This window comes from Halarsenatibacter silvermanii (assembly GCF_900103135.1).
Lineage (GTDB): Bacteria > Bacillota > Halanaerobiia > Halanaerobiales > Halarsenatibacteraceae > Halarsenatibacter > Halarsenatibacter silvermanii.
Genome location: NZ_FNGO01000004.1, coordinates 115,344 through 162,403, shown reverse-complemented (window position 1 = coordinate 162,403; position 47,060 = coordinate 115,344). Strand labels below are relative to the sequence as shown.

The following is a 47,060-nucleotide window of genomic DNA, read 5'->3' as shown; positions in this document are numbered from 1 at the left end:
TGATATAGGTAAGGTTACAATTTCCGAAAATATTTTAACCAAAAAAGGTGATTTAACAGAGGAGGAATGGCAGATAATAACAGAACATCCTGAAAGGGGCTATAAAATAGCTTCGGCAACCGAGGAGTTTGCACCAGTTGCCCAGGCAATCCTTTATCATCACGAATACTGGAACGGCAGCGGTTATCCAAAAGGTTTAAAAGGTGATGAAATACCTCTTTTATCAAGAATAATCTCCATCGTGGATGCCTACGATGTTATGACGGCGGGCAGGCCCTATAAGGATGCCATGAGCGAAGAGGAAGCTTTAGAAGAGATAGAAGAATGTGCAGGGGGGCAGTTTGACCCAGAATTGGCCGAGATATTTGTGGAGGTGATGAAAAATGCTGAGGGAAATAAATGAATTTTAGTTTGAAAGCTCCAGATTTATTTTGTGGTTTGCCCACAAAAAGGATAGAATTAGCTCTTTTTTCTTCAAAAGAGCAATATAAATTTGAGCACTTATCATCCTCAAAACAGGCATATTAAATTGCTATAATCATTGATATATCAGTGATTATGTGGTATGATATAATTAACTTATTGCTGATTCAGAAAGGATGATAACGTGTTTCAAACCAATGATACTCAACATATGTCTATTGATGATAGTTTTTAAAACCTGCCTGAGTATTTAAAAGAATATTTGCGTAAAAGCTGGGCTCATGAATTTCAAAATACAATTTTTCCTGACATCAATGAAGAACGTTTTGCCGTTCTTTACAGCGATAAGCCCTCCCGCCCCAATACACCTATCAATGTAATCATAGGAGGGCTGCTCATAAAAGAGCTTAATAATCTCACCGATGAAGAGCTTGTAGCTCAGATTCATTTTAATACAGAGTACCAATATGTTCTGTGACTTACCAGTTAAGAAAGGCCTGAAGTATCTGCCAATACTTTTGGAAATTTTAGGGGCCGAGTAACAGACTATTATGAAGAAACCGGTATTGATTTAATACAGGAGGAGATAGAATCCCTGGCTGATTTGATTACCGAAGAGCTAGAGATTGATGGTGAGATGGCCAGAGTTGACTCTTTCATGCTGGCTTCTTCCTGCAGAAAGCTTTCCCGAATTGAGCTGATTTACAGAGTAAACGAGCAGTTCATAAAAATTCTGGATGAAGATTATCAGGAATTAATTCCTGAACAATTTAAAGTTTATCTTACAGAAGATCATGAGAATGAAATTATTTACAGGACCAAAAATTCTGAAGCTGAGTCAAAGCTTAAAAAACTGCTCACTCAAAACAGAAAACTTTTCGAAATCGGGCGAAATGCCGGCAGCAAAGTTACAGACACAGAAGAATTTAAGCTTTTAAAAAGAATGTTAAAAGAGCAGACCAAAGACGATGATAATGGTCCTGACAATATTGAACCCAAAGATAATGAAAATATAGCTTCCGATAGCTTACAAAACCCCAGTGATCCCGATGCTACCTTTCGCATAAAGTATGAAGATAATGTGGGTTATGTGGCCAATGTGCTGGAACAATTTAATGAGACCTGCAGCGTGATCAAAAGTTATGATCTCAAACCCAATATATATTCCGATCAGAAATTTAGCCAGGATACTTTAGAAAAAATAGTTGAAGATGATAATATTGAAACTAATTATGATCCTGATTCACAGGATGATGATTCTAATTTTCTAAAGTTACTAATGGATGGAACCTATTATACTTTCGAGCTGGCTCAGAAAGCTTTAAACTTCGGCATCAAGTTCATACCCGGTGAGCTGACAGGAAAAAAGCCAGCCCAGGATAAAATGACATACTATGAAAATTTTACTCTCGATGAAGAGCGAGAAAATATATTAAGCTGTGCCGGTGGATATGAACCTGAATATCAGGAAAATCAGGATGATAAAACTAAATTTTATGCCATCTTTGCCCAAAAACCCTGGTTAAAAAATCTATAAACCTGGGAGCGGAGGATTATCTGGTCAAGCCCTTTGATAAAAAAGATATGTTAAGCAGGATTAATGAAATATTGGCCGATATAGGCAAAGATATTGAAACATCAGCGGAAAAAAGCACAGAAAAGTTGAATAAAAGTGGCAAGGATAAACTTAAAACAGCATTATCCATGGAAATTAATAGATCTATGAGGGCGGATCTGTCCTTTACATTGATGAAAATTTACCTTCCTCAGAACCTGGAACAGGAGGAGATGAGAAGTGTAAAAGATAATATAACTGGTAAAATCAGGAGTATAGACCAGATATACTTCCTGGCAGAAAATATCTATGCATTTTTGCTGCCGCTTACGGATTTAGAAGGCAGTGAAGTCTTTTTGGATAAAATGAAAACTATAGTTGAAGACAATACTTCTCTGGAAAAGGAAAGCGTTGAGCGGGAATTTATTATTTTCCCGCAAGATGTGGTGGAAGAGGACAATGCCAGCCCACAAAAACAAAGTGAATATAGAGAAAAAATGATAGAAAATATTGATCTGGAATAAAACTTCTACCAATCCAACTGATATCATGGGGGTATTAAATCATTGAATGATAAGCCACAGATAGGAGAGTTTTTTGATTCCTGGCCCTATATTGCTGCAATAATTGATAGGAAGGGTGATATTACTCAGGTTAATAAAGAATGGGAGAAAAATGCCGTTGAAAATGGATGCCTGCAGGACTGCGGAGCCGGGGTGAATTATCTAGAGGTTGCTTTAAATTCATCTGCGTCGCATAAAAAAGAAGCGCAGGCTGCTGCCGCGGGCATTAAAGCAGTTCTTTCAGGTGAAAGAGAGATTTTCAAGCAGAGATATTCATTTTGTCCTGAGCGAGGGGAAAAATGGTTTGAAATGAAGGTTAAACCATACCAGCAGGGTGCTTTAATAATCCATGAAGACATAACTGAGTATAAAAAGGAAGAGAAGAGATATGAACATCTTTATAAAGAGTATGAAACTGTATTTAACAATCTTCACAGCGGAGTAGCACTTATTAATGTAAAAGATGGGAATTTTTATTATGAAAGAGTAAATCCCTATCATCGTGAGATTGGTGGAGCAGAAATTGAAAATAAGATAAAAGGCAAAACTCCCGAAGAATTATTCAGGAAAGATATAGCAGATAAAACTATGGAATATTTGCGGAAGTGCAGAGAAACAAAGCAAAGTATTACCTACGAGACGCAGTTAAAATTACCCGCTGGCAATAAGCACTTATTGAGTAAACTTTCGCCTGTAATTATAGATGATAAGGTTGAAAAGATTGTGGGAATTTTTCAGGATATAACCACTCAAAAACGTCTGGAACAGGATTTAAAAAATATCAATAAAGAGTATGAAACCATACTGGATAATTCTCAAAGTGCAATTTTTCTGCTGAACGTAGAAAATGAAGAAAGAATAACATTACAGCGCCTGAATAAGACTGAAGAAAAATTAACCGGTCTGTCTACTGAGGAAGTAAAAGGAAAGACGCCCATAGAAGTTTTGGGAGAAGAAATAGGGAAAGAAGTGGAAGCTAATTATAGAGAATGTCTGGAAAAACGAGAAACCACCACATACGAAGAGGAGCTAAATTTACCGGCAGGAAAAAAGACGTGGCTGACCCGGCTTACACCTGTTATAGTGGAGGGTAAAGTTGAAAAAATAGTTGGTTCTTCTCTGGATATAACTGAATTAAAAGAAGAAAAGCAGTGGTCAGATGCTTTGTTTGAAGAGAGTACTTCTGCTATTGCTCTTCTTGATGAAAATGGAGAAGTGGTAAATATAAATGATAAATTTAGAAAAATATTCGGTTATAAGTTGTCGGAAATAAAAGATAAACAGCTGGATGATGTTTTGGAGAATACTAAAAAAGATAATGTCGACCGAGAAAAGACAAAAAAGGTATTAAAAGGAGAAAAATGTAAATTTGAAGCCCGGCGTTATGATAGAGATGGCAATCCCTACGAGTTTTTAATTAAAGGGATTCCCGTCAAGTTAGACGGAGAAGTCAAAGGCATATACGCCATTTTTGATGATATAACTGAGTCCAAACAGCAGAGGGAAAAACTGGAAGCGATCTATAATGCCAGTACTAATGTTGCTTTTGTAATCGTTGATCTGGATAAAGAACAGAGTGAGACCTCTATAAAGGATTTCAGTCCTGGAGCTGAAAATATTTTTGGCTATGATAGAAAAGAAGTGCTGGAGAAACCGGTTTCAATTCTGCATCCAAAGGAGACTGAAGATAAAATACCAAATATAATTAGCAAAATGAATAAAAAAGAAGACTGGAGAGATAAGTTAAAATTAAAAAGGAAAAATGACAAAAATTTTACTGCTATGCTCAATGTCCACCCCTTTACTGAAGTCTTAGATGATAATAAAGTTTTGGGAGTAGTCATAGATGTTAGTGAGCTGGAAAAAACCAGAAAGCAATTGGAATATACGAGTTATCATGATGAATTGACCGATCTTTATAATAGAAAGTTCATGAAAGAAAATATGAAAAGGTTGGATACTGAAAGACAGCTTCCTATAAGTCTCATTATGCTTGACGTTAATGGGCTTAAAATCATCAACGATACTTTTGGTCATGAAATGGGAGATAGATTGCTTAAGAAAACTTCGGAAATATTAAAAGATAGCATTCGACAGGAGGATATACTGGCTCGTTGGGCGGGCGATGAATTTTTAATACTGCTGCCTCAGACTACAAGTTCCGAGGCTGAAAAAATAATTGAGAGAGTTGAAAATAAATGTCAGCAAACTTACAGGCAAAACTGTGATAAAGCTTTAAAAGATGAGCCTCCGGTTTCTTTAGGCAAAGGTTTTGCCACTAAAACTGATCCAGGCCAGGACTTAGAAAAAAATTTAAAATTGGCGGACGAGCAAATGTATAAGGACAAAAGAAAAAATGGAATTACTGCCAAAAGAGAAATGATAAACTGTCTTCTGCATAGGTTATATAAAAGCAGCTGTGAAAATGAAAGTCATACATTAAGAATAACAAGACTTGCTTTAAAACTCGGGGAAAAATTAGGTCTTTCTGAGGGTAAGCTGAAAGATTTATCTTATTTGGGGAGTTTGCACGATATAGGGAAATTGACTGTTGATGAGGAAATCCTCCAAAAATCCGGGGCATTGTCTGAAAAAGAATGTAAGGATGTTAAGCGTCATTCTGCTAAAGGTGCTAAAGTAGTAGCTCCCGTGAAAGAACTCACTCATCTTTCAACTCTTATAGAATATCATCATGAGAGATGGGATGGAAAAGGATACCCAAGAGGTAAAGAAAAAACAAGTATTCCTCTATTGGCCCGAATTATTGCCATAGTTGATGCCTATGATGTAATGACCACCGGTAGACCTTACAAAGATTCTATAAGCAAAGAAGAAGCTTTAGAAGAAATAAAGGAATGTGCAGGTGAACAATTTGATCCGGAATTGGCAGGAAAATTTGTGGAGATGATGAAAGAAAAGTAAAAGTTTTAGCATTACTGCCTATTTTGGATTTAGAAGAAACAAATCAAGAAGGGGCAGAGAAGGAGACTTCTAGGTGAAATCTGAGATATTTTTAAGAGAAGAATAAGAATCTAAAGAAGTGACAATTGCTGATCCTGCTAAACAGGATATAAGTGATGAATTATTAAGCAAATGGCAGAATATAATAAATATAATAGCAGATCTTACTGGAGTGTCTGCAGGATTAATAATGAAAATAACTCCAGACTCAATGGAGGTGTTTTTAAAAAGTCAAAACAAAAATAATCCATATAAAGCTGGAGATAGTGAAACATTAGGTCATGGTCTTTATTGTGAAACAGTAATTTCCCAAAACAAAGAACTTTTCATTAAAAAAGCCTTAGAACATGAAGCCTGGCAGGATAATCCAGACATAGATTTGAATATGATCTCTTATTATGGATTACCTCTTAATTGGCCAGATGGAGAATCTTTTGGTACAATCTGCATTCTTGATAATGAAAGTATGGACTTAGATCAAAGCAGCAAAAAATTAATGAAAAAATTCAAAAATGTTATTGAAGATGATTTAGATTTTTTGAGCAAAAAAACAGGAGTTAAAAATAAAAAGCAAGGCGATTGAATTTCCATTTCTGGTATAGCTTTTTCAAATATGAAGGGGGAACACTTTTATGTTAATGATTCATTTTTAAAAATGACCGGGTATGATAAACCTGAAGAAATTTATGATACTACCTCTTTTGATCTAATTCCTGAAACAGAATTTGATAAAATCGAAAAAGCTATTGAAGTTACAAAAGAAAAAGGAGAATGGAAGGGCGAATCAAAAGCTATAAATAGAAGTGGTGAAGAAATTAATATTAAATTTTCAACAAACCTGATCAAAGATGATATTGGTCAGCCGATTTGTATGATGGCTTCATTTGAAGATATCACAGAAAGAAAGGAAAGAAAAAGAGATTGATAAAATACAATAAAAGAAGGGCAGCGAGATAAAATTCGCAGTTTGGTACAGTCTGCCTGAGAAAACTGCCTGTATTCAGAGATTTAAAGATTAAAACCAACCAGCCCAGGGGGAAGTATACCTAATTTGCCGGCAAAATGTTAAAACCTTCCATTAAATTGAAATGAAGTGCTAAAGATTGTCTAATGAATTAGAAACTTTACACTGAAAGCGGCGTCTTGTTTGTTTAAAAGAGTAAATTTTAACCTATCGAAAAAAGCCTATCGAAAAAAGCTCTTGACAGTTTTTCCTCTTATTAATATAATATAAAGGTGAAACTGGCAGTTTTATGGCTTTAAATTCATCAATATTTAACAAAGGCTGAGATGGGGAGAGTACAGCCGTGCAGGCTGGAAGACCACCCCGGAGCCGGGGAGGGAAAGCTATTTTTGCGAGTAATATCCTCCGGTAACCTCCGTTAAAGGTTTTTTTGAGAGGCTTCCTGCCAGATTTTATCAGGATATTAATCTGTAAACCTTATTTTATTATTTTATATAGAGCGGGAGCAATTAGAGTGGGACCGCGAACCCAGCCTGTTCGTCTCTAAACTCAAGAGGCGGGCAGGTTTTGTTTGTTTTGATCGATTTGAAAATTTATTCTGCAGATTCTGTTATGGCCTTTTTGTCTTAAAAAACAAATTCAAAACTTATTTGAGGAGGAGGTTTACCAGTGAAAGAAGTCATTTTGCCTGATGGATCAAAAATGGAAGCAGCCGATGAAAGTACAGTTTTGGATATCGCTTATGAGATCGGTCCCAATCTGGGCGATGATGCTGTGGCCGGCAGGGTAAACGGTGAAATGGTCGATGTTTATTATGACCCTTCTGAAGGTGATGAGGTTAGCATTATTACGATAGACAGCGAGGATGGAGTCGATATTTTGAGGCACACCGCATCTCATGTTATGGCGCATGCAGTCAAAAATCTCTATGATGATGTCAGTCTGGCTATCGGTCCTACCACGGATGATGGTTTTTACTATGATATCGACCTGGAAACAACTATATCCTCCGATGATTTTCCTGAGATAAAAGAGGAGATGAACAGGTTGATCGAGAAAGACATCAAGATTGAAAGAGAGGAAATTCCCAGAGAGGAAGCTCTGGAGATGATGCGGGAGAGAGGCGAGAACTACAAGATAGAGTTGATCGAAGAGCTCGATGACGATCGGATAAGTTTTTATCGTCAGGGCGACTTCCTGGATCTCTGCCAGGGGCCTCATCTTCCCAGCACCGGTATGGTCAAAGCTTTTGATCTGCTTTCGGTGGCCGGAGCTTACTGGCGGGGAGATGAAGACAACCCCATGCTGCAGAGAATTTATGGAACTGCCTTTGCTGCAGAGGAAGATCTGGATGATCACCTGGAGATGCTGGAAGAGGCCAAAAAGAGAGATCACCGCAAGCTGGGCAAAGAACTGGATTTGTTCAGTCTGCATGACGAGGGTAAAGGCTTTCCGTTCTTCCATCCCCGGGGCATGGTTATCTGGAATGAACTGCTCGACTTCTGGCGGGAGCAGCACCGCAGGTTTGGTTATAAAGAGGTTCAATCTCCAATTCTGCTGGATAGAAAGCTCTGGGAGCAGTCCGGGCACTGGGATCATTACAAGGATAACATGTATTTTACAGAAATAGATGAGAGCGACCATGCAGTCAAGCCCATGAACTGTCCGGGAGCTATCAAGATTTATAACAATAAGATGCACAGCTATCGCGACTTTCCTCTCAGACTGGGAGAGCTCGGCCTGGTACACCGCCACGAAAGATCCGGAACGCTTCATGGTCTTATGCGCGTCAGAGCTTTTACCCAGGATGATGCTCATATCTTCTGCCTGCCCTCCCAGATAGAGGATGAACTAAACGGCGTGATTGAACTGGTCGAGATACTTTACAGCGCTTTTGATTTTGATTATAACGTGGAGTTGAGCACCCAGCCCGATAAAGCTATGGGAGATGATGCACTTTGGGATAAAGCCACTGAAGCTCTGGAAAATGCCATCCTTGAAAATGATCTGGACTATGTCATCAATGAAGGTGATGGCGCTTTTTATGGCCCTAAAATAGATTTTAACCTGGAGGATTGTCTGGGCCGAACCTGGCAGTGCGGCACAATTCAGCTGGATTTTCAGATGCCCGAGCGGTTTGATCTGACCTATGTAGGAGAGGATGATGAGGAGCATCGACCGGTGATGATTCACAGGGCGATTTTCGGAAGCATAGAGAGATTTATAGGTATCCTGATAGAACATTATGGCGGTGCTTTTCCTACCTGGATTTCGCCTGTTCAGGTCAGAATCATACCGGTTTCCAGCGATCAGGAAAGCTACGCAGAAGGAATAAAAGGCAGTTTGATAGAGAAGGGTATTAGGGCTGAGCTCGATGCCAGAGATGAACAGGTTAGTTACAGGATTAGAGAAGCTCAGGTGGAGCAGGTCCCTTATATGTTGATAGTTGGTTCCCGCGAGGAAGAAGATGGTACGGTATCCGTAAGGCACCGGCGGGAAGGGGATCTGGGAGAAAAAGCTGTAGATAAATTCATAATGGATATCCTGTGGGAAATAGAGGAAAAAAGAAGTTGACTTATCAGGGCTCTTCTGATATTATACAACACGACAATAAAGAAGAGGCCCCTGCTTCTCACCAATGATAGGATCATTGGTTAATAATCTGCCGAAGCTGTCCGACTGATCGATTCGATGGATGGCAGTGGATGGATTATGGAAGCGGGCCTTCTATGGCCTGCTTTTTAATTTTTATCAGGAGGTGTATAAAATCGTAGAAGACCTGCGGGTCAATGACGAGATTCGCGCGAACAAAATTAGACTTGTGGATTCAGAAGGAGAGCAGATTGGCATAACAAACATCGAGAATGCTAGAGAAAAAGCTGAAGAAAAAGGTCTTGATCTGGTTGAGGTAGCTCCTCAAGCAGACCCACCTGTTTGCAAGCTGATGGATTATGGCAAATACAAGTACGAACAGGCTAAAAAAGAGAAGGAAGCTAAAAAGAATCAGAATGTGATGAACGTCAAGGAAGTGCAGATGGGTGTTAAGATCGATGATCATGATTTTAACGTCAAGCTCAAACAGGCTCGTCGTTTTCTGAATGATAAAGATAAGGTTAAAGTTAGGGTAAAATTTAGAGGCAGAGAATTGGTCCATAAAGAGCTCGGTTATGATCTGATGGACAGAATTAAAGAGGGAACTGAAGATCTGGGCTCTGTCGAAAGCGGACCTACCATGGAGGGCCGGGATATGTTTATGCACATAACCCCGGACAGCGATAAATAAAGCTGGAGGTGTAACTCATGCCAAAAATGAAGACTCATAAAGGTATCGCCAAGCGAATTAAAAAAACAGGTACGGGCAAGCTTATGTATAAAAAGGGCTTTATGAACCACAAACAGGTCAAGAAAAATTCTGCCCGCAAACGAAGGCTGAACAAAGAAAAAGAGCTGGAAAAGGCTCATGCTAAAGATTATAGAAAAATGATTCCCTATCAATAATGTGACAAATTAGCAGGCAAACAAATACACATTTTGCCGGGAGGCTGCTTTGTTTTATGCTTTGCTGCCCGGCAGGCTGCTGGAAAGGAGTGTGGAATCATGACCAGAGTAAAAAGGGGAAGCAAGGCCAGAAAGAGAAGAAAAAAAGTACTAAAAAATGCGAAAGGTTATTTCGGTTCAAAAAGCAAACTGTTCAAACCTGCCAAACAGCAGGTTATGAAGTCGCTCGAATATGCTTACAGGGATAGAAAAAATAAAAAGCGGGAATTTCGACGGCTGTGGATCACCAGGATAAATGCCGCTGCCCGCAATAACGGCCTTTCTTACAGCAGATTAATAAATGGCCTCAAGCAGGCCAATGTAGAACTCGACCGCAAAATAATGGCAGACTTAGCCGTCAACGATAAAGAGGCTTTTGCCAGACTTGTAGAACTGGCCAAAGAAGAGCTTGAAAACTGAAGATGAATCCATTTATATAGCATGCCCCGGCAGCAATGTTCCGGGGTTTTTGCTTTTTGTCAACCGGGAGGGATTATATGAAGGAAATAAACAGCAGACAGAATTCCCGGGTTAAGGAACTGGTAAAGCTGCAGAGCAAAAAATATCGCCGTCAAAAGCAGCAGTTTTTGCTGGAAGGCTTTAATTTGATCGAATCAGCTCTCAAAGCCGGGGCCAAAATAGAAGAAGTATATATAGACAAAAATCAGGAAATAGAGGATGAGCTTGATCGGATAAAGGAGCTTGTAGGGGAAGGAGTCGTATTTATAAATCTTGCCTCCGAATTGATGACCGAAGTCTCCACAACAGTAACTCCTCAGGGGATTGTAGCCGTGGCCAGAAGAAACACATCATCGCTGGAAAAGATTCTCAGCCTGGAAGGCCCTCTTTTGATGCTGGCCAAAATTCAGGATCCCGGCAATGCCGGCACTCTGATAAGAAGCGCCTCAGCTGCTGGAGTGAAAGGGATTGTAGCGTTAAAAGGTACTGTTGAGCTTTTTAATCCCAAAGTCATCAGATCCAGTATGGGAGGAATTTTTAAGCCGCGGGTCTGCCCTGATCTGGAGAGCGAAGAATTCATCAAAACTGTGCTGGATGTGGCCGAAGAGAGAAGAATGGTAATAACTTCACCTGATGCTGAAAATAATTACTTTGATATATCCCTGGGCGATGAGGATATTTTCGTGGTCGGCAATGAAAGCCGGGGTATTCCCGGTAAATTGAGGAGCATCAATCACATACCTGTAAGCATTCCTCTGCCGGGAGATTTGAATTCTCTAAATGCCGGGGTGGCTGGTTCGATTGTTATGTTTGATTGGGTGAGACAGAATTATTAAAATTTTTGCAGCGGCGGTTGTTTATTTCAGGGTCCTGTGATATAATTTAACAAAACAGATTGTATTTTAAATAATCCTGGGTAAAGGGTGTGATCAATTTGGATCTTTCCTCTTCTTTTTTCTGGCAGCTTTTTGAAAGAACCGGTTCGCTTTCAGCCTATCTGGCCTATAGGGAGATCTTTGACCGGGGTGCAGAAAATGAGAGTAAATTTTTGTTGAACAGCTGAATTTTTTGCTGAAAATCCCGGCGGCCTGGAGAAATATTTTTTAAAACTCTGGTCTCTCGTCCCTGTAGGACGGGGGATTTTTTTATTGAGACATCGTTTTTCTCGCGGATTATAGGATTCTTTATTAAAACTCGGGAGGTGTAGTATCTTTGGACGTCGATGAAACAATAGCTGAAATAGAGGAAAATTTTGAAAATGATTATAGAAGCGTTGATACGCTCGATGAACTGGAAGATGTGAAAGTTAAATATCTGGGCAAAGAGGGAGAGGTGGAGAAACTTTTTGGAATGATGGGCTCTATTCCGGACGAGAAAAGACCGATACTGGGCAAAGCGGCCAATGAGCTGAAGGAGGATATATCCTCCAGACTGAAAGAAAAAAGATCTGATCTGGAAAAGAAGTTAAAAGAACAAAAATTAAAAGAGGAAAGGTTAGATGTAACTCTGCCGGGGGCTGAGGTTGAGAAGGGCAGCCGCCATCCTATCGAGATAGTCAAAGAAGAGCTGGAAGATATCTTCATAGGTATGGGATTCAAAATTGCCGAAGGTCCTGAGGCTGAAGACGAATATCATAATTTTAAGGCTTTGAACATCCCCGAAGATCACCCCGCGCGTGACCTTCAGGATACTCTTTATATCGATGATGATCTGCTTTTGAGAACTCATACTTCTCCAGTCCAGATAAGAACCATGGAAGATACGGAACCACCTATCAGAATAATAGCCCCCGGGCGAGTATACAGAGCTGATGAGCTGGATGCCTCTCATTCGCCGGTTTTTCATCAGCTTGAGGGGCTGGTTGTCAACGAGAACATAACATTTGGAGATCTTAAAGGCACCATAAGGATAATGGTTGAGGAGATATACGGTCAAAAAAGAGATGTGAGATTTCGACCGAGTTATTTCCCCTTCACCGAGCCGAGTGCCGAAGTCGATGTGTCCTGTGGAGTGTGTGAAGGAGCTGGATGCAAGCTCTGTTCCAGGACCGGCTGGCTGGAGATAATGGGTTCCGGTATGGTACATCCTAAAGTTTTAGAAATATCGGGTATTGATCCCCATCATTTCAGCGGTTTTGCTTTCGGAATGGGTATTGATCGAATAGCTATGCTGAAATATGGAATCGAGGATATCAGGCTGCTCTTTGAAAACGATAGAAGATTTCTGCAGCAATTCAAATGATAAAATAATACATAATTCGCTGGAGGAGATAACATAATGAAAGTTTCCTATAACTGGCTTGATTCGTATATCGATCTGCCCTATACTCCCGAGGAGCTCGAGCATGAGCTGACCATGGCCGGGCTGGAAGTAGAATCTCGGGAGTTTCTGGGAAGTGGACTGGAATATATCGCTGTAGGCCGGGTGATTGAAACCGAGAAACATCCTGAAAAAGAAAATCTTCAGGTCTGTCAGGTCGATTTTGATGGCGAGCAGAGACAGATAATATGCGGTGCTGACAATGTGAGAGCTAATATTAAAGTCCCGGTGGCTCTGCCCGGTACGGAACTTCCGGACGGGAGCAGGGTAGAAGAAATAGAGATGGAAAATATCAGATCGCAGGGCATGATTTGTTCTGCCCACGAACTCGGTCTGGAAGATGAAAAACAGGATGCCATCATGGAGCTGCCCGAGGATTTTGAGGCAGGTTCGAAATTTATTTCCGAAAGCGGCAGAGATGACCACGTTTATAAGCTCGATCTCACCCCCAATTATGCTCGCTGTCTGGGGATGCTGGGCATAGCCAGAGAATTAAGGGCTTTAGCTGAGAAAGATTTAGAAATCAAATGGCCCCGGACCGGCGTAAAACCCCGGGGAGAATCGCCGGTCAGTGTGAGTATAGAGGAAGAAAAACTCTGTCCCCGCTATACAGCCCGCTATCTTGAGGGGGTTGAGATAAAACCTTCTCCCCGCTGGCTGCAGCAAAGACTCGAAGCTGTGGGTATAAGACCGATCAATAATGTCGTGGATATTACTAATTTTGTCATGCTGGAGTACAATCAGCCGCTGCACGCCTTTGACTTTGACAGGATTTCAGGGGATGAAATTATTGTTCGTAGAGCCGAGCCGGGCGAAAAACTTATCACGCTCGATGATGAAAACAGACGGTTGACTGAGGAGGATCTGGTTATAGCCGATCGAGAAAAGGCCATCGGTCTGGCCGGAGTCATGGGCGGCGCTGAGACCGAAGTAACCGGGTATACTGAAAATGTTCTTTTGGAGGCGGCCTGTTTTGATCCTGTCTCCATCCGTAGAACAGCTCAGCGTCTGGCCTTATCCACCGATTCCTCCCACCGTTTCGAGAGAGAAATAGATATTACAGCTATCGAAGAAGCCTCGAATAGAGCCTGTTATCTGCTGGAAAAATATGCTTCTGCCGAGGTCAGGGGAGATTTGGTTGACGTGTATCCCCGACCTTATCGGAGTGAATCTATGGAGTTAAAACCTCAGAGAGTTAACGCTCATCTGGGAATTGATATAACCGGAGACGAGATGATGGATATGCTAAAAGGTCTCGGTTTTTCCTGCCAAACAGGTGAAAAAGAAGATCTGCTGCAGGTTGAAATACCGGGTTTCAGAACTGATGTGGAGTGTGAAGCGGGTCTGATCGAGGAGATAGCCCGGGTTTATGGTTACAACAATATCGATTACACCAGTCCTCCTGCCAGGGAAGCAGGGGGCAGAACTGACAGGCAGAAGGCGGAGAAAAAGGTTTCCGACTTTTTAAAAGGTCAGGGGCTGGAAGAAGCTTTATGTTTTAGCCTTCGCCCCCGTGAAGACGATTTTCTTCCCTATCTGGAGGAAACTCAGAAAGAAATAGTAAAACTGAAAAATCCGCTCAGCGAATCGTTTGCCACGCTCAGAACCAGTCTGCTGCCCGGCCTGATCGAATCGCTTTCCCACAATGCACGCTCTCAGGTAGAGGTAATGGGCATATTTGAAATGGGCAACGTTTTCTTTGAAGGAGGAAATGCGGATAAAAGACCGGAGGAAAATAAAAACCTGGGACTGGCCAGCATGGGGGCAGATGATTTTAGAGATGTCTGGGAGCTCGATGCAGCTGATTTCTTTTACCTAAAGGGTATTGCAGAAAATTTGCTTGATGATCTGGAAGTTAATGAGTTTAACTGGCAGCGTTTTGACCACCCCGCTTTTCATCCCGGCCGCTGCGCCGAATTGATCATAGACGACGAAAAAGCCGGTTATCTGGGAGAACTCCATCCTGATTTGATCGACTTTTATGATCTTCCAGAACGCACCTCAGCTGGTGAGTTTGATTTTGGTCTGTTGTTTGCAAGATCAGGTTATCGAGAGATAGAATATGAGCCGCTGCCGCGCCATCCCTCGATAGACAGAGATCTTGCTTTCATAGTCGATGAGGAAGTGAGCGCTCGGGAGCTGAGATCAGCAGTGATTGAAGAAGCTTCCAGCAATTTGAGCCGGGTTAGGGTATTTGACTATTATCGGGGCGATCAGATTCCGGACGGCAAAAAAAGTATAGCTTTAAAACTTAAGTTTCAGAATCGCGAAAGAACGCTCACAGAAGAGGAGATAGGTCAGGATATGGATAATATCATAGAGAGGACCAAAAAAGAACTGGGAGCAAGCATCAGGGGAATGTAAATTTTAAAGCGGCTATCCGATGCTGTGAAAATAATATGCCAGTCTGGAGGATTAGATAGTGAACAACAACGAATCCTATAACAGGAAAAAATATGAGGTGGAAATTCTGGGAGAGACCATGCCTGTGACCGGGGAGCTTTCCCTGGATTATCTTAATAAACTGGTAGAGGAGGTTAATGGAGTGGGTGAAGAAATTTCTGCCGCCTATCCCACTCTCCCCCGGCGCAGACTTTATGGTCTGACCATGCTTAATCTGGCAGATAAGTATTTTAAATCTGAGCAAAACCGGAAAAAAGCTGAAGAAAAACTGACTGAGCTCGAGGAGGAAAACAAAGAGCTGGAACAGGAGATGAAGCGGTTGAGGGAAGAGAATGAAGAACTGCTAAATCTCCTCCAGGAGGTAGAGTAATAATTGAATGGACTTTCGCTTCTGGATATTTTTATATCCTTAATAATTCTTTATTTTTTGGTCAGCGGTTACCGCAATGGATTTATCAGTCAAACTGCCACCATTGTAGGAATAATAGTATCTGTCTACGTGGCCTTTAAATTTTACCTGCCTCTGGCGGATTTTGCCGCTAATTATTTTGATTTTTCCCCGGCCGTCATCCAGTTTATAAGTTTTTCGCTCATCTTCATCATTATAAATGTGGCTGTTCATATGCTGGGGGAATCCCTGCAGGCTGCCCTGGAGAAATTTTACCTTGAGCCGGTGGACAGAGCTGGAGGTTTTATTCTGGGAGCGGTTAAAGGGGTTCTGCTGGCCTATATACTGGTTCTCGTACTCAATGAAATTCCGATCACGGAGGTCGAAACATTCGTGGAAAACTCGCATCTTGCCGAAAGATTCACAGAGCTGACCCCGATTTTTCAGGACATTATCGGTGATATACTGGATTGAGGGGTGATTTTGTATTAATGGAAATTAGTGCCAGAGATATATCTCAGATATTAAGCGAACTGGCCGATCTCATGGAGATAAAAGGTGATAATCAATACCGAATCAGTGCTTATGAGAGAGCTGCTCGCAGTTTGAGAAGTCTGGAAGAGGACTTTGAAGAACTGTATCGCAGCGACAGGCTGACTGAAATTAGCGGTGTGGGAGAGGGAATCGCTGCTACCATAAAAGAAATTGTTGAAGAGGGTTCTCTGCAGGATCTGGAGGAGCTCAAACGCGAGCTTCCCGACGGAATCATAGATCTGCTGCAGATACCGGGTCTGGGACCCAAAAGAGCTCATAAACTTTTTTATGAGCTTCAGATTGGCAATGTGCGGGATCTTAAAAATGCCCTCGAAGATGGAGCCATCAGAGATCTTTCTGGTTTTGGAGAAAAGCTTGAGAAAAAAATTGCCGAAGGGCTTAGGCGCTACCGGGAATATCAAAAATATATTTCCATCGATGAGGCTGAAGACTTTTACTCCGGGATAAAACAATTTCTCGATTCCACATCTGTGGAAATTGAGGAGGTGTTTCCGGCCGGAAGCCTGCGAAGAAAGAAAGAGCTTTTAAAGGATGTCGATATGGTTGTCTCAGTTGACTCTGCTGATCAGAAGGAATTGCATCTGGAGTTAGAAACCTGGCGGCGGATAGATGAAGTTGAGCGGAGCAGAACTTCCGAAAGATTCAATAATGCTCAGATTCTCGAATGCAGATTGAATGATGGGCTTCAGCTCGATATATTTTTGGTCTCCCCTGCGGATTTGCCCTGGGCTCTTCTTATGTTCACTGGTTCTGATCTACATCTGGAAAATTTGAGGCAGAAAGCTAAAACTCAGGGTTTTGATTCTGATACTGACGGTATTTTTTGCTGTTCCGATGAGATCGATATAAAAGAAGAACAGGATATTTATAGAGCACTGGATTTGCCGTATATAATTCCGGAACTGAGAGAGGGGCAGGGGGAGACCGAAGCTGCTGTCTGTGGGGAATTGCCCGAAAGTCCGGGTCTAAAGGATATAAAAGGAGACCTACACGTTCATACAAATTTCAGCGATGGAAGTCAGAACCTGGAAGAAATGGTTCAGGGAGCAATTGCCAGGGGTTATGATTACCTGGCTATAACAGATCATTCGGTTTCCTTGAGGATAGCTGATGGTCTAACTCCGGAGGAGCTGGCCCGGCAGGCTGAAATCATTGAGGAGATGAATGAAAAATATGAAGAGATCGAGGTTTTTAAAGGAACCGAGGCTGATATACTTCCTTCTGGAGAGCTGGATTATTCGAGGGAAGTTCTGGCCGAACTCGACCTGGTCATAGCTTCTGTGCACAGCGGTTTTAACCAGACCGAACTCGAAATGACTGAAAGAATAATAAAAGCTGTAGAAAACCCCCTGGTCGATATAATAGGCCATCCTCAGGGCAGGCTGCTGAAAAGCCGTGAAGCTTATAGCGTTGACATGGAAGCTGTTATTGAATCAGCAGCCAGCAATCGGACCTGCCTGGAAATCAACTCCTTTCCTTCTCGATTGGATCTGGATGATAATTATGCCCGTCTGGCGGGAGAAAAAGGGGTTAAAATGGCCATCAATACCGATGCTCATCGTACCGGAGAATATGAAAATATGATTTATGGTATAAACGTGGGACGAAGAGGCTGGCTGGATAAAAATGATATAATAAACACGTACAGTCTGACAGAATTTAAAGATTTTGTCTCTCAAAGGAGGATATAAGTTTTGGCCCTGCAAAAGGCTCACGAGCAGAGCCTGGAAATGCTCGAGTTTTCCAAAATAAAAGATATAGTCAAAGATTATGCCGGGACTGAACCGGGACAGAAAAGGATTGATTCTTTAAGACCTTTAAAATACAGAGATGAAATAGAACGCAGACTTCTGGAAGCTGAACAGGCATCTCATATACTTGATGAGAAAGGAAGACCGCCTCTTCTGGCTCCGGAAAATCTCGAAGATCTGGTTATGAAAGCTAATAAGGAACTGGTTTTAAACCCCGAAGAGATCAGCAGTATCGACGGTGTTCTTCGTTCTTCTGTCAACACGGCTGACTTCTTTTCTGATATCTGCACCGAACAGCAGGAAAGTCAAAGCGCTGAAAGCAGACTCCTGGAAGGACCTTTACAGAATTACAGCGAACAGCTGGAATCTCTTCCCGGGTTGAGAAAAGAAATTGATAAGGTGATCGATGATAAAAATGAGATAAAAAATACGGCCAGTTCCAGATTAAGAGAGATTAGAAAATCGATGGATAGGACCGAAAGGGAGATCAAAAATCAATTAAACAGAACGATCAAGAAAGAACGAGACCTGCTGCAGGATGATGTTATAACCCGTCGTGAAAATAGATATGTGGTGCCGGTCAAACAGGAACATCGCAACACTTTCTCTGGAATAATCCATGGGCGTTCTTCCAGCGGTATGACCGTATTTATGGAGCCGATGGCCGTTGTGGAATTGAACAACAAACTCCGCGAGCTCCGACAGCAGGAAGAGGAAGAAATTCATAGAATATTGCAGGAATTAAGTTTTAAAATAGGCCAGGAAGCCGCGGTGATAAGGCAGAATTACAGACTATTGATAAAGCTGGACGACTGTTTTGCCCGTGGGGGCTTTATGGAAGACTGGGATGGGACTGTTCCCCGGATCAATGAAAAGGGGATAATTGATATAAAACAGGGGAGACATCCTCTGCTGGGCGATGAGGCCGTGCCCATAGATATTGAGGTGGGAGATGGTTTTAACACTCTGGTAATCACCGGGCCCAATACCGGGGGAAAGACGGTATCATTGAAAACTCTGGGTTTATTTGTGGTTTTAACCTCTGCCGGGGTCCCTCTTCCTGCAGAGGACGGCAGCAAAATATCTATTTTTAACAATGTTTTCGCTGATATAGGGGACGAACAAAGTATCGAACAGAATTTGAGCACCTTTTCCTCTCATATGAATAATATAAGAACATTCTTAAAGCAGGCCGGCAGCGAATCTCTGGTCCTGCTCGATGAAATAGGAGTGGGAACTGACCCCAGAGAAGGTGCTGCTCTGGCTATCTCAATTTTGGAGGAGTTCAAATCGCGCGCTGCTGTCAGCGTGGCCACAACCCATTACAGTCAGCTGAAAAGTTATGCTTTTACCACCGAAAATGTTGAGAATGCTTCGGTCGAGTTCGATGTCGAAACTTTAAGCCCCACCTATCGCCTCATAATGGGGATACCGGGGGGGAGCAATGCATTTGAGATTGCCTTAAGGCTGGGGTTGCCCGAAAGATTGATAAAAGAAGCCAGATCACTGCTGGAAAAAGACGAACTTGCGGTTGAAGAGATAATCCGTGAATTGAATGAGGAGAGGCAGAGGTTTGAAGAATTAAATTCCGAACTCGAAAAAAAGCAGGCCAGACTGGATAGGAGAGAAGAAGAGCTTGCTGCCAGGGAAAAAGAGCTGGAAGAAAAAAAGCAGGAAATTATTGAAGAGACCAGAGGGAAAGCGAAAAGAGATTTGAAGAGGTTGAGAACCCGCAGCAAAGAGATCATCTCAGAGCTTAAAAACAGTGATTTTACAGATAAAAGGCAGGTCGATAAATTCGAGACTCAGCTCAATCTTGAACTCAAAGAACTAAAAAATTACTTTTCTCAAGATGAAAAGAGCACCGAAAAAGAGCCGGAAGCTGACTTTTCCAGCGGCGATAAAGTGAAGATAAAAAGTGTGGGCAAAGAAGGCGAGATAATTTCGATAGATGAAGATGACCAGAAGGCTGAAGTCCAGGCCGGCGTGATGCAGATCACCGCTGATTTAGCCGACCTTACTCCTGTCCGGGAAAAAAGTACCGCTGAAAGCAATGTTAAAAAATATCAGGTGAAAAAGAGCGATTCGATATCCCCTTCGCTTGATCTGAGGGGGGATAGATATCAGGAAGCTCAGCGCAAACTGAGAAAATATCTGGACGATGCCTTTTTAGCCGGTCTTAATGAGGTGGAGGTAATTCACGGCAAGGGAAGTGGAGCTTTAAGAGAAGCCGTCAGAGAAGCAGCTGATTCACATAAACATGTAAAAAAATACAGGGGAGGTAAAGAGGGAGAAGGGGGAATGGGAGTAACCATAATCAAGCTGCAGTGAAAAAATCTGCAGGAGTATTTTTATTCTTCTTCAGACTCATCATCGGGTTTCTCCTCCTGTTCTGACTCCCCATTCTCCTCATCAGACTGCAGCATTTCCAGAATTCGATCTATTCTTTCATCTCTTTCTTCTTCATCGTCTTCAGAAGCCTCTTCCTCTGCCAGCTCTTCCTGTGTTACTGTCTCATCTTCAAGGTCTTCTTCTTCAACATCGTCTTCATTGTTTAAATTTTCCAGCAGTTCCTCTATAGTCCAGTCTCTCTCATCATCCGCTGTTTCCTCTTCTGTTTCTGCCGCAGCTACTCCTTCGCCGTTGGGCTCCATACCGATATCCGCCGGGACTTCCTGATCTTCTTCGGGCTGGATACCTTCCTGCTGACCTGCCGTTCTTAGCTCGGGTTCATCGAGAACAAAACCACCATGGTCAGTACAGGCGGTTTTAGGAACTGAAGCAAAAACGGGTGAATCCTCTACGAAATCTTCAGGCATCCCGGTCTCACTATCTATGTCAATTACGGGCATTTTATCCTGTGCTTGATAGGTTCCCCTGATCGGTTCATAACCTTCGGGAGCGTTATTCTGGCCGAAGTTTTTTGTCCTTGGTCCCAGCAGGGTGCCGTCGGAAAGCAGGTAATGAGCTGTTTCGATTCTCTCCTCAGGACAGCGGGTTGTGGCCAGCAATCCTGAATCGCTGTCCAGTCTAATTTCCTCTGTTTGACCGGAAAAACTGCTTTCCTCCTGGGGCAGATTATCTTCTATGAAAATCTCCTCAACCGTAACAGGAGGATTTTCTGACGGCAGCTTGCCGGTAGCGGGGTCTATCTCTGTGCTAACGATCTCTTCCGGCCGGGAGAAGGAATTTTCACTGAATTCCATATCCGTTTCTTCTATTATTTTGCTTTTATATCTTTCCCAGACCATGGTAGCGTGAGCGCTTCCCAATCGTCCGATTTGAGGATAGGTCATTCTCCTGGGGCTATCTTCGCCGATCCAGATGCCGGTAGCCAGATCAGGAGTCATGCCCACAAACCAGGCGTCGGTGAAGTCATTGGTAGTTCCTGTTTTGCCTGCGACTTCTCCTTCTATATCAGCCCTCCAGCCTGTCCCCTCTTCTACAACTGATTTCAGCATATCAAGAGCCAGATAATTTTCTGCTTCGGATAATACTGCTCTTCTGCTGGGATTTGCTTCATAAATCAAATTGCCTTCACGATCACGGACTTCTTCGATTACATAAGGTTCAACCCAGATGCCTTCATTGGCGAAAACAGAATAGGCTGAGGTCATCTGCAGAGGGGTGATGCCTCGAGTGAGACCGCCTAAAGCCAGGGAGTAATGATCATCATAATAATCCTGTTCTGCAAAGGTGGTAATTCCCATCCTTTCAGAAAAGTCCGTAACATCACGAACCCCTATTTCATCGATGAGATTTACTGCGGCCACATTTAGAGATTGAGCGAGAGCATGGCGCAAAGAAACAATACCGTGATATTCGTGTTCAAAGTTTACCGGCCATATTTGGTAGGTGCTGTCGGGCTTTGGGCTGGGGCGGGGAATATCATAAACCGTATCACCCGGCGAATAACCCTCCTCCAAAGCGGCACCATAAACAAATGGTTTAAAAGCGGAACCGGGCTGACGGGTGGCCTGAGTGCTGCGATTGAAACTGTCATCTCCTCGACCGCCAATCATCGCTTTAATCTGACCGGTATCCGGATCGATCGTGGTCAAAGAATACTGAGGCTGTTTTTGAGACGCCAGAGTTTCTCTTTCGACCGTAGGGAGTAAATTGTCCTCTAGTGCTGTCTCCAGGGATGATTCAGCCTGTGTCTGAAGTTCTGAATCCAGAGTTGTTTTTACCCGAAGGCCTCCACCATAAACCATTTCAGCTCCAAACATGTTGAGCAATCTTCTCCTGACATGTTTGACAAAATGGCCGGCGAATTCATCTATTTCCTCTTCCTGCTCGTTTTCAACCACAGAAAGATCTTCCTGCCTGGCTGATCTGGCTTCATTTTCTGAGATGAAATCGAGTTCAGCCATGCGGTTTAAGACGACGTTTCTGCGGTGGGTGGCAGCTTTCTTATTGTTCAGGGGAGAATAATAGTTGGGAGCCCGGGGTAGGCCGGCCAGCATCGCGGACTCCTGAAGGTTGAGTTCGCTTACGTCCCGGCCGAAGTACATATTGGATGCTGCCTGAACACCATAGGAGTTATGTCCCAGAAAAATTTCATTGAGATACATTTCCAGAATCTCCGATTTGGTGTAAAGCCTTTCAAACTGCAGGGCCAGATACATTTCCTGCAGTTTGCGATATATAGTTCGATCATGGGTGAGAAGAGCGCTCCTGGCCAGCTGCTGGGTAATCGTGCTGCCCCCTTCAGCTATTCTTCCCTCTCTGATATTGCTCAGTAAAGCTCTGGCTATACCCATAATATCTATTCCGCGGTGATCATAAAAATTCTGGTCCTCTATAGCAATTATCGCCTGTTTGAGTTCCCGGGGAATTTCTTCCAGTTCCACATAAACTCGATTTTCCACGAAAAAGCTGTTTAATAATTCGCCGTCTTCACTGAATATTTTTGAAGCCTGAGTACCTCCACCGTATTCTGATATGCTGGGCGTGTCCTGCATGATCCAGGTTGCACCCCCAAGCACCATTCCAAATACAAGGGATATGATAATAACACCTGCAAAAATCATTATTCTGTATTTTCCACTGCTATTTTCTGCGGCAGCCAATCCAGACACCTCCTGTTGATCACGTTTATCAGATCCATTATAACACAAAGAGAATATTACTGCTAATCAAATGAGGTTGTGACTAAATTTCTATTCTGTTATAATTAACTTATATGAATATGCCTTAAATCCTTTCTTTGAGATAATTTTTATCTTTATAGACCATAATATGTTTATATTATCCAGTTATACATAAGCATAAATTGCGATGATCAAATTCTGTGTGAAATATTTTTACAGGAGGTGAAAATCCGGATATTTCCGGATGATAAAATTGAGCAAAACTCAGAGAAAATATTCAGTTGAAGAGCAGATGAAGGTGTTGACTCAGGGAGTAGAGGAGCTTATAGACAGGGACGGTTTGCAGGAAAAATTAAAAAATGCCGAAAAAGAGGACAGGCCGCTCAGGGTCAAGCTGGGGCTGGACCCCTCGGCGCCTGATCTGCATGTGGGCCATACTGTTGTTTTAAATAAATTAAAACAATTTCAGGATTTTGGTCATGAAGTTCACCTGATAATAGGTGATTTTACCGGCATGATAGGAGATCCCAGCGGTAAATCTCAGACCAGAAGCCAGCTGACCGAAGAAGAAGTTCAAAAGAATGCTCAAACTTATGAAGAACAATTTTCACGAATTCTGGATCCTGAAAAGACCAGACTTCATTTTAACAGCAGCTGGCTGGGTGAGCTAGATGCTACAGATGTTATAAATATTTCTTCGCGCTATACAGTGGCCAGAATGCTGGAAAGGGAAGATTTTGCCCGGAGGATGGAGAGCAACCAGCCGATTTCAATCCATGAATTTCTCTATCCGCTTATGCAGGGGTATGATTCAGTAGCTCTGGAAGCGGACATTGAGCTGGGAGGGACCGATCAGAAGTTTAATCTGCTGGTCGGCAGGAAATTGCAAAAAGAATTCGGTCAAAAACCGCAGATACTGGTTATGATGCCGCTGCTGGAGGGGCTTGATGGAGAAGATAAAATGAGCAAAAGCCTTGATAATTATATAGGTATAGAAGAAAAACCCGCTGATATGTTCGGCAAAGCGATGTCTCTTCCGGATCATTTGATATATCGTTATTTTGAATTGCTGACAGATGTCGACCCGGACGAATTGAAAGAGCTGGAAGATAGGCTGGATAAAGGGGAGGAAAATCCCAGAGATATCAAAAGAGAACTGGCTCATAATTTGGTTGAACGCTTTTATGACGAAGTTAAAGCTGAAGAGGCAGCAGAAGAATTTGATAAAGTATTTCTGGAAGGTGGAATTCCCGAAGATTTACCGGAGATCAAAATAAGCTCTGAAGATCTGGATGAGAACGATGAGATATGGATTGTAGATTTGATCACCAGGGCGGGTTTTGCTGATAGCAACAGCGAAGCCATGAGGTTGATAGATCAGGGGGCTGTAAGCCTTGATGAACACAAAATTGAAACGGCCGATTATGATCTGGATGTAGAACATGGCACAATCTTAAAAGTAGGCAAAAAGAGATTTGCTAAAATATTAAGGGAGGATCGATAATGAAGGCAGATGATCTCAGACAGTCTTTTATAGAGTTCTTTGAAAGCAAGGGTCATTTGGCCCGCAAAAGTGCACCGCTCGTCCCCAAAAATGATCCATCCCTGCTCTGGATAAATGCAGGTATGACGCCGTTAAAGCCTTATTTTAGCGGGAGCGAGGACCCTCCCCGGGAGAGAATGGTGACTTCTCAGAAATGCATCAGAACCAACGATATTGAAAATGTGGGAAAAACAGCCCGTCACCAAACTTTCTTTGAAATGCTCGGAAACTTCTCCTTCGGCAATTATTTTAAGCAAAAAGCTATAGAATGGTCCTGGGAATACGTTACTGAAGTTCTCCAGTTTCCTGAAGAAGACCTGATCATAACTATTTTTCACGAAGACGACCAGTCATTCGATATCTGGCATGATGATATAGGCGTTCCTCCTGAAAAAATTATCAGGAGGGGAATGGATGAAAACTTCTGGCAGATAGGCACCGGTCCCTGCGGCCCCTGCTCGGAAATACATCTGGATAGGGGTAAAGAATACGGTCTAGAGCCTGTTGACGAACTCAGCGATGAGGTGCTGGAAAGAGAAGGGGATCGTTTTCTGGAACTGTGGAATCTGGTTTTCACTCAGTATGATTATACCGAGGCAGGTGAGTACGTCGAACTTCCTCAAAAAAATATAGATACCGGCATGGGACTTGAAAGGACCGCCTCCGTGCTGCAGGGGGTCGATTCCAATTTCGAAATTGATATCATGTTTCCAATAATCCGGGAAGTGGAAAAACAGACCGGCTGCAGTTATGATGAAAAAGAGGAGATCAAGACTGCACTCCGTGTGATCTCCGATCATATACGCGGCGTCACCATGGCAGTTTTTGACGGTGTAATTCCTTCCAATGAGGGCAGAGGTTATGTGCTGCGCAGACTTCTGAGAAGAGCCTCTCGATATGGCAGAGATCTTGGTTATTCTGAACCTTTTCTTTACACGCTGGTAGAGGAAGTAATTGACGTTATGTCGGGCGGTTATCCGGAGATCGGTCAGAGAAAGGATTTCATAGAAGAGGTTGTAAAATCAGAAGAAAGAAGCTTTCTGCGAACTCTGGAAGATGGTCTGGATATACTGGAAGATCAAATCGAAGAGATGGAATCTGAAAATCGACCCACCATGAGCGGAAAAAGAGCTTTTGAACTTTATGATACCTATGGCTTTCCTCTGGACATCACCCGTGATATACTGAGCGAAAAAGGTCTTGAGGTTGATGAAAAAGGTTTTGAGGAGGCCATGAAAGAACAGCGCCAGAGAGCCAGACAGGCCCGCACGGAAGGCGGTTTTGCCGGCGGCGAAGTAGAAATTTACGAAGAAATACTGGAAAATATGGAGAATAAGCCTGAATTTGTCGGCTATGAAAAACTGGAACAGAAGGCTGAAATTATAGCTTTGATCCAGGATGGCGAAGAGGTGGAAAATTTGTCGGCTGGAGAAGAGGGGGAAGTTATTCTTGATGTGACGCCCTTTTATGCTGAATCCGGTGGTCAGGTAGGAGATAAGGGATCGATATTCGATGATGATCTGGAAGTTGAAGTCAATGATGTCAGGGATTTTCTGGGGCTGCCGGTTCATCAGGTAAAAGTCAAAGAGGGGGAGCTTACAGCCGATATAGAAGTAAAGCTGGAAGTTGATTCGACTCTGAGACGGGCGACGGCCAGAAATCATACTGCCACGCACCTGCTGCATCAGGCACTCATGGAAGTTCTGGGCGATCACGTCACACAGTCCGGCTCGCTGGTTGCTCCCGATAGATTGAGATTTGACTTCACCCATTTTGGCAGCCTGGAGGAGGAAGAAATCGCAGAGATTGAAGATCGTGTCAATGCTGAAATATTGAGAAACAGAGAAGTTGAATCCCGCATTACCTCGGTTAAAGAAGCCAAAGAAGGAGGAGCGCAGGCGCTTTTTGAAGAAGAGTATGGTGAAGAGGTGAGGGTTATTGAGATCGATGATTTCAGTCTGGAACTCTGCGGGGGAACCCATGTTCAGGCCACGGGAGAAATTGGTCTTTTTAAAATTATTGACGAGAGCAGCATAGCAGCTGGAATTCGCAGAATTGAAGCGACTACCGGCACAAATTCACTCAATTATCTGCGCCGGCAGCAGAACAGAATTGATGAACTGGCCGGGGAGTTAAATTCTGATGAAAATTCATTGTTAGATGCCGTCAAATATCTAAAAGAAGAGCAAGAAGAGCTGGAACAGAAGGTCGAATCGCTTCAGGATAGGCTGGCCTCTCAAAAAGCCGAAGAACTGTTAAATAGAAAAGAAAAGGTTGACGGCGTGGATATAATCATGGAAAATCTTCAGAGGACTGACAGAGAAACTTTGAGAATTCTTAGCGATGAGTTGATAGAACATCTGGATAATGGTTTTATTCTTCTGGCCAGCACAGGGGAGGAAAGTGTTTTTTTGATAGCTCGTGCAGGTTCACAACTGGTTGAATCAGGATTTGATGCTGGAGATATGATCGGTGAAATCGCCGCTGAAGTCGGAGGCGGTGGAGGCGGAAGGCCGGATATGGCACAGGCCGGCGGCAGCAATCCTGAAAATATTGATAGAGCTTTTGCTGCCGCCCGCAGACTTGTCGAGGAGAATTTATAACCTGGCTTAAAAAAAAGTGCCTGCAAAAAATTGCGAGGGTGTTGATCATGAACAAGCAAAAGAACGATATAGGTGATGAAACTGTAAAGTTCGATTATGACCTGAGCGAAGAGATGAATGAGGCTGGTTATGTGCTGGAAAAAGTCTACGAAGCTCTGGAGGACAAAGGTTATAATCCCGTTAATCAAATAGTTGGTTATTTGATTTCCGGAGATCCCGCTTATATCACCAGCCATCAGAGCGCCCGGACTATGATCAGGACAATAGACAGAGATGAGCTTTTGGAGGAACTTATCAGCAGCTATCTTGGAGAGGATTGACTTAAAAAATATTCTAATTACCCGGCCGGAAGGCCGGGACTTATTTTTGGGAAAATTGTGTTTGCAAACGCCAGCGGTGAAGGTTATAATGAGTTATTAGAATAAATAAATTGAAAGGATGCTTAATCTGAGTGAGTATTTTGGGACTTGACTATGGTGATGCGAGAATAGGGGTGGCTGTAAGCGATGAGCTCCACCTCACTTCGCTGCCTTTGAGGACAATAGAAAACAGCTGCCTGGAAGAAGTGCTCGAAGAATTGACTGATATCGTGGAGAAACATGATATCGAGAAAATTGTTGTAGGACTTCCTCTGCATATGGATGGAGGTCGGGGCGAGCGGGCTGAAATAACTGAAAAATTTGTCGATGATCTGAGGGAAAATCTACATCTTCCGGTTATACTGATGGATGAGAGGTTGACCAGCGCTGAGATCGAAAAGGTCTTATTAAAAGCAGATTTATCCCGGGCGGCAAGGAAAAGAAAAAGGGATAAGCTGGCTGCCTCTTTAATTTTGAGAAAATATCTGGAAAGCATCGATTAATTAAGGAGGAAAAAGCTGTGGAAATTGATGAAGGCAGGTACTGGTATGATCCTGATAATAAAGAGCTGGTGATAGAATATGAAGAGGAACACAAAAGATTTTACTTTCAGGATAAATTCAATTTGCAAGGTGAAGCTTACTGTATTCTTTCGCCCGCCGAAGCTGAAGAAGGGGAAGTTGAGGAAGAAGAAACAGCCCTGATTATGAAAATAATTGATAAAGGAGACGAGGAAGTATTGACTATCATCGATGATGATGAAGAATTTGAAGAGGTCTGCAAGAATTATTACGCTGAGGAAGAAACTGAGTAAAACACCCGGGAGGCCAGGGAGATGAAAAAAGCCGGTATAATTTTTTTAATTTTACTTATGACGGCTTCTCTGTATTTATGGTTTGATCATCACCGCCGACCTGCAGAAGAATGGCAGGAAAAATCTGCTGAGGAGAGAAGGGTTGAAGTCTCTGCTGGGTCTTCTCTTGAGGAGATTGCCGATAAATTATTCGATGAAGGCGTTATAAGATCCCGTCATCTTTTCAAAATTTACGCCCGCCTGCATGAAATGGATCGAAATATGCAGGCCGGTTTATATAAATTTTCCCGAAACCAGAAAGTCGACGAGATTGTTGAAAAAATAGGTCAGGGCCGGGTCTACACAGAGCGGCTGGCTGTGCCGGAAGGCAGCACCGTGGAGGAAATAGCCAGCCGGGCAGCTTCCAATTTAAAATTGACTGAAGATGAATTTTTGCAGGAGGCCCGGAGATCAGCAGACGGCAGAAATTATCTGCCGGATTCTGATAGTCTCCAGTACAGAATCGAGGGCTTTCTTTATCCCACGACTTACCTGGTCCCCTATGATATCGATCCCGGCGATTTAATCGATACGATGCTGGACAGATTCGAGGAAAAGTGGCTGGATGAAATTGAGAGTTTTATCTATGAACGCGATGATTTTAAGGAGTCCTGGATGGATTTTCAGGAAAACTGGACAATTCGGGAAGTTGTGGTTCTGGCCTCTCTGATTGAGAAAGAAGCTGTTCTGCCGGAAGAAAAACCAGTAATAGCCGGTGTCATTCTCAACAGGTTAAAAGATAATATGCGCCTGCAGATAGATGCCACAGTGCAGTATGCCCTCACGGAGAGAAAAGAGCGCCTGCTGTACAGCGATTTAGAGGTGGATTCGCCCTATAATACCTATCTCTATCCCGGACTGCCGCCCGGTCCTATTGCCAGTCCCGGAGATGAAGCTATCAAGGCTGCCATCGAACCGGATAAAAATGACTATCTTTTCTTTTTTGCCAGGGGAGATGGAAGCCATGAATTTACCAAATCCTATCAGGAACATCTGCAAAGACAGAGAAAGCTTTTGGATTGATGTGACAGATTAAATAAATGCTCAGTTGACGGGAGGATTTTTTATGGTACTGCCAGAATTGCTGGCACCGGCTGGAAATCTCAAAAAACTAAAAGTTGCCCTGGATTATGGAGCCGATGCTGTTTATTGTGGAGGCAAAGAATTTGGCCTGAGGGCGGGGGCTGAAAATCTCAGTCGCGAAGAAATGCATGAAGCTATAGATTATACCCGTCAGAGGGGCAGCTCGATCTATGTTACTATGAACATCATTCCTCACAATATGGAATTAAAAAGTATGCTCGAGTATTTACAATTTCTTGAGGAAATTGGAGTAGATGCAGTGATAGTTTCCGATCCGGGAGTGCTTTATCTTATCGAGCGTGAGAATCTTCAGCTCCCCATTCACCTGAGCACCCAGGCCAATACCGTTAACTGGGCGAGTGTAAAGTTCTGGGAAAATCGGGGGATTGAAAGAGTCATACTGGCCCGCGAGCTTTCCCGGGGCGAGATCGAATATATAGATGAGATGACAGAAGCTGAACTGGAAATGTTTGTTCATGGATCTATGTGCATATCTTATTCCGGGAGATGTTTGCTCAGCAATTATATGACCGGCAGAGATGCAAATCGAGGAGCCTGCGCCCAGCCCTGCCGCTGGAAGTATAATCTGGTGGAGGAGAACAGGCCGGAGGAATCTTATCCTATAGAAGAAGATGAAGGCGGCACCTATATAATGAACTCCAAAGACCTCAATCTTTTGAACAGAATTCCCGAACTGGTCAATCTGGGAGTTGATGCTTTAAAAATTGAAGGACGCATGAAAAGCGTCCATTATGTGGCTGCGGTAACTTCGGTTTACAGAACCGCTCTGGATAAATTTGCTGATTCACCGGAAGAATTCGCAATCAAAGAAAAATGGCAGAAAGAATTGAACAAAATAAGCCATCGCCCCTATACCAGCGGCTTTTTTGAGGGCAGCCCGGGAACAGAAGCTCAAAATTATAAAAACTCCAGTTATATAAGAGATTATCGATACTTAGGCCTGATCAGGGGCTATCTTCCAGACACCAAAACTGCTATTGTCAAAGTTAAGAATAAAATATCTGTCGGTGATGAACTGGAAATCTTCGGGCCTGGATGCCAGGTCTTCAAACAGAACGTGGAGGAATTGTATGATAATCAGGGCAGCCGAATAGAGGTTGCTCCCCATCCGGAGAGCCTGGTAAAACTAAGGGTGGACCATGAAGTGGGAGAAAATTATATTATCAGGAGAGAAAAAGATGAATAAAGAGGAAGATTTCATCCCGCCGGATGATACCTATCGCATAATCGCCAGAGTTCCTCAGGAAGAGCTTGTTTTTGTGGATATGATATTCAAATCTTATGAAGGTATTGCCATGATGACCCTTGATGAAGGTGAGGAAGGCATCATAAAGCTTGATGTAACCCCTGGAACTCATAAAATTGCCAGAGAAATTTTGCAGGACCTGCAGTCCAGATTTCCAGTAGAAATAAAAAAAGATGAACTGGAGCTGGAATAATTAAATAAATTTCTTCCTGTTATCAGTTTTATAGATATCGTATAAGATCATTATTATGACAATAATGGCTGGAAGATATAAAGCAAAGTGATACTCGAAATTTTTTAGCACACCTATTTACCAGCTGAAGAGAAGAAAATCCTTAAATTGCAAAAAATTTATCGTCATACTGCGGCTAAAATATGCAGAATACTTGAGGCGGGACTAATTACATGTTAGAATTGTTAAAGCCAGATGACAGATTTGAACACATTTCCGATATAGACCTTGATTATTTCAGCGACCGGAATCTTTTTGGTATGGTAATTGATATTGACAACACAGTTATGCCGTACTCCTGTCAGGATATTCCAGGCAGAATTAAGACATGGATCAATAAAGCGGATGAAATGGGGTATAAAATTTCTTTCGTTTCGAATACGGCAACAGAACGCACAGAATATTTAGCCGAAGAATTTGGATTCCCTGTATACGGTATGTCTTTAAAACCTTTAAGAAAAAACCTATTAAGAGTACAGAATGAATTTGATATCCCCAAAAAAAATATGGTGATTATCGGGGATCAAATATTCACTGATATTCTGGGTGGTAATCTGGCCGGCTTTTATACGATTCTGGTCGAACCGCTGACCGAGCGCGATTTTATTGTCACTAAAGGTCTGCGCTGGCTGGAGAGTTTTATTCGATAATAACTGACTGCAGAGAGCACTGCAAAAGAATGAGGTGATAATGATGAACGGCAGTGAAATATGGAAAATAGGCATGATAGTTATGTTTTTGGCCCTGACAATGTTGATTAGCGCTGATGAAGAAGTTCTGGGAAGTTACAACCTTCGCCCTGGAGAAAGAGAACTCGCTCCCGGTGATGAAGGGGCGGACCTGGCTCTGCTCCAGCGAGAGCTGGCTGATAGGGGCTATTATGATGGTTCTATAGATGGGCTTTACGGGCTCAGAACTGAAGAGGCTGTTAAACGATTTCAGGATAATTATAATCTGGTTACGGATGGCAGACTGGACATAACCATTCAAAAAAGCCTGAGCAGTAACAAACTCGCCAGCAAATACAGTGTGTCCCGGAGCGAGCTTATGACCCTGGCCAGAATTATACACGGAGAAGCCCGGGGAGAAGACTTCAGAGGTATGGTAGCCGTCGGGGCGGTGATTGTAAATCGTGTGGAAGATCATAGGTTTCCCGATAATATTCAGGATGTCATCAGTGAGGATGGCCAATTCAGCTCTTTGATGGACGGACAGGCCGATCTTAACCCGAACCAGGAATCCATAGATGCGGCCCGAGCTGCTCTGACGGGATATGATCCCAGCAGACAGTCATATTTCTTTTACAATCCTGAGGTGGCCACCAATCTGGCCTGGATATCCCAAAGACCGATAGTTCAAAGAATAGGTGGTCACGTATTCGCTCGATAGTTGTATGTGATCTGGTAAAATATTAAACAGCACCCCGACCGGGGTGCTGTTTATAAAAATTTATCTTAAAATTAATTAACTTATATCGCGATTTGTGTAAGTTATAGCTTACTTTTTGCGCTAATCCTCCTGATTTTCCTGACTGAGATCTTCCAGGCAATCTTCACATATAATTCTTTCTTTTACTTCTACAGTGTTTTCCGTGCTGCCGCAAAACGTGCAGTCGGGCTCGTATTTTTTTAATATAATGCTGTCATCTTCTACATAAATTTCGATAGGATCCTTTTCTTTGATGTCCATGGTATTTCTTAACTCTATTGGAATCACCATTCTGCCCAGTTCATCAACTTTTCTGACTATTCCAGTTGCTTTCATCATTTACCTCCCTTTTTAATTTGCAATATTCGACAGCATATTTCAAAAATATTATATAACTTTTTGCCAGACAAGTCAATAAGACTGTTCAAATTATTACATTTTAGTTATTTTTTTAGAACACTTATACTATCTTAGGAGCTGATTTTTATGAACTTTCCCCAGGATGAAGAAGGGGCTGAACTGGATGAGTTTATCAAAAAATTGAGAGCAGAAAATTATAAACTGACCCCCCAGCGTCGGGATATACTCAAAACGCTTTTAAAATACAGTGATCGTCATTTCACGGCTGAAAAGCTTCACAAAAAAGTTCAGCAGATTAACTCCGATCTAGGACTTGCCACTGTTTATCGCAATCTGGAATTATTCTGTGAGCTGGGATTTATTCACCGACTGGATTTTGACAGCGATCATAAATATTATGAACTGCTGGAATCTCACAGTCATCATCATCACATGATCTGTTTAAATTGTGAAAAGATAATAGAATTTAATGATGAAGATCTGGAAGATTTTGAAACCAGACTGGAAGATGAATATGATTTCTTTTCAGTGAATCATTTTATAAAGTTTTATGGTTACTGCCAAAAATGTCATAATGGGGAGGCCCAAAATGAAAGCGACTGAAGATTGCCTTAAAGATCTTGCGGTTTTTTCCAGGCTGGATCGAGAAGAGATAAAAATGATCTGTGAAAACAGCCATGTCAAAAGTTATTCGCAGGGGGAGATAATTTTTTTTGAAAAGGACGATAGCAAAAATCTATACCTGCTCGTAAGAGGACGGGTGAAATTGACCATGCTTTCTCCTGAGGGGAAGGAAAAGGTTTTGACAATTCTCCAGGAAGGAGATCTATTCGGGGAAATTTCGCTTTTTGATCATAATCCCCATCCGGTTACCGCAGAAGTTCAGAAAAATGCCCGTCTTTTAACTCTACCCTATGACAGGCTCGAAAATATGATCATAGACAAGCCGCGTCTGGCTCTTAAAATTATAGAATCGCTTTCCAAAAAAACCAGACTTCTCACCAGCGAGGTTAGAGATCTGGTATTTCATGATGCTACGGAAAGAATGGCCAATCTTTTGCTGAGGTTTGGAGAAAATTTTGGTCGGAAAGATAATGGCAGAACAATAATAGATCTGGTCCTGACTCATCAGGAAATAGCAAATCTTCTGGGCGTCAGCCGGGTTACAGTTACCAAAACTATCAACAAATTGATCGATCAGGAGCTCATCACTATTGAAGATAAACACATCGTGATCAGAGACAGGCAAAGACTTGAGGAGATAACCAATGATGTCTAATAACCCAGAAAGCGGCTGCCAGCAGCAAAGATTATATCGTCCTGAATATTTGACCGGTCTTTTTGGCACAGATACAGAAGTCAGTCTATCCCCGGCTATGCATAATAAAGTTTATGAAAAGATTAATTTGCCGGCAGTTTATAAGGATTTTTCTCTGGAACCACCTCAGCTTTCCCGGGCTTTTGAGGCGATTAAGACTTTATCTTTTCGGGGAATAAATTTAACCTATCCCTTTAAGATCGATATTTTGCCCATGCTGGATCAGATCGATGAAAGTGCGGAAAAAATTGGAGCTGTAAATACAGTAAAAATTGAAGATGATTTTGCCGCTGGCTATAACACGGATTTTCTTGCCATAAAAAAGCTCTTAATTGAATGGTTTTCCCGGGAGAAAAAAGATTTGAGCGTACTGCTTGTGGGAGCCGGTGGAGCTGCCAGATCTGTGGCGATGGCTTTAAATACTTCTTTTTTTGAAAGTATCAATATAACTATAGCCAATAGGACATTAAGCAGAGCGGAAACTTTGGTGGAGGATATTATTGACAGCAAAAGGATAAACTCCGCTATAATCCCCCTGAAACGTGATGATGTACTGGATTTGCTTTCAGAAATTGAACTCGTCATTGATGCAACCCCCCTGGGCTGGCAGGATGAAATGTTTCCGGGAGCAAAAGGTATAACAGCAGATCACAAAATTTTTGATCTATCTTATTCCTCTCCTCCTTCAAAACTTCTGAAACTGGCCGAAAAAAAGGGGGCAGCAAGAGAAAATGGCACCCGAATGCTTGTATACCAGGCAGAAGCAGCTCATGAAATCTGGTTTGAGCCGACGGAATTTGATCTGGATATCATACCTGAAAAAAGATTTATAACCATGTGAGAGCCAAAGCCTGACCTTTAAAATTTAGGAGCTTCTTGTTATCAGTTGATATATATCGCATAAGATCACCATCATGACAATAATGGTTGGAAGATATAAAGCAAAGTGATACTCGAAATTTTTCGAAACTCAGGTTAAGTCCCTGGCCAAAAAATAGTGTCCCCGGCTCAGGATGTGCCGGACTGAGCGTGTGCTCAAGGAAGAGATTTCGCGAAGAGAGCGCAATTTTTTGGCCGAAAACTAAACTTATACCGAGGAAAAATTTCATTGTGAACGCAGCTTTATATCTTTCAGTACAACTAAATGAGGTTTTTTACACACCTATTCAATAACTGAAGACAAAAAGATCCAAAATTTATCTCCCGTGCTATCACTCCAGCTTAACCGCTGGAGCTTTTTTATTGCTTTAGAAGAAAAAAATGTAATTTTATTGCAGGAAATTATTTACTGCCGGCGAATAACTATAAAGAACCATATTTGGAATTTATTTCATCGGGAGGCAAATAAATATGAATAGTTTAAGCATTGCCGGCAGTCAGGTGACAGTCGAAAAGCTGCTGCAGAGCCTCATCAAAAGATGTATAGATTTTGATATCAGCGACATACATTTCGAACCTCTCGACGGCAGAGGTAGAATAAGATTTCGCCGGGATGGGCTGCTGGAGACTGTATCGACTCTCACGGATGATAAACTGCAGAATCTTATATCGAGATTAAAAGTTTTATCCGGGCTTGATATAACTGAGAGCAGAAAAGTTCAGGAGGGGGTGCTTCGCTGGCAGCCCTCCTGGGACAGACAAAGAGATTGCGAGTTCAGAGTTTCGATAATTCCGACTGTGCGAGGTGAGAAGGCTGTTTTAAGAAGGCTGATCGGTGAGGAGAAGTTGATGAGATTAACCGAGCTCGGCTTTAGAAAAGAAAATGAATTATTGCTGGAGAAAATGATTTCCTCAAATCAGGGTATAATATTTGTCTGTGGCCCTACTGGAAGCGGGAAAACAACAACTCTCTTTGCCTGTCTGGACAGGATTAGACGCGAGGAGATAAATATAATTACTCTTGAGGACCCGGTGGAAATATATCTGGAAGGGGTCAGTCAGATTCAGGTTAACTCTGAGGAAGGAGGAAGTTTTGCTGAAAAATTAAGAGCCGGACTCAGACAGGATCCGGATATCATCATGGTGGGCGAGATCAGGGATATTGAAACCGCTAGAATGGCAGTTAGAGCTGCTTTAACCGGACATCTGGTGTTAACGACAATACATACATTCGATGCTCTGGGAACGATTATCAGGCTTAGAGAAATGGGAATTCCTTCCTATCTGACTGCTGAAACTCTGCTGGGTATAGTCTCTCAAAGGTTGCTGCGCAAAACCTGCGAAAAATGTGAGGGAGAAGGTTGTGAGGTCTGCTTCGAGAGCGGCTTTAGGGGCAGGACAGCCATTCAAGAAGTTATTTACATTGATCGCATTTATCGGCAGGCCATCATGAACAGTCATGATAGAAAAAAACTGGAGAATATCAGAGAGAATAAAGAAACCTGTACACTTTTAGAAGATGGCTGCCAGAAAGCAGAAGCCGGCCTGGTCGAAATTGAAGAGGTTGAAAGGGTGTTGAGATGAAAAACCGCGAGTATGAAGAACTAATAAATTTAATCGAGCAGTGGTATATGTATCTCAAAGGTGGTTACACCCTTTCGCAGGCTTTAGATTTTTCTCTTCAGGATAAATTCGATAAAAATTTAAAGACTTCCCTGGAGTTTATGACAGATGATTTAAATAAGGGGATTTCCCCGGAAAAAGCGGTGACGAGATGCAGCGGTGATCTGCCCGAATTTTTCATAAAAATGTTTCAAATGGCATCGCGCAGAGGCCGTCTCACTCAAACGCTCAAGAATTTAAAAAATTATTACAAAAAAAGAGCTGATTACCGCCGGGAGCTGATCAAAAAAATTTACTATCCGATGTTCACCATGATGTTTTTTATGCTGATGATTTTTATTAGCTTGAATTTCTTTTTGCCCGCATTGATAGGTGTCTATCAGGACATGTCGCTGGAAATGCCTTATTTGACAAAATTATTTTTAAGCTTGAATGATTTTTTAACTCTGCCGGTAATAATACTTTTAATCTTTTTGATCTGGGCAGCAGGAATTTTGCTAAAAAGAAAATTCCTGGGCACAAAAACTTCTTATATACTTTTTGATAAAATGCCGGTGCTCTCCTCTTTTATCCGCTTCAGGCTTTTGGGAGCTTTCTTCGATTCTCTTTTATTATCCCTGGAATCGGGGACTGAGATAACGGAGTCGATCAGACAGTCAGCCGAGGTTACAGAAAACGACTTTTATATTAAAAAAGGCGAAGAAATAATTGCCGATCTTAATTCAGGCAGATCCCTGGCAGAATCTTTAAACAGGTGGCTGCCGATACCAGAAAATTTACAGGAAATTTTGCTGGGGGGTGAGAGAACAGGCAGCTTTTTGAAAGCGGTATCATTTTGTGCACAATACTGCCGTAGAAAAGAAAAAGGGTATATGGACAGATTCAGCGTTTCGCTTGAACCAGCTCTTATTTTGATACTGGCTGTTATGGTGGGACTGCTGGCAGTCGTTTTGCTGGCCCCGCTCTGGGAGTTATACGGTAGTTTTGCCGGAATTTAATTTTCGTTCTGTCCCGCCGTCAAAAATTAAAAATAAAAAGAGGGAGATGAAAGAGATGAAAAACGCTTTTTTTAAAGGTGCAGAAGGTAATTCGGGATTTACACTTCTGGAGATGCTGGTGGTAATAGCAGTCCTGGGCATTTTAATGTCGGTCAGTCTGCCCAACCTTACAGGAGTTATCGAAACAGCAGAAGTTACCGGCATCAAGATGGAGCTACAGCAGGCCCGGGCTGATATTGAGGCTGTATTGACGGACAGAAATTATTGGGAATTAAGAAAAGACAGTGATTTCTCTGAAGGTGCGGACTTTGAATTTTTGGATTCGATGGATGATATAGAGTTTGCCTGGGAGAGTGAAGATGATGAGAATTATATCCTGACACATCAAGAAGAAATCGGCGAGAAAAAGCTGAGATACAAAAGTTCAACTGATGAATTTGACCTGGATGATTAAAATTTTAAAAGAGTTGAATTATCAGTGTGGTGATAATGATGAAAATTTTTGAACTTCTGCTGCTTCTGACCCTGATTCTGCTGGTGAGCTCTTCTTTTCTGAGTCCGGATTTTTACCTGGTTGAAAATATGATTTTAAGAAATCGCATTCGCTCGGATCTGCTGCAGGTAGTACATTATGCTCGCAGCGAGGCTTATTTGAGCGGTACTGGCATTGAAGTTGTTCTCGAGAAGTCGACTGATGAAATTCAAAGAGAAGAAAGGCCAGCGGTAAAAGTCTACCCGAGAAAAATCGACAGCTCCCATTCTCATGCTGACAGGCAGGTTAGTATAAGCGGAGAGGTCAAATTTCCGGGATTTTCAGATGATGACTGGCTGGTTCCTTTTCAATTTGCGGCCTCCGGCAATTCTCGCAGCGGCACTCTTGAATGGGAGGTGGGTGAGAGCGTTGAAAAAATTGTGGTCAATAACAGAGGACGCATCAGGCTGGAATAAAGCAAGAGGCTTTACTCTCATGGAAGTTATAATAGCGATGACGCTTCTCGGAATTATTTCGGCCAGCTATCTCTCCATTTCCCTCGCTGTCGAGCAAAGACAGGAAAGAAGGGAAAGAAAAATGGATTTTTATCTGACAGCTCAGGAAATTTCTCAGGAAATCGTCCATAACCTTGCCGCTCCTGAAGGTGATAAGCTGCTGTCTCTTCTGAGACAGGAATTAAAACTGGCTCAACTTCTGGAAACGAATAATATTTCCGGAGACAACCATCCTGAATATATAAAAAATTGGACGATAACCAGCGCTGAAGATATCTCGTTTTTAATCGATATTTACGTCTTCACCATAACAGATTCCGATAATAACAGCCTGTATTTTACCTTTATAGAACGAGGAGGATTGTTAGGAGGACTTGGGGGGGTTAAAAAATAAATCCTATAAAATATTTGAGATTATTTCGTAAAAAAGAAGGTTTTACCCTGATCGAATTTATGCTGGTGCTGACCTCTATGTCTTTTCTTCTGGTAATGAGCCTGGGCATTTTGAGAACAGGTCTGGAAAATTTGAAAGTAAAAAACGACGATACCATTTTAAAGCATGACCTCAATCTAGTAGGTCTGCGCCTAACCAGAGATATGGCCAGAGCTGAGGATGTCAGACTTGACGATTCAAAAAATTCGATTTTAGAGATGAAAATAACCAAGGAAGGAGAGGATCTGGAATGGAGAAAATACAGCTTTCAGGGAGATGATTTATGGTTTAGCCGGGAAAAAAAGGAAACAGAAGGCGGGGGAAACGGTGAAATTAATTACACCAGAAGAGATTCACTTTTGAATCAGGTTGAGAAGGTGTCATTTAAAGCTGGAACAGAAAAAAGCTCAAAATACGTTTTAGTAAAAATCATCAGATCAGGAGGAGGTGAAAAATCTTTGATATGGAGAAGGAAAACATTTCAAACTCCGAATCTCTAGTTGGCAGTATATTTTGTGGAGAAAAAGGATTTCTCTCGTTATATGTTCTGGTATTGTTGACGGTTTTAAGCCTGATTTTGAGCCTGCAGATCTCAAGGTATATCTGGCAGGTCAGAAGAGATGATCTTCTTATAGATGAAATTAAAATGGAATCTGTCATTCATTCAGGAATTTATGCTGCGCCGGTAATATTCGAACTTTCTCAGGACCGAGGAGCAGATGGGTTCACAGATATATATAAAGTCAAAAATGAAAACGAGGAAAATATTTTTTCAGTCGATATTAATTTAGAAATGGAGAGCGAAAAAGAAGGCCGGGGCATATTTTCTCTGCAGGTCGACAGGATCGATAAAGATATGAGCAGGAACTTAGACTATTATTTCGAGCAATAAAAAAAGTGAGGGGATACTATGTTCTCCAGAAAAAACACCTGTTTTATATTCTTTGGCCGGAAAGAAATTTTGAAGGTGACAGCTTTTAAGAACAGAAAAAATAAACTTGTAGTCAAGGAATTTTTTCTTGAAAAACTTTCTAAAGGGGCTGCAGAGGAGAAAGCATTCAGGGCTGAAGATGTATCCGACAGATTGAAAATGCTCAAAAACAAAAGTCAGGAAAAAATCAACCGGATCATCGCCGTGCTTCCCGAGGAATCCTCCAGCAGCAAATTTTTTCAGATGCCGGTGCTGTCCCGCAGTGAAACCAGAGATTATCTTGATGTAGAAGCTGAAAGGATGACCGAATACAGACTCAATGATGCTATGGTTGATTATTCAGTGATCAATAAAGATGCAAAGAAGATCAGTTTACATCTGGCAGCAGTAAAAAAAGAAACAATAAAGAGTTATAGAAAAATATTGTGGAGGATATATGATTGTTATCATGAGATCACTCTCAGAGCAGATTTGATCTGGCCCTTGATAAATGAGCTTTCCCAGCGGGAAAACATTATTCTTCTGGAAGTTTATCAGGATAAAGTTTTTCTCTCTGCCGGCGGGAATAACGAGATATATTTTTATTTAAGCAGAACAAGAAATAAGCGGAAAGAAGAACCTGAGTATTTTGTTAAAGAAGCCGATGAATATTTCAGGCAGGAAATCGGCCGGGAGCCTCCGCGTAAAGTTTATGTGCGAATCCTGGATGATCCTTCTATTAAAACACCTCAATTATCCGGAGGTTATAGATGGTGTGAGATTCCTTTTTCCCGCTTTCAATTTGCAAAAGAAAAGATGACCTCTGAATTTCTCAATCTTAACTCCCCTCATCTGCTGGCCGCAGTAGGAGGGATATATCGTGAGATTTAGTATATCAAATGAGAACAAAATAAATTTCGTCAATCCTTTACTGGCTTTAATGATGAGCCGTAAAAGAGAAATAGTTATATTTTTGCTTCTGGCTGTTGCTGTGAGTGTTTTTTTAGTTTTTAGGATCTCCCGGGATATTAAAGAAATTCGTGGTGAGAAAATTCTGCTCCAGGTTCGCCGGGAAGAACTTGAAGTTAAAGAGGCTGAATACCGCAGAGTCCTGAAAAATTATAATAAGCCGGATAAACATTTCAACCTGATAAAATCATCGGTTAACGCTCTGGACAGGCTGGGCAGCATGAGCAATTTAACTTATTCCTATCCCCGGATAAAAATTGAGGGTAGAGCCCACAGCGAAGAGGATCTGCAGAGAATTATTGGCAGAGCAGAAAAAGCGAGGCTAAAAGGCATTGAATCAACAGTGTTGAGGAAGGATTACAGGTCCCAACCGGGTTTCGAATTGATATTTAAAGCTGGTGATCATATTGGTTGACATATTGGTTGATAAAAAGAGCAGATTTCTGATAATCTTTATGATGCTGGCACTCTTTATATTCTTAATTCTAATATGGAGAATAACAGGGCTGGCCTCACACAGAGAATATTTAAGAGAACAAAAAGCGGAATTAAGAGCCGGGATTGAGTCAGGACAGGAATCGATCGGCGATATAAGAGGATTAAAGGCAAGGATGAAGAGTGAGGGCTGGGAGAAGCATCTGCGCGAAAAGGACGAATCGTTTTTCGTCAGCAAAATGGCTGAAGCCGGTTTCATCATGAGTGAGATAGACAACTTTCAACCAGAAAATTATTTGCTCTCTTTTGAGGAGACAGACGAAAAAATTTGGCAGGATTTTCTCCCGCTTTTGATCACTTACTCGGGATTTATGGAAGATATTGATCTAACATTTCAGAAAGTGGAAGAAGATAGAGTGAGAACAACCCTGAATTATGGTTATAATGAAAACGAAGTCTGGGCCAGCGAAAATATGCTGGCTAAAATTAAAGCGTATTTTGAAGATCATGGTCGGTCTAAGAATTTTGTTCCCCTCGATCAGCAGCATACCGAAGATCAAAAAGAAAATGAAAGTTTTTATTCTTACGCCCAGGCAAATTCAGGGCTTATCGCTCCTGAAGTCCAGACGGATGTCAGCAACTCGGTTGAAGAGCTGCCAGAATTTATCGAAGTCCAGGGGTTTTTGCAGAACAATGAAGGCTATCACTTTGTATTAAAGATCAGAGATGAAGTTATCATTGCTCCTGGGGAGATGGAAGACAGGGTATCAATAATAGAAGACGAAGAAAGAAAAGAGTATCTGCTCGAGTACCGGGGGCAAAGATTTAGTATGGATAGAAAACTTTGATTGCTGTTTTCGGGTTTTATCGGTTTTGAGAAATTGCAGGAAAAAGGATACAGAAAAAGAATGTTAGTATTAGGTGAAATTAGGGATGGAAAAATGTCAGGCAGGATTGGGTGATTTTAATGAAGATTACTCTGATTGGCATGATGGGTTCAGGCAAGTCTACTGTGGGTAAGATTATCGCCAGCAGGATAAACTGGCCTTTTTATGATTTAGATGATATCATTGAGGAGAAAACCGGTCATGTAATCTCTGAGATATTCAGCCTGGGTGGCCAGCGGGTTTTTAGAAGCTGGGAGAGAAAAATAGTCAGGGAGCTTTATGAGGAAACAGATAAGGCGGTAGTTTCTTCCGGGGGAGGAGCAGTGCTCTCTCCTAAAAACAGAAAGATTTTTTTGAGAAGCGGTCCAGTATTTTACCTGGCAGCCTCTCCCGGAGAGCTCATCGATAGAATGGATATTGAAGATCGCCCTCTCCTTTTTGAGGCGGATGATCCCGAAAAAGAGCTCAGGATGCTGCTAGAAAGAAGACTTCCTCTTTACAGAATGGGGTATAAAATAGAAACCGAAAAATTTTCTCCGGAAAAAGTTGCTGAAACCATCATACATAATTTACTTTGAAAAGATGGATCTTCCTGTAATTAACTGAAGACGAGGAGATCCGAAAAGAAAAAGGTGTTTAAGATTTTCAGAAAAGGAGATGATATTTTGTGATACTGGTGGTCAACGGCCCCAATATCAATCTGCTGGAAAAAAGAGATAGAGATTTATATGGCGGTATTAGTGCGGGCGAGATCAAAAATGAACTGGAAGCGAGAGCAGCAGAAGACAATTTTGATATAGAATGGAAACAGAGCAATTCAGAAGGAATGCTTGTCGATTTTTTGCAGAAAAACCGGCATAAGGCTCAGGGAATAATAATAAATCCGGCCGCGTACAGCCATACAAGCATAGCGCTTTTGGACTGCTTTAAAATGCTTGACATTCCCATAATTGAAGTCCATTTGAGCAACCCGGCTGCTCGAGGGAATGAAAGAGAATTTTTGACGGCTGCAGCAGCAGATGGTGTCATCATGGGATTTGGAGCTGAAAGTTATCTGCTGGCCTATCAGGAACTGAAAAGAATAATACGTTCAGGAGGAGAGCAATGAGAGAAAGACTTGAAAAAAGCTATAAAGTCATGGAGACCAGGCAGCTGGATGCTGTTCTTGTCACTTCTTTTCCCAACAGGTTCTATTTCTCAGGTTTCAGCGGGACCAGCGGTCAGCTGCTGCTGCAGAGAGAAGGCAAGAACTTTTTTATAACTGATTTCCGTTATACGGAACAGGCATCAGAAGAGACAGAGGGTTACGAAATTGTTGAGGTCAACCAGAAGAAACTGGAACAACTGGCTGAAGTTATCCGGGAGGAAAAAATAACTTCATTGGGTTTTGAGAATCGCAGATTGAATCATTATCATTATAAAAAGATAGACGATTTGACGGAAAATACAGCTCTGATACCTCTGGACAAAGATCTGGACGAGATCAGACTGGTAAAATCGAAAGAAGAAATTGAAACAATAAAAGAGGCTATCGGGATCACCGAGGAAGCTTTTTCGGAAATTTTGAATTTTATCGAGCCAGGCCTCAGTGAAAAGAGAATAGCCGCAGAATTGGAGTACATACTGAGAAAAAAAGGGGGAGAGGGGCCAGCATTTGATTTTATCGTAGCATCCGGGCAGCGATCAGCCCTGCCTCATGGAGTTGCCTCGGAAAAGAAACTAAAAAAGGGTGAATTTGTCACTCTGGATTTTGGCATCAGATACAGCGGGTACTGCAGCGATATGACCAGAACTATATTCCTGGGTGAACCTCTGGAAAAACACAGGGAGATATATGATCTGGTTTTATCCGCACATAATGAAGTTATCGAAAAGGTAAAACCCGGTTTAAGCGGCAGTGAAGCAGATGCTCTGGCCCGGGATCTGATCGAAGCGGAGGGTTATGGAGATAACTTTGGACATGGTTTGGGACATGGACTGGGAATAGAGGTTCATGAAGGTCCAAAATTATCATCACAGTCAGATACTATTTTGAAACCGGGTATGATCTTTACTGACGAACCGGGCATTTATATATCCGGGTTTGGGGGTGTTAGGATAGAAGATGATATTTTACTCAATGATGAGGGGGCAGTAGTATTAAATAATTTCACCAAAGAGCTGATAACTCTTTGATATTATTAAATTTTGGGTTTGATACGGTTGATGTGATATAATGAGCATTGATCGTTAAATTCAAGATTTTTGGTATAAACAGGAGGTTTTCTTATTGATTTCTACCAATGACTTCACCACAGGGTTGACCATCGAACTGGAAGATGATATATATACCGTCGAAAATTTTGAGCATTCTAAATCCGGGCGGGGCGGAGCATTCGTCAGAACCAGGCTGAAAAGCTTGACCGATGGTCATGTCATCAACAAAACCTTTCGAGCGGGAGAAAAGGTTGAACAGGCTCGCATCGACAAAAGAAAAATGAAATATCTCTATCAGGATGAGGACAGGCATATTTTTATGGATATCGATAACTATGAACAGACTCATTTTATGACAGAAGATATAAAGGATGAGTTGAAATTTTTGAAGGAAAACTCAGAAGTCCAGGTTTTATTTCATGAGGACAGACCTATAAAAATAAATCTCCCCACTACAGTAGCGCTGGAAGTTGTTGAAGCTCCGCCAGCAGTTAAGGGAGATACTGTATCCGGAGGGACCAAAGAGGTTAAAGTAGAAACCGGCTACAAATTAAAAGTGCCATTGTTTATAGAAAAGGGAACAGAGATCGTTATAGATACCAGAACAGGAGAATATCAGGAAAGAGCTTGATATCAGCGGCCAAACATTTAAATTAAATTCTGTTTTTTTTAAAGCATGAAAAAAACTGGAGGGATACCATTTGAAATACGTGATTGTAGGATCAGGAGTGGCGGGTGTATCCGCTGCCAAAGAAATTATTCGAGCCGATGAAAGCGGCGAAATTACCCTGATTACTGATGAAGAATACGGTTTTTATTATCGACCCAGACTTATACAATATCTTTCGGGAAATTTGAAAATTGATGACATAGTCATAAATGAGATCGATTGGTTTCATAAAAACGGAATAGATCTTCAGCTGGGTGAGAAGGTCGAATCCATCGATTTTGCCAGCAAAGATGTTTATTCTGGACAGGACAGATATGATTACGATAAATTGCTGCTGGCCAGCGGTGCTAAACCTTTTGTTCCTCCGGTTGAAGGAACAGATCTCGACAGAGTTTTTACTCTGAGAGATGCCGATGATGCTCGAGAAATATACAGCAGCGCTCTTGAGTGTGAAAAGGTTGTTGTTATAGGAGGGGGACTTCTCGGTCTGGAAAGCGCTTATAACCTGCAGAGAGCCGGGCTGGACGTCACCGTGGTGGAGACTACAGATTATATTTTAAACCGTCAGCTCGATGAAAAAGGAGGCAAACTCCTCGAAGAAAAGCTCAAAAATATCGGCATCAATTTCAAACTCAGCTCTATTGCCACAGAAATAAAAGGTGAAAACAGTGTTGAAAGCGTTGTTTTTAAAGAAGGCGGACAAATTCCCGCCGATCTTGTTCTTTTTTCCACCGGAATCCGTCCAAATACAGAGATATGCGAAGATCAGGATATGGAAATTAACAGGGGAATAATTGTAAATGAGAAAATGGAAACTTCAGTTGAAAATGTTTTTGCGGCGGGGGATGCTGCTGAATACAACGGTCGTGTCTTCGGTATCTGGGGTCCCTCTATGGAGATGGGCAAAGTAGCCGGAAAAAACATGGCAGGAGCAGAGGCTAAATTCGGAGGTTATGTGCCTTCCCATAAATTGAAAGTTGCTGAAGTCAACGTAACCTCACTGGGTATCCTTGAGGAAAAGGAAAATATTGAATCTGAAATCATCAAACACGGGGAGAGCTATTGTAGGGTTTTCAGAAGTGACGACGATAAACCTGTAGGGGCGATTGTGGTAGGAGAATATGAAAAAGAAGATGAGATAGTAAAAGAAATAAAAGCTGAATAATTATCTCTCGGTTTGAATGATATAAAGACCGGGAAAAGCGAGAGGTGAGCTTCATGGTAGATGAAGGTATAGAAGTATCTGAGGAGATCGGTGAGCTGCATATAGCTGATGAAGTTGTGGGAATTATAGCAGGTATGTCGGCTGTAAAAGTTGATGGCATATATTCTATGAGCGGTGGTTTTGCCGGAAGTCTGAAAAATATGCTCGGCAAAAAGGATCTTTCCCGGGGAGTAAAAATAGAGATAGATGATGATATGGTGGATATAAGCCTTTATATCGTCGTCAAATATGGAACTTCTATTCCCGAGGTCGCCTGGCAGATACAGGATAATGTTAAACAATCAGTAGAGGGGATGACGGGCCTGGAGGTAATAAACATCGATGTTCATGTTCAGGGGGTCGAATTTTCTGCTGAAGAACAGGAGTTGGAGGAGGGAGAGGAATGAATTTTGTCAATAAGATCATACTTATTTTGCTTCTGGCCGCACTAATGGTTTTGTCCCTCATCCTGGCTTTATTCAGCTTTGCCGTAACTGGAGAAGAGCTTTTAGCTCAGCTGCAGGAGATGCTGTATGGAAGTTTGAGTGCAGGCATTTCATTTTCAGTGATTTTTGTCCTGGCAGCCTGGTCAATATATCCTTTTTTCAAAAAGGGAGCCGGGACAGCACTTATAAGTTCCTCTGAAGAAGGGGAAGTGAGTATATCTCTCAAGGCTATGAATAAGATAATCAGAGAGGTTGCCGGCGATGAAGATAATGTTGATATAAAGGATTCTGAGGTGAATTCAAAACCGGACGGACTTTATGCCCGCCTGTCTATTTCTGTAACAGAAAAGGGAGATATTCCCTCTCTGACTTCGCGGCTGCAGAGAAATATCAAAAATCGTCTCAG

The 47,060-nt window shown here is 42.1% G+C and carries 51 protein-coding genes (1 of these 51 only partly in view); 49 read left to right on the top strand and 2 right to left on the bottom strand.

Annotated elements, in window-relative coordinates; all coding sequences use genetic code 11:
* The 19 genes from BLT15_RS03500 to BLT15_RS03415 all read left to right on the top strand — a co-directional run.
* Positions 1-403: HD-GYP domain-containing protein (locus BLT15_RS03500; protein ID WP_143423005.1), on the top strand; the 403-nt coding region annotated here is incomplete at its 5' end.
* 282 nt (positions 404-685) lie between these two features.
* Positions 686-901, top strand: coding sequence for a transposase (locus BLT15_RS03495; RefSeq protein WP_159429798.1), 216 nt, complete (start codon positions 686-688; stop codon positions 899-901).
* Positions 902-1,027: 126 nt separating this feature from the next.
* Positions 1,028-1,960, top strand: coding sequence for a hypothetical protein (locus tag BLT15_RS03490; protein WP_089758699.1), 933 nt, complete (start codon positions 1,028-1,030; stop codon positions 1,958-1,960).
* Between the two features lie 47 nt (positions 1,961-2,007).
* On the top strand, positions 2,008-2,502 hold the full coding sequence (locus BLT15_RS03485) for a hypothetical protein (RefSeq protein WP_089758697.1): 495 nt from the start codon (positions 2,008-2,010) through the stop codon (positions 2,500-2,502).
* A 42-nt stretch (positions 2,503-2,544) separates the two neighbouring features.
* A complete protein-coding gene (locus BLT15_RS03480) occupies positions 2,545-5,463 on the top strand; it encodes a PAS domain S-box protein (protein ID WP_089758695.1) in 2,919 nt (972 codons plus the stop codon).
* A gap of 118 nt (positions 5,464-5,581) precedes the next feature.
* Positions 5,582-6,085, top strand: coding sequence for a GAF domain-containing protein (locus tag BLT15_RS03475; RefSeq protein ID WP_089758693.1), 504 nt, complete (start codon positions 5,582-5,584; stop codon positions 6,083-6,085).
* Positions 6,086-6,427, top strand: coding sequence for a PAS domain-containing protein (locus BLT15_RS03470; protein WP_345788681.1), 342 nt, complete (start codon positions 6,086-6,088; stop codon positions 6,425-6,427).
* A 708-nt stretch (positions 6,428-7,135) separates the two neighbouring features.
* Positions 7,136-9,040 carry a threonine--tRNA ligase gene (gene thrS, locus BLT15_RS03465; protein ID WP_268762222.1) on the top strand — a complete coding sequence of 635 codons (1,905 nt, stop codon included), beginning with the start codon at positions 7,136-7,138 and terminating at the stop codon, positions 9,038-9,040.
* Between the two features lie 121 nt (positions 9,041-9,161).
* On the top strand, positions 9,162-9,749 hold the full coding sequence (gene infC / locus BLT15_RS03460) for a translation initiation factor IF-3 (protein ID WP_089758689.1): 588 nt from the start codon (positions 9,162-9,164) through the stop codon (positions 9,747-9,749).
* Positions 9,750-9,766: 17 nt separating this feature from the next.
* The gene (rpmI, locus tag BLT15_RS03455) at positions 9,767-9,964 is read left to right on the top strand and encodes a 50S ribosomal protein L35 (protein WP_089758688.1); all 198 of its coding nucleotides are present in this window, start codon (positions 9,767-9,769) and stop codon (positions 9,962-9,964) included.
* 99 nt (positions 9,965-10,063) lie between these two features.
* Entirely contained in the window at positions 10,064-10,423 is a 360-nt protein-coding gene (gene rplT / locus BLT15_RS03450; RefSeq protein WP_089758686.1) for a 50S ribosomal protein L20, read from the top strand.
* Between the two features lie 77 nt (positions 10,424-10,500).
* Positions 10,501-11,298 carry a TrmH family RNA methyltransferase gene (locus BLT15_RS03445; RefSeq protein WP_159429797.1) on the top strand — a complete coding sequence of 266 codons (798 nt, stop codon included), beginning with the start codon at positions 10,501-10,503 and terminating at the stop codon, positions 11,296-11,298.
* A gap of 89 nt (positions 11,299-11,387) precedes the next feature.
* On the top strand, positions 11,388-11,525 hold the full coding sequence (locus tag BLT15_RS13190) for a hypothetical protein (protein WP_159429796.1): 138 nt from the start codon (positions 11,388-11,390) through the stop codon (positions 11,523-11,525).
* Between the two features lie 149 nt (positions 11,526-11,674).
* Positions 11,675-12,703: a phenylalanine--tRNA ligase subunit alpha gene (gene pheS / locus BLT15_RS03440; RefSeq protein WP_089758682.1), complete on the top strand. Its 1,029-nt coding sequence runs from the start codon at positions 11,675-11,677 to the stop codon at positions 12,701-12,703.
* 36 nt (positions 12,704-12,739) lie between these two features.
* On the top strand, positions 12,740-15,145 hold the full coding sequence (pheT, locus tag BLT15_RS03435) for a phenylalanine--tRNA ligase subunit beta (RefSeq protein ID WP_089758680.1): 2,406 nt from the start codon (positions 12,740-12,742) through the stop codon (positions 15,143-15,145).
* A 58-nt stretch (positions 15,146-15,203) separates the two neighbouring features.
* Entirely contained in the window at positions 15,204-15,554 is a 351-nt protein-coding gene (locus tag BLT15_RS03430) for a cell division protein ZapA (protein ID WP_089758678.1), read from the top strand.
* A gap of 3 nt (positions 15,555-15,557) precedes the next feature.
* Complete coding sequence (locus BLT15_RS03425) at positions 15,558-16,046, top strand: CvpA family protein (RefSeq protein WP_089758675.1); 489 nt, start codon at positions 15,558-15,560, stop codon at positions 16,044-16,046.
* Between the two features lie 17 nt (positions 16,047-16,063).
* Positions 16,064-17,818, top strand: a complete 1,755-nt coding sequence (polX, locus tag BLT15_RS03420) for a DNA polymerase/3'-5' exonuclease PolX (protein ID WP_089758673.1) — start codon at positions 16,064-16,066, stop codon at positions 17,816-17,818.
* 3 nt (positions 17,819-17,821) lie between these two features.
* Complete coding sequence (locus BLT15_RS03415; RefSeq protein ID WP_234985484.1) at positions 17,822-20,209, top strand: endonuclease MutS2; 2,388 nt, start codon at positions 17,822-17,824, stop codon at positions 20,207-20,209.
* 20 nt (positions 20,210-20,229) lie between these two features.
* Here BLT15_RS03415 and BLT15_RS03410 read toward each other — a convergent pair whose 3' ends face one another.
* Positions 20,230-22,950: a transglycosylase domain-containing protein gene (locus tag BLT15_RS03410; protein ID WP_089758671.1), complete on the bottom strand. Its 2,721-nt coding sequence runs from the start codon at positions 22,948-22,950 to the stop codon at positions 20,230-20,232.
* A 265-nt stretch (positions 22,951-23,215) separates the two neighbouring features.
* Between BLT15_RS03410 and tyrS the strand changes: the two genes are divergently transcribed.
* From tyrS to BLT15_RS03360, 10 genes are all read left to right on the top strand, one after another.
* Positions 23,216-24,475 carry a tyrosine--tRNA ligase gene (tyrS, locus tag BLT15_RS03405; protein WP_089758669.1) on the top strand — a complete coding sequence of 420 codons (1,260 nt, stop codon included), beginning with the start codon at positions 23,216-23,218 and terminating at the stop codon, positions 24,473-24,475.
* Positions 24,475-27,117, top strand: a complete 2,643-nt coding sequence (gene alaS, locus BLT15_RS03400; protein ID WP_089758666.1) for an alanine--tRNA ligase — start codon at positions 24,475-24,477, stop codon at positions 27,115-27,117. Before tyrS ends, alaS begins: the two co-directional genes overlap by 1 nt.
* Before the next feature lie 47 nt (positions 27,118-27,164).
* Entirely contained in the window at positions 27,165-27,437 is a 273-nt protein-coding gene (locus BLT15_RS03395) for an IreB family regulatory phosphoprotein (RefSeq protein ID WP_089758664.1), read from the top strand.
* Between the two features lie 131 nt (positions 27,438-27,568).
* Entirely contained in the window at positions 27,569-27,979 is a 411-nt protein-coding gene (gene ruvX, locus BLT15_RS03390) for a Holliday junction resolvase RuvX (RefSeq protein ID WP_089758662.1), read from the top strand.
* Positions 27,980-27,996: 17 nt separating this feature from the next.
* Positions 27,997-28,290 carry a DUF1292 domain-containing protein gene (locus tag BLT15_RS03385; RefSeq protein ID WP_159429795.1) on the top strand — a complete coding sequence of 98 codons (294 nt, stop codon included), beginning with the start codon at positions 27,997-27,999 and terminating at the stop codon, positions 28,288-28,290.
* Positions 28,291-28,311: 21 nt separating this feature from the next.
* Positions 28,312-29,352, top strand: a complete 1,041-nt coding sequence (gene mltG, locus BLT15_RS03380) for an endolytic transglycosylase MltG (RefSeq protein WP_089758658.1) — start codon at positions 28,312-28,314, stop codon at positions 29,350-29,352.
* A 43-nt stretch (positions 29,353-29,395) separates the two neighbouring features.
* Positions 29,396-30,619 (top strand): peptidase U32 family protein, encoded by a 1,224-nt coding sequence (locus BLT15_RS03375; RefSeq protein ID WP_089758656.1) that lies wholly within the window; start codon positions 29,396-29,398, stop codon positions 30,617-30,619.
* The gene (locus BLT15_RS03370; RefSeq protein WP_159429794.1) at positions 30,612-30,872 is read left to right on the top strand and encodes a DUF4911 domain-containing protein; all 261 of its coding nucleotides are present in this window, start codon (positions 30,612-30,614) and stop codon (positions 30,870-30,872) included. Before BLT15_RS03375 ends, BLT15_RS03370 begins: the two co-directional genes overlap by 8 nt.
* Before the next feature lie 212 nt (positions 30,873-31,084).
* A complete protein-coding gene (locus tag BLT15_RS03365; protein ID WP_089758652.1) occupies positions 31,085-31,561 on the top strand; it encodes a YqeG family HAD IIIA-type phosphatase in 477 nt (158 codons plus the stop codon).
* Between the two features lie 43 nt (positions 31,562-31,604).
* Complete coding sequence (locus BLT15_RS03360) at positions 31,605-32,300, top strand: cell wall hydrolase (RefSeq protein ID WP_159429793.1); 696 nt, start codon at positions 31,605-31,607, stop codon at positions 32,298-32,300.
* Positions 32,301-32,420: 120 nt separating this feature from the next.
* Here the strand turns inward: BLT15_RS03360 and BLT15_RS03355 are convergent, their stop codons facing one another.
* Entirely contained in the window at positions 32,421-32,678 is a 258-nt protein-coding gene (locus BLT15_RS03355) for an AbrB/MazE/SpoVT family DNA-binding domain-containing protein (protein WP_345788680.1), read from the bottom strand.
* A 147-nt stretch (positions 32,679-32,825) separates the two neighbouring features.
* Between BLT15_RS03355 and BLT15_RS03350 the strand changes: the two genes are divergently transcribed.
* The 20 genes from BLT15_RS03350 to amaP form a co-directional block, all read left to right on the top strand.
* Positions 32,826-33,302 carry a Fur family transcriptional regulator gene (locus BLT15_RS03350; RefSeq protein ID WP_200769681.1) on the top strand — a complete coding sequence of 159 codons (477 nt, stop codon included), beginning with the start codon at positions 32,826-32,828 and terminating at the stop codon, positions 33,300-33,302.
* A complete protein-coding gene (locus BLT15_RS03345) occupies positions 33,289-33,978 on the top strand; it encodes a Crp/Fnr family transcriptional regulator (RefSeq protein WP_089758646.1) in 690 nt (229 codons plus the stop codon). The genes BLT15_RS03350 and BLT15_RS03345 overlap by 14 nt, the downstream gene beginning before the upstream one ends.
* Complete coding sequence (gene aroE / locus BLT15_RS03340) at positions 33,968-34,858, top strand: shikimate dehydrogenase (protein ID WP_089758644.1); 891 nt, start codon at positions 33,968-33,970, stop codon at positions 34,856-34,858. The genes BLT15_RS03345 and aroE overlap by 11 nt, the downstream gene beginning before the upstream one ends.
* A gap of 509 nt (positions 34,859-35,367) precedes the next feature.
* Positions 35,368-36,480 carry a GspE/PulE family protein gene (locus tag BLT15_RS03335; RefSeq protein ID WP_089758642.1) on the top strand — a complete coding sequence of 371 codons (1,113 nt, stop codon included), beginning with the start codon at positions 35,368-35,370 and terminating at the stop codon, positions 36,478-36,480.
* Entirely contained in the window at positions 36,477-37,517 is a 1,041-nt protein-coding gene (locus tag BLT15_RS03330) for a type II secretion system F family protein (protein WP_089758640.1), read from the top strand. The genes BLT15_RS03335 and BLT15_RS03330 overlap by 4 nt, the downstream gene beginning before the upstream one ends.
* Positions 37,518-37,572: 55 nt before the next feature.
* Positions 37,573-37,971 carry a type II secretion system protein gene (locus tag BLT15_RS03325; protein WP_159429792.1) on the top strand — a complete coding sequence of 133 codons (399 nt, stop codon included), beginning with the start codon at positions 37,573-37,575 and terminating at the stop codon, positions 37,969-37,971.
* Between the two features lie 38 nt (positions 37,972-38,009).
* Positions 38,010-38,465, top strand: a complete 456-nt coding sequence (locus tag BLT15_RS13185; RefSeq protein ID WP_234985483.1) for a hypothetical protein — start codon at positions 38,010-38,012, stop codon at positions 38,463-38,465.
* Positions 38,419-38,898 carry a type II secretion system protein gene (locus BLT15_RS03320; protein ID WP_159429790.1) on the top strand — a complete coding sequence of 160 codons (480 nt, stop codon included), beginning with the start codon at positions 38,419-38,421 and terminating at the stop codon, positions 38,896-38,898. Before BLT15_RS13185 ends, BLT15_RS03320 begins: the two co-directional genes overlap by 47 nt.
* Positions 38,899-38,912: 14 nt before the next feature.
* Positions 38,913-39,437, top strand: a complete 525-nt coding sequence (locus tag BLT15_RS03315) for a pilus assembly FimT family protein (protein ID WP_089758634.1) — start codon at positions 38,913-38,915, stop codon at positions 39,435-39,437.
* Positions 39,401-39,829, top strand: a complete 429-nt coding sequence (locus BLT15_RS03310) for a hypothetical protein (RefSeq protein WP_089758632.1) — start codon at positions 39,401-39,403, stop codon at positions 39,827-39,829. The genes BLT15_RS03315 and BLT15_RS03310 overlap by 37 nt, the downstream gene beginning before the upstream one ends.
* Before the next feature lie 18 nt (positions 39,830-39,847).
* Positions 39,848-40,738 (top strand): pilus assembly protein PilM, encoded by an 891-nt coding sequence (gene pilM / locus BLT15_RS03305; RefSeq protein ID WP_089758630.1) that lies wholly within the window; start codon positions 39,848-39,850, stop codon positions 40,736-40,738.
* Positions 40,728-41,231, top strand: coding sequence for a hypothetical protein (locus tag BLT15_RS03300; protein ID WP_089758628.1), 504 nt, complete (start codon positions 40,728-40,730; stop codon positions 41,229-41,231). Before pilM ends, BLT15_RS03300 begins: the two co-directional genes overlap by 11 nt.
* Positions 41,224-42,099 (top strand): hypothetical protein, encoded by an 876-nt coding sequence (locus BLT15_RS03295; RefSeq protein WP_089758626.1) that lies wholly within the window; start codon positions 41,224-41,226, stop codon positions 42,097-42,099. Before BLT15_RS03300 ends, BLT15_RS03295 begins: the two co-directional genes overlap by 8 nt.
* Positions 42,100-42,218: 119 nt before the next feature.
* On the top strand, positions 42,219-42,716 hold the full coding sequence (locus BLT15_RS03290) for a shikimate kinase (RefSeq protein WP_143423003.1): 498 nt from the start codon (positions 42,219-42,221) through the stop codon (positions 42,714-42,716).
* Positions 42,717-42,805: 89 nt separating this feature from the next.
* Entirely contained in the window at positions 42,806-43,246 is a 441-nt protein-coding gene (locus tag BLT15_RS03285; RefSeq protein WP_089758622.1) for a type II 3-dehydroquinate dehydratase, read from the top strand.
* On the top strand, positions 43,243-44,313 hold the full coding sequence (locus BLT15_RS03280) for a M24 family metallopeptidase (RefSeq protein ID WP_089758620.1): 1,071 nt from the start codon (positions 43,243-43,245) through the stop codon (positions 44,311-44,313). Before BLT15_RS03285 ends, BLT15_RS03280 begins: the two co-directional genes overlap by 4 nt.
* A 94-nt stretch (positions 44,314-44,407) precedes the next feature.
* Entirely contained in the window at positions 44,408-44,965 is a 558-nt protein-coding gene (gene efp / locus BLT15_RS03275; RefSeq protein ID WP_089758618.1) for an elongation factor P, read from the top strand.
* A gap of 79 nt (positions 44,966-45,044) precedes the next feature.
* Positions 45,045-46,169 carry an NAD(P)/FAD-dependent oxidoreductase gene (locus tag BLT15_RS03270; RefSeq protein ID WP_234985487.1) on the top strand — a complete coding sequence of 375 codons (1,125 nt, stop codon included), beginning with the start codon at positions 45,045-45,047 and terminating at the stop codon, positions 46,167-46,169.
* A gap of 53 nt (positions 46,170-46,222) precedes the next feature.
* A complete protein-coding gene (locus BLT15_RS03265) occupies positions 46,223-46,615 on the top strand; it encodes an Asp23/Gls24 family envelope stress response protein (protein ID WP_089758615.1) in 393 nt (130 codons plus the stop codon).
* Positions 46,612-47,060 carry the 5' portion of an alkaline shock response membrane anchor protein AmaP gene (gene amaP / locus BLT15_RS03260; RefSeq protein WP_089758613.1) on the top strand. The gene runs 250 nt beyond the window's last position, so 449 of the gene's 699 nt are visible here — the first part of the coding sequence; its start codon is at positions 46,612-46,614; its stop codon lies beyond the right edge, outside the window. Before BLT15_RS03265 ends, amaP begins: the two co-directional genes overlap by 4 nt.

Coding starts and splice junctions, on each gene's coding strand:
- BLT15_RS03485 (WP_089758697.1), top strand. CDS start 2,008: ATGTTAAGCAGGATTAATGAAATATTGGCCGATATAGGCAAAGATATT.
- infC (WP_089758689.1), top strand. CDS start 9,162: ATGGCAGTGGATGGATTATGGAAGCGGGCCTTCTATGGCCTGCTTTTT.
- rpmI (WP_089758688.1), top strand. CDS start 9,767: ATGCCAAAAATGAAGACTCATAAAGGTATCGCCAAGCGAATTAAAAAA.
- rplT (WP_089758686.1), top strand. CDS start 10,064: ATGACCAGAGTAAAAAGGGGAAGCAAGGCCAGAAAGAGAAGAAAAAAA.
- BLT15_RS03445 (WP_159429797.1), top strand. CDS start 10,501: ATGAAGGAAATAAACAGCAGACAGAATTCCCGGGTTAAGGAACTGGTA.
- pheT (WP_089758680.1), top strand. CDS start 12,740: ATGAAAGTTTCCTATAACTGGCTTGATTCGTATATCGATCTGCCCTAT.
- polX (WP_089758673.1), top strand. CDS start 16,064: ATGGAAATTAGTGCCAGAGATATATCTCAGATATTAAGCGAACTGGCC.
- tyrS (WP_089758669.1), top strand. CDS start 23,216: ATGATAAAATTGAGCAAAACTCAGAGAAAATATTCAGTTGAAGAGCAG.
- alaS (WP_089758666.1), top strand. CDS start 24,475: ATGAAGGCAGATGATCTCAGACAGTCTTTTATAGAGTTCTTTGAAAGC.
- BLT15_RS03395 (WP_089758664.1), top strand. CDS start 27,165: ATGAACAAGCAAAAGAACGATATAGGTGATGAAACTGTAAAGTTCGAT.
- mltG (WP_089758658.1), top strand. CDS start 28,312: ATGAAAAAAGCCGGTATAATTTTTTTAATTTTACTTATGACGGCTTCT.
- BLT15_RS03375 (WP_089758656.1), top strand. CDS start 29,396: ATGGTACTGCCAGAATTGCTGGCACCGGCTGGAAATCTCAAAAAACTA.
- BLT15_RS03370 (WP_159429794.1), top strand. CDS start 30,612: ATGAATAAAGAGGAAGATTTCATCCCGCCGGATGATACCTATCGCATA.
- BLT15_RS03365 (WP_089758652.1), top strand. CDS start 31,085: ATGTTAGAATTGTTAAAGCCAGATGACAGATTTGAACACATTTCCGAT.
- BLT15_RS03360 (WP_159429793.1), top strand. CDS start 31,605: ATGAACGGCAGTGAAATATGGAAAATAGGCATGATAGTTATGTTTTTG.
- BLT15_RS03355 (WP_345788680.1), bottom strand. CDS start 32,678: ATGATGAAAGCAACTGGAATAGTCAGAAAAGTTGATGAACTGGGCAGA.
- BLT15_RS03350 (WP_200769681.1), top strand. CDS start 32,826: ATGAACTTTCCCCAGGATGAAGAAGGGGCTGAACTGGATGAGTTTATC.
- BLT15_RS03345 (WP_089758646.1), top strand. CDS start 33,289: ATGAAAGCGACTGAAGATTGCCTTAAAGATCTTGCGGTTTTTTCCAGG.
- aroE (WP_089758644.1), top strand. CDS start 33,968: ATGATGTCTAATAACCCAGAAAGCGGCTGCCAGCAGCAAAGATTATAT.
- BLT15_RS03335 (WP_089758642.1), top strand. CDS start 35,368: ATGAATAGTTTAAGCATTGCCGGCAGTCAGGTGACAGTCGAAAAGCTG.
- BLT15_RS03330 (WP_089758640.1), top strand. CDS start 36,477: ATGAAAAACCGCGAGTATGAAGAACTAATAAATTTAATCGAGCAGTGG.
- BLT15_RS03325 (WP_159429792.1), top strand. CDS start 37,573: ATGAAAAACGCTTTTTTTAAAGGTGCAGAAGGTAATTCGGGATTTACA.
- BLT15_RS13185 (WP_234985483.1), top strand. CDS start 38,010: ATGAAAATTTTTGAACTTCTGCTGCTTCTGACCCTGATTCTGCTGGTG.
- BLT15_RS03310 (WP_089758632.1), top strand. CDS start 39,401: ATGGAGAAGGAAAACATTTCAAACTCCGAATCTCTAGTTGGCAGTATA.
- pilM (WP_089758630.1), top strand. CDS start 39,848: ATGTTCTCCAGAAAAAACACCTGTTTTATATTCTTTGGCCGGAAAGAA.
- BLT15_RS03290 (WP_143423003.1), top strand. CDS start 42,219: ATGAAGATTACTCTGATTGGCATGATGGGTTCAGGCAAGTCTACTGTG.
- BLT15_RS03280 (WP_089758620.1), top strand. CDS start 43,243: ATGAGAGAAAGACTTGAAAAAAGCTATAAAGTCATGGAGACCAGGCAG.
- BLT15_RS03265 (WP_089758615.1), top strand. CDS start 46,223: ATGGTAGATGAAGGTATAGAAGTATCTGAGGAGATCGGTGAGCTGCAT.